Origin of the sequence: Rhodanobacter caeni (genome assembly GCF_039523575.1) — a bacterium.
Taxonomy (GTDB): domain Bacteria; phylum Pseudomonadota; class Gammaproteobacteria; order Xanthomonadales; family Rhodanobacteraceae; genus Rhodanobacter; species Rhodanobacter caeni.
Genome location: NZ_BAAAFO010000002.1, coordinates 627,409 through 682,878 on the forward strand (window position 1 = coordinate 627,409; position 55,470 = coordinate 682,878).

Sequence of the window (55,470 nt, forward strand, 5' to 3'; positions counted from 1 at the left end):
TTGAGCACTTCGCGCTTGATCATGATGCTGATGTCCACGCCCAGCGCGACCTTCATCACCAGGCCCCACACGCCGTCCCAGTACGACGAGTGCGGCGCGCCGATGATGACCAGCTTCGGCACGTTGGGCAGTTCGCCCAGCAGGCGCCAGCCGCTGAGGCGCAGGATGCGGCGCGCCAGCCAGGGCCAGAACCGGCTGTTGAGGCGCGGTGCCAGCGGCGGGGTGGGGGGCAGCATTGGTGCGTTCATTCGGGGTTCCATGCGCGCGAACGCGTCTGCTTGATCTTGCCGCGTTGCTGTTTGCCGGCCAGGCGGCGCTCCTTCGATGCGCGTGTGGGGCGCGTGGCCACGCGCTTCTTGGGCGGGCGCAACACGCTGCGGATCAATTCGGCCAGCCGCTCGCGCACGTCGTCGCGGTTGCGGCCCTGGTCGCGGAAGCGCCGTCCCTGAATCACCAGCACGCCTTCGGCGGTGAGCCGACGATCGCGTCGGGCCAGCAACCGTACGCGCACCTCGTCAGGCAGCGAGGGTGAATTGACGACGTCGAATCGAAGCTCCACCGCGCTCTCGGTGCGATTCACATGCTGCCCGCCGGGACCATCGGCACGCAGGAAACGTTCGACGAGTTCGGATTCGGGCAGCGCGAGGGTGGGGCTGATGGTCAGCATGCGACAAGTGTAGAGCGAGGAGCGAGTGCGGAGGAGTGAGGAGTGAGAGAAAGCGGGGCACCGACGCCTTTGCTCTCTCACTCCTCACTCCTCTGCACTCGCTCCTGCTCCCGGATTCCAGCCGAAGCGGCCAAGCAGATCGCCGAACGCCTCGTCCAACGGAGCCTGCAACGTCATCGCCTTGCCGCTCAGCGGATGGCAAAACGCCAGCCGCCACGCATGCAACAGCATGCGGTGACAGCCGAAATGCTGCTTGTAAAGCCGGTTGTGGTCGCTGCGGCCATGCTGGCAGTCGCCGATCACCGGGTGATGGATGTGCGCAAGGTGCTTGCGGATCTGGCGGAAGCGACCGCTTTCCGGCTCGGCCAGCAACAACGCGTAGCGTTGCTGCTGATAGCGGCCAAGGGCAATCGGCACCTCGATCGTGGCCAATCGCCGGTAGCGCGTGCGCGCCTCGCGGCGCGGGCCGGTTTCGCGCGAGCCGGGCAGCGCGTAGTCGATCACGCCCTCGGCCGGTTCCGGCCAGCCACGCACCACCACCAGATACTGCTTGCGCACCGTGCGCGCCATGAACTGCTCGCCCAGGGCGGCGGCGACGTCCTTGTTGCGCGCCACCAGCAGCACGCCACTGGTGGCGCGGTCGAGGCGGTGCGCCAGGTACACGCTGTCGCCGACCTGTTCACGCAGCTCGTCGATCAGGAAGCTGTCGGCGGGGCCGACAAACTTCGAGCGATGCACCGCCAGGTTCGCGGGTTTGTTCACCGCGATCAGCGCGTCGTCCTGGTAGAGAATTTCAAGCATGCGGATCCGCCAGAAAAGTCGGAAGCCCCTGTAGGAGCGACTTCAGTCGCGACGCTTTTTGCTCGTTTGGCAGGAAAAGCGGTCGCGACTGAAGTCGCTCCTACAGGGGCGTGGAGTGCTTAGCGGGAGCGGGGCCAGCCGATGGCGAAGGCCAGCAAGCCGGCCACGCCGGTGCCCAGTGGCGGCCAGGGCCCGTGCTGCGGGGCCAGGGTCCACAGCAGCGCCGAGCCGATCAGCAAGGCGCTACCCAGCAACCCACACGCCAGCAGCTTGTGCTGACGCCGGGCGTTGTCGCGCAGCACGGCGAGGGCCAGCGGATCGCTCACCACGCGCTGCTCGCCGCGGCCGGACTGACGCAGGGCCTCGCGCACCAGGTCGGGAAGCTCCGGCGCGTGGTGCAGCCATTCGGGCAGGCGCTTGCGCACGTCGCGCAGCGTGCGCAACGGGCTGTAGCGTTCGCGCAGGATGCGTTTGAGGACCGGATGCGCCACCGCCCAGATGTCGATCTCCGGATCGAGCATGCGGCCCACGCCCTCGATGTTGAGCAGGGTTTTCTGCAGCAGGATCAGCTGCGGCTGCAGGGTCAGCTCGAAACGACGCGCGGTCTGGAACAGCTTGACCACCAGTTCGGCCAGCGAGATCTGCGACAGCGGGCGGGTGAAGTACGGTTCGCACACGGTGCGCACGGCCGCTTCCAGTTCATCCAGCCGCACGCTGGCGGGCATCCAGCCGGCGGCCACGTGCAGCTGCGCGATGCGGGCGTAGTCGCGCTCGAACAGGGCGATGAAATTCTGCGCCAGCCAATACTGGTCGGCCTCCGGCAGCGAGCCCATGATGCCGAAATCCAGCGCGATGAAGCGCGGCTCGCCGGTGCGCGCGGTGTCCACCCAGATGTTGCCCGGGTGCGCGTCGGCGTGGAAAAAGTTGTCGCGGAACACCTGCTCGTAGAACACTCGCACGCCCTTGGCGGCGAGCGCCTTGCGGTCGATGCCGGCCGCGTCGATGGCGGCGATGTCGTCGCTGCTGACGCCGTGCACACGCTCCAGCGTCAGCACGCGGGCGGCGGTGAAATCCCAGTGCACGGCGGGCACGTACAGGTCCGCGCCGCTGGCGAAGTTGCGCTTCAGCAGGCTGGCGCTGGCGCCTTCGCGCTGCAGGTCCAGCTCGTTTTCCAGCATCTTCTCGACTTCGGCCACCACGTCCAGCGGCCGGATCTTGTCCGCGTTGGGGTGCCAGCGCTGGGCCAGCTCGCCCAGCGAGCGCAGCAGTTTCACGTCGCGGGCGATCTGCGCGTCGATGCCGGGGCGCAGTACCTTCACCACCACGGCGCGGCCATCGGTCAGTTCGGCGGCGTGCACCTGGGCGATGGAGGCGGAGGCCAGCGGCGTTTCGTCGAAATGGGCGTATAGACGGCCAATCGGTGCCTTCAGCTGGCGCTCCACGATGGCGCGCGCCTCGGCGCCGGGAAACGGCGCCACGCTGTCCTGCAGCAGCGACAGTTCGTCGGCGATGTCCTCGGGCACCAGGTCGCGGCGCGTGGACAGCACCTGGCCAGCCTTCACGAAGATCGGGCCCAGCTCGGTCAGCGCCAGCCGCAGCCGTTCGCCGCGCGACAGCTCGGCCACGTTGGCGCGCGGCCGGGCCAGCAGCGGACGCAGCAATTTCAGCGGCCGGTAGAGATGGGTGGCGTCGACCAGATCGTCGAGCCGCCAGGCCAGCAGCACGGACGCCACGCGCAGCAGCCGCGGCACCACCTTCAGCGGCGTCATGCGGCGTTGCCCTGCAGCCGCGCGATGAGCCGCTGCACGCGCGACTCCATCCGTTCGCTGCGCTCGCGCAGGTGGTCGACGCCGTCGAGGAACTCTTCCACCTCGCCCGGCGCCAGCGCCACGCGCGCTTCCTCGCGCAGCCAGTCGGCGCCGTCCTCGGTGAAGTGCGCGGCACTTTCGCGGGCGTGGCTCAGGCCGCGGCGCACGGCCCTGGCCAACGGCACGCCGAGCACATCGCCGAAGCTGCGCGCAAACGCCTCCTCGAAATCGGGCGCGAACGTGCTGGCCAGTTTTTCCAGCCGGCGCGCCAGGTCGGCGTCACCGGCGATCTCCACCTTGCCCGGCGCGATGCCGTCGTCGTCGCGGCGAAACAGCATCGCCAGCAGGCTGCCCGGCGTGGCGGCCACGCGCAGCTGGCTGTCGTCCTGCGGCGGGCCCACCACAAGCCGGCCATCGTCGACGGTGATCGCCAGCGCCAGCTCCGGCCCGCGCAGATGCAGTTGCACGCGGCGTCCGTCCAGCGCGGCCAGCTTCTGCTGCGTGTCCGGGTCCAGCGACAGCGTGTGGTTCAGCGCGGTTTGCAGCGCGCGACCAGCCAGCTTGCGCAGCGGCTGTGGCATCCAGGTGTTGGGCGGGGTGTTCATCCGGCTGATTGTAGCTGTGCACCGCCCGGGATTCGGGATTGGGGATTCGGGATTGGCAAAAGCTGGGCGCGCGGCTATGAGGTTGCGCCGGGAAAGCCCAGCTGCCGCCAGGCCTCATACACGGCCACGGCCACCGAGTTCGACAGGTTGAGGCTGCGGCTGTTCGGGCACATCGGCAGGCGCAGGCGTTGCGGGGCGGGTATCGTCTCGAACACGTCGGCGGGCAGGCCGGCGGTTTCGCAGCCGAACAGCAGGGCGTCGCCGTCGGCAAAACCCGCGTCGACGTGGGCGACCGAGCCGCGGGTGGAAAATGCGAACACGCGCGGCGTGCCGATGGCATCGAGGCAGCTGTCCAGATCGTCGTGCACGGTTACGCGGGCGTACTCGTGGTAGTCCAGCCCGGCGCGGCGCAAACGTGCGTCGTCCAAGGTGAAGCCCAGCGGGCGGATCAGATGCAGCGCCGCACCGGTATTCGCGCACAGGCGAATCACGTTGCCGGTGTTCGGCGGGATCTCGGGACGGAACAGGATGACGTGGAGCATCGGGCCATTATCGGCCTTCGCCGCGGCGGCGTCTCGGCTCGCGCCGGCGGCGGCGCTCGTTACAGCACCTGCATCGATTGCGGGCAGAGCACGCCGTCGTGCGGCAGCACGCAGCTGTCCGGTGCATCCAGCAGCATCGCCGCCATGCTGGCGCCTGCCGAAGGATGCGCCGCCGGCTGCGCGCGCAGCATGGCACCCATCACCAGCATGCACAGTGCGAAACAGGCCACGAACAGGCTGTGCAACATCAGCGTTTCGAATTTCATGATCGCGCTTCCTTTTTCGATGATTGAGAAAACCCTGCATGGTCTGGAGAGCAATGCCCGTGCCAGCGCTTGCGGGTTGTCCAAGGCGTTGATATGCGAAAGAAAACAGTCGAAAGCCGCGACATCCATCGCTGTCCGCGGACAGCCGCCGTGCGGGCGCGGACATGGCCGGACAGCGGTGTCCGCGCCCGCCGCGTCGGGTGACCCATGCCAGTTGCGTTTGCGGCAACGCGCCGCCTAGGCTGATCGAACCATTGCCAAGCCTTGAGGATTTACCGTGACCCTGAAACCGCACGCGTTGTGGCTCGCCGGCTTGCTGACCCTGGCCGTGGGCGCGCCGCCGGTGCGGGCCGAGCCGCCCGCCACCGCCAGCACCGCCAGCGCCATCCCCGTGCTTGGCTACACCCGCTTCACCTTGCCCAACGGCCTGACCGTGGTGGTGCACGAGGACCACAAGGCGCCAGTGGTGGCGGTGAGCGTGTGGTACCACGTGGGCTCCTCGTACGAGCCGAAGGGCAAGACCGGTTTCGCCCACCTGTTCGAGCACCTGATGTTCCAGGGGTCGGAGAACCACCGGGACGAGTTCTTCAAGCCGTTCGAACTGGCCGGCGCCACCGACCAGAACGGCACCACCTCGGCCGACCGCACCAATTATTTCGAAACCGTGCCCACCACCGCGCTGGACATGGCGTTGTGGATGGAATCGGATCGCATGGGCCACCTGCTGGGCGCCATTGGCCAGGCGCAGCTCGACGAGCAGCGCGGCGTGGTGCAGAACGAAAAGCGCCAGCACGAAAACCAGCCCTACGGGCGCGCCGACGCGCTGATCCAGGCCGAGGCTTTCCCCGCCAACCATCCCTACCACCACGACACCATCGGCTCGATGGCGGATTTGAACGCCGCCTCGCTGGATGACGTGAAGCAATGGTTCCGCGACTACTACGGCGCGGCCAACACGGTGGTGGTGCTGGCCGGCGACATCACGCCGGCGGTGGCGAAAGAGAAGATGCTGAAGTATTTCGGCGATATCGCCGCCGGCCCGCGCGTGCCGCGGCCGCAGCCGTGGGTGGCGCCGCGCGACAAGTCCACCCGCGGCACGATGACCGACAACGTGGCGCAGACGCGCATTTACCGCGAATGGAACGTGCCGCCGCGAGGCAGCACCGACGAGAACCTGCTGGAGCTGGCCGCGGCGGTGCTCGGCGGCGGCAAGACCTCGCGCCTGTACCAGCGCCTGGTGTACCGCGACAAGCTGGCCGACGACGTGTCGGTGGGCGTGGCGCAGCGGTCGCTGGCCAGCCTGTTCGAGTTGCAGGTCGACGTGAAGCAGGGCGTCGACCCGGCCCGCGTCGAAGCGGCCATTGCCGACGAATGGCGCAACTTCCTGGCCCACGGTCCCAGCGCCGACGAGTTGGCGCGGGTGAAGATGGAAACCCGCGCCTCGTTCGTGCGCGGCCTGGAGAAGGTCAACACGCAGGCCGCCATCCTGGCGCAGGGGCAGCTCTATCACGGCGATCCCGGCGCCTATCTGAAGCAGTTCGACGAATTCATGGCCGCCACGCCGGCCAGCGTCACCGCGGCCGCGAACCGCTGGATCGCTCGTGGCGACTACACGCTGACCGTGGTGCCGGGCAAGGTGGATGCCGCCGATGAGGCCCTGGCCGCCGGTCGCCCTGCCGCCGCGGGCAAGCCCGCGCCCGTGCTTTCGCCTGCCGGCGATTACCGCACCGTCGAATCCACCGTCGACCGCCGCAAGGGCGTGCCCCGGGTCGACAGTTTCCCCGACCTGAGTTTCCCCGCCGTGCAGCGCGGCCGTCTGGCCAACGGCATCGAGGTGATCCTGGCCGAGCGCCACACCGTGCCGGCGGTGCAGGTGCGCTTGCTGTTCGATGCCGGCTACGCGGCCGACCAGGGCCGCAAGCTGGGCACGTCCAGCTTCACCATGGCGATGCTGGACGAGGGCACGAGGGATCTGGATTCGGTGCAGATCGCCAAGCGCGAGCAGCGACTGGGCGCGCTGATCGGCACCGATTGCGGGCTGGACGCCTGCAGCGCCTCGTTGAATGCGCTGAACGATGCGCTGCAGCCGTCGCTGGCGCTGTTCGCCGATATCGTGCGCCAGCCCGCCTTCCGCCAGGCGGACATCGACCGCCTGCGTGGCCAGTGGCTGGCCGGCATCGCGCAGGAAAAGAGCCAGCCCATCGGCATCGCGCTGCGCACCTTGCCGCCGCTGCTGTACGGCCAGGGCCACGCCTATGCGATCCCGTTCACCGGCTCGGGCACGGTGGCGTCGATCACGGCGCTGGACAGCGCCGACATGCGCCGCTTCATGGCCGACTACATCCGCCCGGACAACGTGCGCATCCTGGTCGCCGGCGACACCACGATGGCAAAGATCATCCCGGCCCTGGACGCGGTCTTCGGCCAGTGGCAGGCACCGGCGGGCAAGGTGCCGGCCAAGAACATCGGCACGGTGGCGCCGCCATCGCAGGCACGCGTCTACCTGATCGACCGCCCCGGTGCGCAGCAGAGCCTGATCCTGGCCGGCAGCCTGGCGCCGTCCACCGAGGCACCGAACAACCTGCAGATCCAGACCATGAACGGCGCGTTCGGCGGCAGCTTCACCTCGCGCCTCAACATGAACCTGCGCGAGGACAAGCACTGGGCCTACGGCGCCTTCAGCGTGCTGCAGAACGCGCTGGGCCAGCGCCCGTTCTTGCTGTACGCGCCGGTGCAGACCGACAAGACCGCGCCCTCCATTGCCGAGCTGCTGAAAGAGGCCCGCGCGGTGATCGGCTCGCAGCCACTCACCGACCGGGAGATCGACAAGATCAAGGTCGGCGACGTGCGCAGCATGCCCGGCGGCTACCAGACCACCTCGGCGGTGATGGGCGCGCTGCAGGGCATCGTGCTGTACGACCGCCCGGACGACTACGTGCGCACGCTGAAGTCGCGCATCGAGGCGCAGACCGATGCCTCGGTGCAGGCCGCCGCGCGGGAGATCATCCACCCCGACCAGCTGACCTGGGTGATCGTGGGTGACCTCGAGAAGATCGAGGCGCCGATCCGGGCGCTGAAGCTGGGCCCGATCCAGGTGCTCGACACCGACGGCAAGCCGGTGACGGCGAAATAGCGCGCGCGGCGCGGCGGGTTCTGCGTGAGCGGCTCGCGTCGCGCTACGATGATGCCCTGCCGCGCCGCTACGGCGCGATTTTTCCGCACACCTCGAACACGGAGTTTTCCATGCGCAAGAACCTGCTGTTGCTCGTCCCCGTGCTGGCGCTCGGCGCGTGCACGTGGGGCATCACGATGGACGAAGCGGCCAAGAACGTGCGCACGGCCTGGAATGGCGACGTGTCGGCCTGCCACGAGCTGGGCAAGGTCACCGTCTCGGTGATGGACCACATCGGCCCGGTCAACCGCAACGGCATGACCGTGCGCGAGGAGCTGGAAGTGATGGCCCGCAACGAGGCGGCCAAGATGCACGCCGACACCATCAAGCCACTGGCGGAACCTGCCGACGGCTCGCAGGCGTGGGGCGTCTACCAGTGCGGAACGCGCACGATCAACCCGGTGCGTTCGACCACGTCGCCCGCGGCCACGCCCGCACCCGGCAGCGCGCAGACGTTTCCGGTCAAGGGCAACTGAGTTGGCGGTTCCATCACGGAAAAGGCGCCCACGGGCGCCTTTTTTCATGCGCGCGCGTACACGCGGGTTTGCGATGATGGCCGGCATGATCACGCGCATGCCCTCGAAAACCACCCTGATGAAAGCGCCCGGCCGGATCGCGCGGCGCATGCTGCCGTTCCGCCGCCGGCGCGCCGACGTGCTCGATGCGCTGCCTTTTTTCGCGGTGCCGGCCGACGCCATCGCGGTGCTGGACGATGCCGCCGCGTTCCGCCGCACGCTGTTGCAGCAGATCGCCCACGCCACGCGCCGCATCGTGCTGGTGGCGCTGTACCTGCAGGACGACGAGGGCGGCCGCGAAATTCTCGATGCATTGCATGCGGCGAAGGCGCGCCATCCGGCGCTGCAGGTTTCCGTCTTCGTCGACTGGCATCGCGCCCGCCGCGGCCTGATCGGCAAGCAGAAAAGCGAAGGCAACGCCGGCATGTATCGCGAGTATGCGCGGCGCCTGGGGCCGGGCGTGGCCATCTACGGCGTGCCGGTGCAGAACCGCGAACTGTTCGGCGTGCTGCACCTGAAGGGCTTCGTCATCGATGACGCCGTGCTGTACAGCGGCGCCAGCCTCAACGACGTCTACCTGGCCTGCCATCGGCGCTACCGGCTGGACCGCTACCACCTGTTCCGCGACGCGAAGCTGGCCGATGCGATGGCCGGCTTCGTCGACCGGCATTTTGCCGCCAGCCCGGCCGTCTGCCGCCTGGACAGCGCCGACACGCCAACCACGAAGGCGTTGCAGCCGGCCATCCGCGAACTGCGCCAATCGCTGCATCAGGCCGCCTATGCGGTGCCTGCCGGCAGCCTGCGCGATGGCGAGGTGGCGGTGACGCCGCTGGTGGGTTTCGGTCGCGTCGACAACGCGCTCAATGACGCCTTGCTGGCCGCGCTGCGCAACGCGCGCGAGCGGGTGATCGTGCTGACGCCGTACTTCAACCTGCCGCGCCCGGTGCGCTCGGTGCTGGGGCAGCTGCTGCGCCGCGGCTGCGAGATCCACCTGATGGTGGGCGACAAGACCGCCAACGATTTCTACATCCCGCCCGATCAGCCGTTCAAGACCATCGGCCTGCTGCCCTACCTGTACGAAAACAACCTGCGCCGGTATGCGCGTTCGCACCGCCGGCAGATCGACAGCGGCCAGCTCAACATCCACCTGTGGCGCCACGGCGACAACAGCTATCACCTGAAAGGGCTGTTCGTGGACGACGACGTGGCCGTGCTTACCGGCAACAACCTCAACCCGCGTGCCTGGGCGCTGGATCTGGAGAACGGCCTGCTGCTGCGCGACCCGCAACGCCTGCTGCATGCCCGGCACCAGGCCGAATGGGCGGCGCTGAAGAAACACGCCACGCGGCTGGCCGACTACCACGCCCTGGAAAGCCCGCGGCAGTATCCCGCGGTGGTGCGCAAGCTGCTGCGGCGGCTCAACCGCACGCGGCTGGACAGGCTGGTGAACAGGTTGCTTTGAGGGTTCTGGCGGGGCGCCCCCATCCGCCCTGTCGGGCAGCTTCCCCCGCAAGCGGGGGAAAGGAGCGACCGGAGCTCCTCGAAGCAGCCAGCTTCCTTCCCCGGCAAGCGGCGGAACGGGGCGCTTACCGCCCCTGGCTCAACCGCCCCAGCCGCAGATCGAGCCAGCGGTTCACATCCGACCATTCGGTGGCCAGGACGCTGTAGCAGACGGTGTCGCGCAGGCTGCCGTCGCGACGGCGCTTGTGTGCGCGCAGCACGCCTTCGCGGCGGGCGCCCAGGCGTTCGATGGCGCGCTGCGAGTCGAGGTTGCGCAGGTCGGTGTGGAACTCCACCGCCACGCAACCGCCCACCTCGAACGCGTGCTTGAGCAGCAAGCGCTTGCAGGCGGTGTTGAGGTGGCTCTTCTGCCAGCGCTTCGCGTACCAGGTGTAGCCGATGGCCAGCCGTGGCAGCTCGGGCACGATGTCGTAGTAGCGCGTGGTGCCCACGATCTCGCCACTGCCTTTCTCGCGGATGGCGAACGGCAGCATCACGCCCTCGGCCTGGCCGCGCAGGGCTTTTTCCACATAGGCCTGCGTCTCGCCGGGCGCCGGCACGCCGGTGAACCACAGGTTCCACAAGTCTCCGTCGGCGGCGGCCGCCTCCAGCGCGGGTACGTGATCCAGGCTCAGGGGCTCCAGCACGACGTGGTCGTCCTGCAGGCGGGTCGGGGCGAGTAGGCTCATCGGTGGTTTCCAGCGGGGTGTACGGCGCAGGGAACGTCGCTGCGGTCAGGCGTCCAGGTCGGGGATCAGCTTGCTCTCCAGGCGGGAGATGTGATCCTTCAGCAGCAGCTTGCGTTTCTTCAGCCGGGTCAGCTGCAGCTCGTCGCGGCCCAGGGTGGTGGCCAGCTGCTCGATCGCGGCGTCGAGATCGCGGTGCTCCATGCGCAGCTCGGCGAGCAGATGGGCGATTTCGGCGTGATCCTGAACCTGCATTGGCGGGGCCGGCGACAAAGGGGGAAGTTGGCAAGTGTACTGCCGCGGCCGCAGGTGGTCAGCCATTGACCAGCCGCGGCGGGCGAGTCACGGGACAAGTCATGGTGCAAAGCAGTAAAGTGCGCGATGGCCGGGCGCGCGCCGTCGGCGCCGCGGAGGCTTTCGGTGCCGGCCGCCAGCGTCCGCCGCGCAAGCTGCGGCGGCTGTTCGGGCCGACATTTCGCATTTCGCCAGGCCAGCCGGCACGCACCGCCGGCCGCCAGCGAGCGGATGCCGGCGCCAAACCGCGGGTTTTTCACCATTTCACCATCCACCAGAGGGCTGCTCGTGTCTTTCTTTGCATCCGTTGAAATGGCTCCAGGCGATCCGATCCTGGGCCTGACCGAGGCGTTCGTGGCCGACACGCGCCCGGGCAAGATCAATCTTGGCGTGGGCATCTACTGCGACGAGCAGGGCAAGATTCCGCTGATGAAAGCCGTGCGCGACGTCGACCAGGCGCTGGCCAGGGCGGAAAATCCCCGCGGATACCTACCCATCAACGGGTTGAAGGCCTACAACGAGCTGACCCAGCAATTGCTTTTCGGCGCCGATTCGCCGCTCTTGGCCGAGGGCCGCGTGGCCACGGCGCAGACCATCGGCGGCAGCGCCGCCCTGCGCGTGGCGGCCGACCTGCTGAAGCAGACCGCCGGCGCGGGCGCCAAGGTCGCCATCAGCAACCCGAGCTGGGGCAACCACCACGTGGTGTTCCGCACCGCCGGGTTCGAGCTGCTGGAATACCGCTATTACGACAAGGAAACCCACGGCCTGGATTTCGCCGGCATGCTGGAGGACCTGGGCAAGCTGGAGCCAGGCACCGTGGTGCTGCTGCACGCGTGCTGCCACAACCCCACCGGGGTGGACTTGGATGCCGCGCAGTGGCAGCAGGCGATCGAGCTGATGAAGGAGCGCCAGCTGCTGCCGTTCGTCGACGCCGCCTACCAGGGCTTCGACAAGGGCCTGGACGCCGACGCCACCGCGATCCGGCTGCTGGCCGCGTCGGGCATCGAGGCGTTCGTGGTGGCCAATTCGTACTCCAAGTCGTTCTCGCTGTACGGCGAGCGCGTGGGCGCGATCAGCATGGTCGGCCGCGACCGCGACGAGGCCGCGCGGGTGCTGTCGCGGATCAAGACCACCATCCGCTCGATCTACTCCAGCCCCGCCGCGCACGGCGCCTACCTGGTGGCCGGCGTGCTGGGCGATCCCGCGCTGCGTGCCTCGTGGGAAGAGGAGCTGGGCGGCATGCGCACGCGCATCCACGAGATGCGTGCCGGCTTGGTCGATGGGCTGGCGGCGGCGGGCCTGCCGCAGTTCGACTTCATCAACCGGCAGGCGGGCATGTTCTCGTACTCGGGCCTCAGCAAGGCCCAGGTCGAGCGCCTGCGCGAGGATTTCGCCATCTACGCGCTGACCAGCGGCCGCATCTGCGTGGCCGCGTTGAACCGCTCCAACCTGGATGCCGTGGTGGCAGCGATCGCCGCGGTGAGCTGAACCCCCTGTAGGAGCACACCCTGTGCGCGATCGCTCTTCGCCTTATGACGAAACGCATCGCGCACAGGGTGCGCTCCTGCATTCATATGCACGCTATCCGGACATTGAATGTTTTTCCGCAATCTCACGCTGTTCCGCTTTTCCCCCGCCGTAGCCACTGATCTGGACCGCCTCGACGACGCCCTGGCCGAGCATCGCCTGCGCCCCTGCGGCCCGCTGGAGATGTTCACCCGCGGCTTCGTGCCGCCGGTGGGCCGCGGCGAGGGCGAGCCGCTGACCCACAGCGTCAAGCAATGCACCCTGGTCACCGTGGGCGGCGAGGACAAGCTGCTGCCGGCCGCCGTCATCAACGACGAGCTGCAGCGCAAGGTGCAGAAAATCGCCGAGGAGGAAGGCCGCAAGGTCGGCGGCCGCGAGCGCAAGCGGATCAAGGAGGACCTGCTCACCGAACTGCTGCCACGCGCCTTCGTGCGCAACTCGCGCATGGCCGCCTACGTGGACAAGAAAAACGGCTGGCTGGTGCTCGACACCTCCAGCCGCAAATCCGCCGAGAACGCGCTGACCCAGATCCGCGAGGCGCTGGGCAGTTTCCCCGCCGTGCCGCTGGCGCCGGAGGAAGGCCCGCGCGTGCTGATGACCGACTGGCTCTCCACCGGCAACCTGCCGGCCGGGCTGGCGCTGGGCGACGAGTGCGAACTGCGCGACCCGGCCACCGCCACCGGCGCCATCGCCCGCTGCCGCCGGCAGGAGCTGGACGCCGAGGAAGTGAAGGAGCACCTGCGCAACGGCAAGCAGGTGTTCATGCTGGGGCTGACCTTCGACGACCGCATCAGCTTCGTGCTGGGCGAGGATCTGGTCATCCGCAAGCTGAAATTCCTGGACGTGGTGCTGGACGAGCTGGGCGACAGCCAGCAGGACGCCCACGCCGAGATGGACGCCAGTTTCGCCCTGCTGACGCTGGAGCTGGAGCGCCTGCTGGGCAAGCTGGAGGAGTGGTTCGGCCTGCCGCGCCCCGCCGACAGCTGAACCGACGTCACGCCCTGGCCAGCCGGGCGCGCGCGATGCTTGCGGCCAGCCCGCGACAAGTGGAAGCTTGGCGGACGGCCGCGCCCATCAGTCCACCACCGGCAAGGCGAGCAGGCACAACGGGCAGGTCATGGCGCAGCATCTCGAAGGCGATTGGCTGGAACTGTCGACAGCGGGCGGACGCCTCATCCGCGTGCTGAAGACCGCGCATCCGCGCGCCCGCCGGCTGCGCCTCACGGTCACCCCCAAGGGCGCCCGCGTCACCTATCCGCACGGTACCCATCCGGCCCAGGTCAGCGCCTTTTTGCGCAGCCACGCCGAGTGGCTGGAGCTGAAGCTCGATGAGCTGAACTTGATGGTCAAGCCGCTGCCGCCGCTGCGGCTGGGCTATCCGTGCACCTTCCCGCTGCGCGGCGAGCTGGTCGAGCTGGACTGGGCCGAAGGCAGCTATCCCAAGATCGAATCGCACGCCGAAGGGCTGACCCTGGTGATCCCGCGCCCGCACACCCGCGCCCTGCCGATCGCGCGCGGCCTGCTGGCCTCCTACCTGGAAGCGCAGATCCGCCGCGACGTGTCGCGCTGGATGGCCGGCTATGTGCCGCAACTGGGGCTGGCGCCCACGTCGCTGCGCATCCGCCCCATGAAAAGCCTGTGGGGCAGCCTGGACACCCGCGACCGCATCAACCTGGACCTGGCGCTGGCGCTGGCACCGCCGGCCGCGCTGCGCTACGTGCTGGCGCACGAGCTGTGCCACCTGAAGGTACGCAACCATTCGCCGCGGTTCTGGGCCCAGGTGGAAAACCTGTTCCCGGATTGGCGCGAGCAGCGCGCCTGGTTGCGGCAGCAGGGTGCGGTATTGAAGGCGGAACTGGACCGGCTGGTTGGCGACGTAGCCGATTGAGGCGCGGTGAGCGGATCCGGCGAGCCATGCACGCGCGTGGCGTGCCATCACGGTGACGATCCTGCGGACGAACAGCTGACGCCGTTCAATCTTCGCTTCAATCGCCGTAGGTGGCCAATCCATCGGCACGCGAAACCTTGCCGACATAACCCAGATCGCGGCGGGCGGCCGCATCGTTGGTCGTCATCTCCCCGCCGATCATTCGGATCATCGAACGCGTCAGCGGCGGATCGTCATCGGATCGAGCCAGGGCGGCGCCCATCTCCATGAGCCGGCCGAGGATGAACGCAAGGCGGTAAGGCATCGACCGCACCTTGTCGATCGACAAGCCCTGCCGCCGCGCCAGCATGGCGATGAAATCGCGAAAGCTGGTCGTTTCGCGGTCATTGATGAAGTAGGCGCGGCCGCCTGTTCCGTGGTCGAGCGCCAGGCGCAACGCTTCGACCACATTGTCGACATGACAGGTAGAGAAGGAATAATTGCCGCGGTCGACGAATGCGAAGCGCCCCGAACCGATAGCCTCCGGGATCTGGCGGCTGAACGGGTCGCCCGGCCCCCATATGGCCGGGGGTCGCAGCGCGATCGTGCGGAATCCTGGCTTGTCCGCGGCAAGCACCGCCGCTTCCGCTTGCGCCTTGCTGGCAAGGTAAGCGGAAAAACTGTTCGGATAGGTCGGTGCCGTTTCATCTGCGTTGCGGATAGGCGAGCCGCGATCATCCATGATGACCCCCGCGGCGCTCACGTACACGAAGGCTTTCGCCCCGGCGGCGCATGCCGCATCCAGAAGCGCTCTGGTAGCGGTCACGTTCGTGCGGAAATAGGGCTCTCGCGGGCCGGCAAACTGGAAGCGGGCGGCGGCGTGGATGACGGCATCCATTGCCGGAAGCGAAAGCCCTTCGGTTTTTTCCAGGTCGCCTCGCACGGGTAGGGCACCCAGCGCCTTCAGCTTCTGGTCGGAACGGATGGATCGCGCCAGTGCAAACACCTCGTGCCTTTCCTTGACCAGTTCCGGGATCAGGCGCGAACCAAGAAAACCGGAGCCTCCGGTCACGAAAATCCTCATGGTCTTTTCTTCCTCTGCGTGGGCGAACAGATCAGTTGCATGGCGCGATCACGCAGGCCGGCAATGATCGCGGGGGCGGGCGTCCGCATCTGCGCTGCCACCTGCATGGATGCGCTCACGTAAAGCAGGGCGGCAGCGCTCGCGGAGCCCCAGGCGAGCTGGGCTGCCGCGGCTTTCGGCAGGGCGAGCCGCCCTGCCGCCGAGATGGCATCGATCTTCTGCAGGAGCAACGCATAGCTATGCGCGGCGGCGGGAATTTTTGCGCCTTGCAGCACGCGGGCAAGCATGGCCGCGTAGAGGCGTGGGCGCTCGGCGGCGAAGCGAACGTAGTCGTCCCAGCCCTCGGCAAGCGCCGTCACCGGATCAAGCGACTGGATTGCCGCCTTCTTCGCCGTCAAGAACTGCTCGAAAGCTTCTGCAATCGCTGCGCTCAACAGGCCGTCGGCGCTACCGAAGTGATGATAAAGCGTGGGCGCCGTGACGTTCGCCAAGGCGCACACCGAACGGGTGGAAAAGGTCGTCTCGCCCTGCATTTCGAGAACCTTGAGGGCGGCCATGATCAACGTTTTACGTGTAGGCATGCCTCGAATATAGCGGTGCTATAGGTGCGAGTCTATAGCGATGCTATAGACTCGCCCACGGCACCGGGCAAGCGGCGGCCTGGCAGTGTCATCCGGCCTCAGGCGATGGAACGCAGAACGCCGCCGTCCACGCGCAAAGCCGCACCGGTCGTCGCCGATGCCTGGTCCGAGCAGGCATAGACGACCATGTTGGCGACTTCTTCCGTCGTCGCAAACCGGTTGATCAGTGTCGTCGGGCGCATCGTCTTCAGGAATTGCTGTTCGGCCTCGTCCTGCGTGATGCCTTGCTCCTGCGCCGTCGCCTTCATCCAGTTCGACAGGATCTCGGAATTGGTGGGGCCGGGAAGCACCGCATTCACGGTGACGCCTGTTCCGGCCACCAGTTCGGCCAGGCCCCTCGAAACGCCGAGCATCGCGGTCTTGGAGACGCCGTAGTCGATCATCTCCCGGGGGATGTTGAGCCCGGATTCGCTGCTGATGAACACTACACGCCCCCGGCCCCGTGCCACCATTTTCGGCACGTAGTGGCGGGCGGCGCGCACGCCGCTCATGACGTTGAGCTGGAACAGGTCGAGCCATTCGTCGTCGGTCTGGTCGAAGAAGTTGTTGAGGCGCGCCGTGCCCACGTTGTTGACCAGGATGTCGGCGTCGGGCACCTGTGCCACCAGCGCCTCGGAGCCTTCCGCTGTCGCCAGGTCGGCGGTGACGCCGATGAATGCCGCATCGGTAAATTTCGCGCGCAACTCGCGCAGCGCCGTGGCGACCCGTTCCTCAGTGCGGCCATTGATGACGACCGATGCGCCCGCAAGCGCCAGCCCTTCGGCAATGGCGCGGCCGATGCCCGCGGTGGAGCCGGTAACTATTGCCTTGCGGCCCGTGAGATCGATTTTCATGCTGTATTCCTTGGGTTTGCGTGCGCGCCGAAGTGCGACGCGACGGGGTGCAACGCCGCCCGCTCGAGCGCGTTCAATCGAACTTGACGAGGTCCTGGAAGATGAGCTGCGTCCAGCGGTTGCCGCGTGCCTGGACCAGCGCGCCGCCTTCGTCGAGTCGTCCCAGATCAACCGGCGCATAGCCCAGTTGTTCCGCCAAGGCCGCCACCGGGGCGATCGCGGCGGCGTCGTCGCTGGACAGAAAAACCACCCGCCTTCCGCCCTTGACCGAGGGGTCGGCGGCCAGCACGCCGGCCGGCAGGTGGTTGAAACCCTTGACCAGCCGCGCCCCCGCCAGGGCGCGGGCAATGACGGCGGAAGAGGGCAGGCCGTCAAGCTGTTCCAGGGGCACGCCGTACGCGTTGGTCACGTCGACCACGATCTTGCCGCTCCAGCTTCCCGCCGCTTTCGCGACATCCCGATGCGACCAGAAGGGAACCGCCAGAAAGACGATGTCGGCGTCCAGCGCGTCCTTCAGCGAACGGGGCGCGATCGTCGAGCCAATCGATTTCGCGAGTGGGGCGAGCGCTTCGGGCGGGCGCGTGCTCGCGACGGCAACGTCGATGTTCTTGCGGGCGAAAGCCCGTGCTAGGGCCTGGCCCGCGCCGATGATGGCGTAACGCATGCTCTCTCTCCGGTAATGGAAGGTGAAACGCTGTTGCTTCGGTGCGGAGAGATCGTAATTATCGCCGAAAGGAATGATAATCAGGCAATTTCCCATAAGATCAATTCCGAATTGGAATTAATTGCCTACACAGCCTGAGGCTCGCGATGGACAGGTTTCAAGAATTGAGCGCCTTTATTGCCGTGGTGGAGGCTGGCGGCTTTTCCGCCGCGGCGCGACGAACCGGCAGCTCCCAGTCCGCCATCAGCAAAGCCATTGGTGCGCTGGAGAAGCGCCTGGGGGTGGTGCTGTTCAATCGAAGTACGCGCAGCGTGACCCTGACGGATCAGGGGCAGCGTTATTTCGACCGCACCAAGCCGCTGCTCGACGAGATCGGAGCCGCCGACAACGAGCTGACCAGCAGCACCCTCGATATCTCCGGGCGCATCAGGATCGCCGCGCCCTCGACGTTCGGTCGGCTCCACGTTCTTCCGCTCATACCCGGGCTGTTGTCGCGCCATCCCGGGCTGAAGGTGGATCTGATCCTTTCGGATTTTGCGCGCGACATGGTGGAAGACCGCATTGATCTGACGATCCGGGTGGGCACCGTCAACGAGCCCGACGCCGTGGTGCGACGCATAGGCAGCACCAGCCTCGTTTGTGTCGGGTCACGCCGCTATTTCGAGCTGAAGGGCACGCCAAAGACGCCCGCCGACCTGGTCGACCACAACTGCCTTGTATACGAAGGTATGGTGGAGTCGACCCATTGGCCGTTCACTGGCCCGGAAGGACCGTACAACGTACCGGTGCGCGGGAGTTTTTCATCCAACAGCGTCGACGCGATACGCGCGGGCGTGCTGGCCGGCGTGGGTATCGGCATGTTCACGAGAGCGTCGCTTGCCGAAGAGCTGGTGCATCCCGACGTCGTCACGATACTCAATGACTTCGTGGTGGGCACCCGCGATGTCAGCGTCGTCTGGCCGCAACGCCGCTTCATATCGGCACGCGTGCACCGCGTAACCGACTACTTCGTGCAGGCGCTGTCGCCGCGGCTTTAGCGGCGATCAGCGCCGGGAGCGCGATCCCTGCCATTCATCGGTCGCACGGTCACCAGCCGGTGGCGAGCAACGCATCCAGCTGCGCGAACTGTTCGGGCAGCCCTTCCGCCGAGCCGGCGAGGGCTTCGTCGAGGGCCGCTGTCGTGGGATAGCGTTCGTGCAGGGTGACCCGCGTCTTGCCGGCATCCTCCTCGAACGTTACCGTGGTCACGGCACCCTCATCGCTTTCCTCGTTCGTCCATACGATGCGTTTTTGCGGGATCACTTCCCGGTAGGTGCCGAAGAACGCCATCGGTTGATCGGACGCCGGGTGGCTGAATACGAGGCGATACGCGCCGCCGGTGCGCACATCCATGTCGCACGAGAGCAGCGTGAGCTCCGCCGACTTCGGTATCCACCACAGCCGGAACAGTTCGGGTTTGCTCCACGCTTCAAAGACGATGCGCGCTGGCGCATCGAAGGTTCGCGTCACCTCGAGCTCGCGGTCGGATTTGCGTTTCACCACGGTGCGGATCGTGGCGGCCGAACTATTTTCCTTTGCCTTGGACATGTGCCTTCTCCTTCCGTTTCAGGTGTGCGACAACTTCGTCCAGCGCGTCGAAGCGTGCGCTCCAGAGCTGGCGGTGCTGCTCGATCCAGGCGGCCTCTTCTTCCAGCCGATGCGGCCCCAACCGGCAGGTTCGTACGCGTCCCACCTTCTCGGTGATCACCAGCCCCGCCTGCTCCAGCACGCTGACGTGCTTCTTCATGCCGGTGAGGGTCATGTGGAAACGTTCGGCAAGGTCGGTGATCGAGGCGTCCGAACCCACGAGTTGTTCCAGCACGCCGCGCCGGGTGACATCGGAGAGCGCGGCGAAGGTGGTATCGAGGCGGGTTTGATAGTGAACCATGTGGTTCACTGTATGCCGATCCCGGACGGCCTGCAAGCGGCGGATATTCCGCCGGCGGATGGTCGGGAATCACGGAATCGGCGGGCGGCCGGGGCTGTTACGGCAGTGTCCGCGTACCGTCGCGTCTCCTGCTATTTGGATGCGGGCGTCGACAGGAAATGTCCGGCATCGAGATCGCATGGCGCACGTTCAGTCCGGTGCTCGCGTCCCGCCCTTCGGCGCCATGGCGGAGGCACCGCAAAGAGAAAATCAGCCCGCCCGCGCCCGCCGCACATACCGCGTACCCAGCAGCACATCCCACAGCGGCGTGGTGACGCCGAAATTGCTGTCGGGGTGGTAGTGGTGGACGTGGTGGGCGGCGGCCCAGCGGCGGAGCAGGGGATGCTTGAAGCGCACGTGGTGGATCGTGAAATGGCTGAGGCCGTAGATCACGTAGCCGAAGGTGGCGGCGCCGGCCATCAGCAGGGCGAAGGCGGTGGGCAGGACCAGCACGAGCAGGCCGGTCAACACGGCCAGCACGGCGGCGGGCAGGAAGAACGGCAGCGAGTCGTAGCCCAGCGGGTGCTCATGGTGCAGGTTGTGGCCCTGGGCGAACAGCGGGATGCGCGTGTGGAACATCCAGCGGTGGAAGAAGTACTCCACGAAGCTGAAGGCGAACAGGCCAAGGATGATGGCCAGCGTTCCGGCCAGCACGCCGGGATGGCGGCGGGCGCCGGCGAGCATCAGGCCGGCGCCGAGCACCACGTCCAGGGCCAGTTCGCCCCAGTAGTTGCTGCGGGTGGAGGACATCCGCACGATCGCGTCCACGCCCTTGCGCATGAGGTTTCGCATCATCGGTCGCATGGTTCCCTAGATCCTGCGCAAACGCATCCGCCTCGGCTCGCCGGTCCGAAGGCCTGGGGCCCGAAGACCGGTCGGCATTCTCCCATGTTGCCTGTGGCAACGCATCACGGATGGCTTCAGTGCGACAGCGCGAAGCTGGTCAGCACCCTGGCCGTTTCCTCGGGCTTCTCCAGCATCGGCATGTGGTTGCAGCTGTTGATGACGCTGGTGCTGATGGCGCTGGCGGCGGTGAGGCCCTGGCGCAGGCTGTCCAGCGCGGAGATGTCCATGATCTTGTCATCGTGGCACCACAGGCCCAGCACGGGCATGGTCAGGCGGCCCAGGCGCGGCTGCAGGGACAGGTATTGCGAGGGCTGGCGCAGCGTGTCGAAGCGGCTTTCGATGAAGGCGCGGTCGCGCCGGTTGCGCGCCACCCGCACGTCGGCGAAGCGCTCGGCCAGTTCGGGCGGTTGCTTGAATGCCAGCGCCATGGCGCGCTGCAGCCCCGCGCGATCGTCGAACACGAACGGGTTCTTGCCGGCTTCCGCCTCGCGGGTGAACGCGTTGCCCGCGTTCTTCAGGCCAAAGCTGTCCAGCAGCGCCAGCCCGGCGACGCGGTCGGGGTGGTCGCTGGCGTAGACACCGGCGATCGCGCCGCCCGTCGCGTGGCCGACCAGGATGAAGCGGGACAGCCGCAGCGCTTGCACGAACGCGTCGAGCCGCGCCGCCTGCGCATCGATGGTGTAGCTGGCGCCGGCCACCCGCGAGGAGTCGCCCCAGCCGGGCAGGTCGGGGATGATCAGGTGGAAGTGCGGCGCGAGCTCCTTCGCCACCTTCAGCCATTCGCTCTTGTCCGCGGCAAAGCCGTGCAGCAGCACGATGGTGGGGCCTTCGCCGCCTTCGTAATACGCCCAGCGCGTATCGCCGGCCTGCACCGCATGCGTTTCCAGGTGCGCGGCCATCGCCTCGCGCTTGAGGTTGGCCTGCATCAGCCACTGCGGCGCAAACAGGTAGCTGCCGCCCAGCACGATCGCCAGCAACCCAGCCAGCCACGCCAGGAATTTCAGCCGCCGCAGCAGCATGCGTTTCCACAGTGGGGTGGTGTTTGGTGATGGCGACATGGTGATTTTCTTGGGAAAGGTCGGAGATGCCGCTCCCTCCCCTGCAAAGCAGGGGAGGGCTGGGGAGGGGTTCGCTTTTGATCCTGATTGAAGATCAAAAGCGCGACCCCCTCCCAGCCTCCCCCTGCTGCGCAGGGGGAGGGGCTTTTGCTATTTCGCCTTCTTCGCCTTGGCGAGAATCGACTCCACCGCCTGCTGCGTCAGCGGGTGGTAGCCGGCCCTGGCCTTGGCGTAGACCTGCTCGGCATAGGCCAGGCCTTCCGGGGTTTTCGCGAACGCCTTGTACAGCGGCGTGGTGAGGTAGAGCCGGCCGATGCGGATCATGTGCTCGGCGGCGGCCGGCCATACGGCCTTGTCGCCGGCGGCAATCGCGTGGCTGTACCAGCGCATGCCGATCTCGGCGTTGGGCGTGCCGGTGAGGTGCCAGGCGGCATCCAGCTGCTGCATCTTCGCCAGCGGCGGCGCGTCGGGCAGGCGGTCGAGGAAGTACATCCACTCCTGCGTGCTCCAGCCCTTGGCGTCGAGCTTGTCGGCGGCCAGCGAGCCGGCCAGGAACGCGCGGCGCTCCTTGTCGATGGCGTCGAAGCGCGGCGAATCGGGCAGCGGCGCGTCCTTCGGGATGCCGGTGCCGTAGACCCACGCCTGCACCTCGTCCCAACCCATCTTGCCGGGGTATTTGTCGATCAGGTTCGGCTTCAGGTAGTCGAGCATCGTTTCGGTGGTGATGCTCTGGAACGCGAAGTGGTCGAAATAGCCCTTGAGGTAGGCGTCGAAATCGGCGCGGCCAAAGCGCTGCTCCAGCGTGCGCAGAAACCACGAGCCCTTGTCGTAGGCCACGTCGGACAGCGAATCGTCGGCGCCCACGCCACGCGGGTCGGGCGCCAGCTTCTGCGCGTTGGCGGGCATCGCGGCGATGCCCTTCTGCAGCGCGCGGGCCGACAGCAGGGCCTCTTCATCGGCCAGCGGCTTGCCATACACCGCCTCGGTGATGCGGCCCTGGACGTAGGTGGTGAAACCCTCGTTGAGCCAGATGTCGCGCCACGACGCGGCGGTGATCAGGTTGCCCGACCACGAATGCGCCAGCTCGTGCGCCACCAGCGACACCAGGCTCTTGTCGCCCACCAGCACGGTAGGCGTGGCGAAGGTCATGTTCGGGTTTTCCATGCCGCCGTAGGGGAACGACGGCGGCAGCACCAGGATGTCGTAGCGGCCCCAGCGGTAGGGGCCGTACAACTGCTCGGTGGTGGCGATCATCTTCTCGGTGTCCTCGAACTCGTGGGCGGCCTTGGCCACCACCGATGGCTCGGCATAGACGGCCGAACGCGGGCCCGTTTCCTTCACCGCGATGTCGCCCGCGCCGATCGCCAGCAGGTAGGACGGGATCGGGTGCGGCTGCCTGAACGTGAAGTCGCCATTGAGCGGATGCTTCGCGTCGTTGATGGCGCTCATCACCACGCGGATGTCCTTCGGCGCGGTGACGTGGGCGTCGTAGGTGAAGCGGATCGCCGGCGAATCCTGCAGCGGCACCCACGAGCGCGCGTGGATGGATTCGGACTGCGAGAACATGAACGGCGCCTTCTTGTCCGCCGTCTGCGCGGGCGTCAGCCACTGCAGGCCCGAGGCGCCGGGCGAGGTGGTGTAGACGATGCGCACCTGCGAGGGATGCTTGGGCGCGGCGATGGTGAGCTTGCTGCCCAGCTCCTTGTCGCGCGGCGAAAGCGCGTATTTCAGCGGTGTGGTCCCGCCGTCGCTGCCGACCGCCTCGACCTTGGCGATCTTGAGGTCGCGCGTGTCCAGCACCAGCGACTGCGCCTGCGGGTTCTGCCAGTCCAGCTTCAGCGTGGCCTGGCCGTCCAGCTGCTTGTGCGGGAAATCGATGTCGAGGTTCAGATCCAGATGGGTCACCCGCACCTGGTCGGGCTGGGCGTAGGAGTTGGGGTCGTTGGCCAGGGCGGCCAGCGGCAGCACCAGCGTGCCGAAGGCGAGGGCGGGCAGGAATCGCATGGAAGGCTCCGGGCCGGCAAAAGGGCGAGTATGCCACCGCCCCGGGGACGCGGCCCGTGGCGAAAGTTGGGCCACACGGTCAGTAAAGATCGATCGGATCCACATCCAGCGACCAGCGCACGCGCCGCGCCGACGGCAGCGCGAACAGCGCGTGTTGCCAAGGTCGCAACATCGCGCGCAAGACGTTGCGCTGGGGGCTTTCCAGCAACAACTGGCCGCGCTGCCGACCTGCGCGCAATGGCATCGGCGCCTGCATCGGGCCGGCAATCTGCAGATCGTCCAGCACGGGCAGCAGCGAGCGCGCTTCGTGCAGGAAGGCATCGACGTGGTCGCGTTGCGGCGCGTCGGCGCGCAGCAGGACCTGGTGGCTGTAGGGTGGCAGCTGGGTGCGGCGGCGTTCCTGCAGCAGGTCGGCGGCTGCGGCCGCGTAGCCGTGGGCCAGCAGCTTGCGCAGCAGCGGGTGCTCGGGCTGATGGGTCTGCAGCAGCACGCGGCCGGGCTTGCGCGCGCGGCCGGCGCGCCCGGCGACTTGCACCACCAGTTGCGCCAGGCGCTCCTCGGCGCGGAAGTCGATGCTGTGCAGGCCCTCGTCCACGCCCACGATCGCCACCAGGGTGAGGTTGGGCAGGTCGTGGCCCTTGGCGAGCATCTGGGTGCCGACCAGGATCGCCGGCGCGTCGTCCTGCAACTGGGCCAGCAGCTGGTCGAAGGCGTCGCGGCGGCGGGTGGTTTCGCGGTCCACGCGCCACACCGGCACCTGCGGAAACAGCGACACCAGCGCCTCTTCCAGCCGCTCGGTGCCATGGCCTTGCGGCTTCAGGTCACCCACGCCGCAGACGGGGCAGACCGGCGGCACGCGCTGGCGGTGTTCGCAGTGATGGCAGACCAGCTGGCGCCGCCCGGCGTGCAGGGTCAGCGGGCGATCGCACTGCGGGCAGGCCGCATGCCAGCCGCAGCTGTGGCACAGCAGCACCGGCGCGTAGCCGCGGCGGTTGCGGAACACCAGCGCCTGCTCGCCGCGCGCCACGGTATCGGCCACGGCGGCCAGCAGCGCAGGCGACAAGCCGTGCTGCAGCCGCTGCGCGCGCATGTCCACGATCTGCACCTGCGGCGGCCGGATCGCGCCGGGGCGGGCGCGCAGGTGCAGCGTGCGGTAGCGGCCGGCCGCCGCGTTGGCCAGCGATTCCAGCGATGGGGTGCCCGAGCCCAGCAGCACCGGCACGCCCAGCGCGCGACCGCGCACCAGGGCCAGGTCGCGGGCGTGGTAGCGGAAGCCGTCCTGCTGCTTGTAGGCGCTGTCGTGCTCCTCGTCGACGATGATCAAGCCCGCTTGCGGCAGCGGCGTGAACACGGCCGAGCGCGTGCCCAGGATCACCCGTGCGCTGCCGGCGCGGGCACGCAGCCAGGCGCGTGCGCGGTCGCCCTCGGACAGGCCCGAATGCAGCACTTCCACGATCACGCCCAGCCGCTGGCGCAGTCGTCGCACGGTCTGTGGCGCCAGGCCGATTTCCGGCACCAGCAGCAGCGCCTGCCGGCCTTGGGCCAGCACCTGCTCGATCAGCGCCAGGTAGACCTCGGTCTTGCCGCTGCCGGTGACGCCATCGAGCAGGAACGGTTGGTAGTTGCCCAGCGCGGCACCCACTGCGGCCACCGCCTGTTGCTGTTCGTCGCTGAGTTGCGGCGCGGGCGAGGCGGGCCGTGCACGGTCCGCGGGCGCCCGTTCGCTGCGCTCCAGCAAGCCGGCCGCCGCCAGCCGGCGGGCCGCCTCGCGCCAGCCGGGCTGGCGTTCGCCCAGCTCCTGCGCGCTCAGCGCGCCGTCGGCCAGCACGGCCAGCAGCGCCTTGCTGCCGCCGCGACGGCTGCCCGCGTCGTGGGCGCTGCGGCCGGCAAGCGTGAGCGACCAGTATTCGTCGCCGATCGGCGGCAGCGGTTTCGCTTCGCGCAGGGCCAGCGGCAACGCGTTGGCATAGGCCTCGCCCGGCGCGCCGAGCCAGTAGTCGGCGGCCCAGGCCAGGGTCTGCATCAGTTCGGGATCGAGCAGTGCATCGTCGTCCAGCAGGCGCAGCGCCTGTTTCAGCCGGCGGCTTTCCACGGCCGCTTCGGCGTCGATCGCCACCACCACGCCGACCATCCGCTGGCGCCCGAACGGCACCAGTACCCGCGCGCCCACGCCGGCCTCGCCGGCCGCGGGCGGCAGGTAGTCGAACAGGGCGGGCAGGGGCACCGGCAGGGCGACGCGAAGGACGGCGGGCATGGTTTACCTCGTGGCCGGCCAGTGTAGCGGCGCGACCGGTCCGGCCCGTCCATCAGGTGGCCGGATCGCCTCGGCCGAGTTGCGGCAACTTGCTGCCTTTGTATCGAGAAAGCCGGGGTAAGTGATTATCCGTTGGCGGTTTTTGCGCTTATCCACAAGAGTTGTGGATAAGTCTGTGGATGCGGCGGGGAAGGGGCGGCCCGAAGCGCGCCGTGGCGCCTTTTCCGTCACCTTGAACACGTTTTGGTCAGGCAAAAAAAAGCCTTTGGTTTCAATGGAATGCAAATTCGGTTGGGGCGGGGTTCACACAATTGTCATCGCCCCCGCCGGCGCCTTGACAGGCCCGTGACGCTGTGCAAAACCCGCCATGACAGCCGTCCGAAACGGCCTTCAATGGGCCATGCCCAGGGCCGCGGCGATCGTCAGCGCGAACGTCAGCAGCCAGAAGTAGCACCAGCCGATGAACCAGAATTTCAGCACCGTCATGGCCCAGCCCTGGTGGTACACGCGCTTTTGCATGAACAGCAGGTAGGCCGGCACCCACAGCATCAGCAAGGTCTGGAGCCAGCCCAGCGGCGAGAGCGTCCAGGCCGCGTGGGGGCGCAGCCAGGTCGACAGCAGGCCGATCAGGGTGACCAGCAGCAGCACCAGGAACATGAAGGCGTGGCTGTGCAGCGCCACGATCAGGTGCTCCATGTAGAGCCGCCGGCGGAACACGTAGAACAGCTTGAGCAGGCCGGCGAACACCGGGATCAGGATGAACATGGTCATCGGCAGCGCGCCGAACAGGCCATTGATCATCCGTTGCTTGGCCGCGGCGCGGGCGTCGGGATCGCCATCCTTGAAGTCCCGCATGTTCTTGTGCAGCCGCTGGCCCAATGCGGTGAGGCGCGCGTTCACCACATCGGGCAGCCACGCCAGGTGGACAGCGTGCGATTTCTGCCGCAAGGCCTTATCCAGCGCGTCATCTCGGCGCTGGCTGCCCGCTGCCGCGGGTATCGCCGGGGCGGCCAGCGATGCGGCCGACATCGGCGCGGCGCCCAGCTCGATCAGGCGCTGGTTGGCCTTTTCGCGCATGTCCCTGGCCGACATGTCCAGCTGCTCGGACGACAGCAGGCCGTAGCTGTCGATATGCGGCAGCGTGTCCAGCTGGCGCTGCAGCAGGTGGCGAACTTCGCGCGGACTGTCGGCGTCGGCAAATTGCTTGCCGTCCACCTTCACGGTGGGATGGGTGGCGTGGGCCACGTGTTCGGCAAAGCGGTCGAACGCCAGGTGGCAGACGAAGAAGCTCAGCAGGCACAGCACGAACATCAACCGGAACGGCGCGATGTACGGCACGCGGCGGCCGGCGAAGTATTCCAGCGTGAGGAAGCCCGGTTTCAGCAGCAGCGGCGGCAGCGTCTGCACGATGCGTCCGTCGATGTGCAGCACCGTCTCCACGGTTTCCTCCACCATGTGGTGCACCGGCTTCAGCACGCTGTGGATGGACTGGCCGCATTCGTGGCAGAACTCGCCCTGCATCGCGGCGCCGCAGTTGGCGCAGTGCAGTCCCTGGTAGCTCGTCAGCTGCTTCATCGCCGTCCCCGTTCGGTGCAGGCGCAGGATTTTCGCACAGCCCGATCGTCGCTCGGGGCGTGACCCGGAGCTCGGCTAGACTATCCGGCCCCCCGAACCTGCCCTACCCATGGAATCCTCCCGTCCCGAACGTGCCCGCCTGCTGCACGAGGTGTGCGCCACGGTGCGTCTTGCGCTGCCGCTGATCGCCGCCCAGCTGGCGGCCATCGGCAGCAACGTGATCGACGCCGTGCTGGCCGGGCACGTCAGTGCGCACGTGCTGGGCGCGGTGGCGGTGGGGGCCAGCATCTGGTCGCTGGCGATCGTCAGTGGCATCGGCATGATGATGGCGGTGCCGCCGTCGGTGGCGCAGCTGGATGGCGCCGGCCGCCGCGGCGAGGTGGGTGCGGTGTTTCACCAGGCGCTGTGGCTTGCGCTGGGCATGGGGGCGCTGCTGTGGTTTGCGGTGCGTCACGCCGAGCCGCTGATCGAATTGATCGGGGTGACCGCCGGCCTGCGCCACGACGTGCAGCGCTTCCTGCTGGCGATCAGCTGGGGCGCGCCCGCGCTGACCTGCTATTTCGCGCTGCGTGGCCTTTCCGAGGGCCTGTCGCTGACGCGGCCGTCGATGTATTTCAGCCTGGGCGGGCTGGCGCTGCTGGTGCCGCTGGGCTACGTGCTGATGTTCGGCAAGCTGGGCATCCCGCCGCAGGGCGCGCACGGTTGCGGCGTGGCCACGGCCATCGTGCTGTGGCTGGAGATGCTGGCGTTCGCGGTGTACGTGCTGCGTCATCGCAACTATCGCGGGCTCGGCCTGTTCGACCGTTTCGAGCGGCCGCAGCTGCGCCGCATCGGCGCGCTGGTGCACATCGGTCTGCCGATGGCGGTGTCGCTGTTGGCCGAGGCCGGCCTGTTCGTGGCCACCGCGCTGATCATCGCCACGCTGGGCGAGGACGTCATCGCCAGCCACCAGGTGGCGCTCAACATCGCCTCGCTGTTCTTCATGATCCCGCTGGGACTGGCCATGGCGATCACCGTGCGGGTGGGCAACGCGGTGGGCCGCGGCGATGCGCGCGGCGTGCGCTACGCCGGTTTCTGCGGGATCGGGCTGACCCTGGTGACGCAGCTGTTTTCCGCCGGCTTGATGCTGAGCCTGCCGCACTACATCGCCACGCTCTACACCCGCGATCCGGCGGTGATCGCGCTGGCGGTGCAGCTGATCATGCTGGCGGGGCTGTTCCAGTTTTCCGACGGCATCCAGGTGGCGTCCAACGGCGCGTTGCGCGGGCTCAAGGACACCCGCATCCCGATGGCGATCACCCTGTTTGCGTACTGGATCATCGGCATGCCGGTGGGCTGGTGGCTGGCGTTTCATCATGGGCTGGGCGCGCGCGGCATGTGGATGGGCCTGATCGCCGGCCTGTCGGTGGCCGCGGTGATGCTGTTCACCCGTTTCTGGCGCAGCGCCTGGAAACAGCGCTGGCGCATGCATGACCACGACGGCCCGACCGGCTACGCTGCCACCCTGACCTCGCTGGAAGAACGCGCATGACACCACCGCCCCCGCTTCGCCGTCGCCGTGGCTTCGGCGCGTTCCTGGCCGCGCTGGGGCGCGGCATCAACGTGATCCGGCTGGTGATCATCAACGTGGTCTTCTTCGGCGTGCTGTTCGTGCTGCTGCTGGTGCTGACGGCCGGCATCGCCGGCAACCGCATGCAGCGTTCGGTGCAGGATCACAGCGTGCTGGTGCTGAAGCTGGACGGCCAGCTGGTCGAGCAGTTCAGCATCGACCCGATGCAGCGCACGCTGGCGCGGCTGTCCGGCGAGGACCCCAGGCAGGTGCAGCTGCGCGACCTGGTCGGCGCCATCGACGCGGCGGCGACCGATCCGCGGATCACCCGCATCCTGCTGCTGCCCGATGGCCTGCAGGGCGGCGGCTTTGCCGCGCTGCGCGAGGTGGGCGCCGCGCTGGACCGCTTCCGCGCCGCGGGCAAGCCGGTGATCGCCTGGGCGGTCAACCTCGACCAGGGCCAGTACTACCTCGCCGCGCACGCCGACCGCCTGCTGATCGATCCGCAGGGCGGCGTGCTGCTGACCGGCCTGGCCAACTACCGGCTGTTCTACAAGGACCTGCTGGACAAGCTGGGCGTGGACGTGCACCTGTTCCGCGTGGGCGAGTTCAAGAGCGCGGCCGAGCCGTTCATCCTCGACCACGCCTCGCCCGAGGCGAAGGCGGCGGACAGCTACTGGATGAACGGGCTGTGGGACCGCTACCTGGACGAGGTGGCGGCATTGCGCAAGATCGCGCCGGCGACCCTGCGTGACGACATCGACCAGCTGCCGCAGCACATCGCCAGCACCCAGGGCGATCTGGCGCAGCTGGCGCTGAACCAGCACCTGGCGGACGGCACTGCCACCCGCGCGGAACTGGTCGCGATGCTGCGCAAGCAGGGCGTGCCGGCCGACCGCAAGGGCCACGGTTTCCGCCAGGTGAGCCTGTCGCGCTACGTCGCCGCCCAGCCCGACCGCGAGGATGGCCGCACGCCCGGCGTCACCATCGTGGTGGCCGAGGGCGAGATCAGCGGCGGCAAGCAGTCGCCCGGCGCGATCGGCGGCGAATCCACCGCGGCGCTGGTCCGCGCCGCGCGCGAGGACAGCAAGACCAAGGCGCTGGTGCTGCGGGTGAACTCGCCCGGCGGCGAGGTGTATGCGGCCGAACAGATCCGCCGCGAAGTGGCGCTGACCCGCGCGGCCGGCATTCCCGTGGTGGTGTCGATGGGCGACGTGGCGGCCAGCGGCGGCTACTGGATATCGATGAACGCCAACCGCATCTTTGCCGAGCCCAACACCATCACCGGTTCGATCGGCATCTTCGGCCTGTTCTATACCGTGCCCGGCACGCTGGCCAGGCTGGGCGTGCAGAGCGACGGCGTGGCCACCGGGCCGATGGCTGGCGCGTTCGACATCACGCGTCCGCTGGACCCTAAGGTGGGCGCGGTGATCCAGGCCATCATCGACAAGGGCTACCGCGATTTCGTAGGCAAGGTGGCCAGCGCGCGCGGCCAGAGCTACGCCGCCATCGATGCGATCGCCCAGGGCCGGGTGTGGACCGGCGAGCAGGCCTTGCAGCGGGGCCTGGTCGATCAGTTGGGCGGCCTCAAGGACGCCGTCGCCGATGCCGCGGCACGCGCGAAACTGGGCAAGGGCTACGGCGTGCGCTACCAGGAGACGCCGCTGGGCGGCATCGAGCGTTTCATGCTCGGCTTCAGCCAGAACGCCGCGGTGCACCTGTTGCAAGGCTGGGGCGTGCAACTGCCGCGCTGGTTTGCCCGGGTGCCGGCGATGACCGCGCCGCTGCGCCTGCTGCGCAACGCGCAGGCGGGCAAGCCCAACGTGTACGCCGACTGTTTCTGCGCGCCCCGCTAGACGCGGTCAGGCCGGCGTGGCGGCGTAGTAGTCGCCCTGTTGCTGCACGTGCACCGGCATGCCGAACGCCTCGCTCAACGCGGGCCCGCTGAGCACGTCGGCCTTGCTGCCGTGACGCAGCACGCGGCCCTCGCGCAGCAACAGCACCTGGGCGATCTCCGGCACGATCTCCTCCACGTGATGGGTCACCAGCATCAGCGTGGTGCCGCCACACGCCAGCTGGCGCAGGTTTTCCAGGAAGTGGCGGCGGCTGGCCATGTCCAGCCCCGCGCACGGCTCGTCCAGCAGCAGCGCCCGCGGCCGGTGCACCAGTGCGCGGGCGATCAGCACGCGGCGCGCCTCGCCGGTGGACAGCGTGGCCATGGGCCGACCGATGAGGTGCGCCGCGCCGATCTGCTCGAGCGCCTGCTGTGCCTGCTCGCGCATGGTTTCGCTGACCTGATGATCCAGCCCCAGCCCGCGCGCGGAGAAAAAGCCCGACACCACCGCATCGAACACTTCCAGCGGCGCGTCGCTGGTGTAGTCGAGCTGCAGCGCGGGCGACACGATGCCCAGCAGCTGGCGCAATTCGCTGACGTTCCAGCGGTCGCGGCCGAACACGCTCACGCTGGGACCGGCGTCGTCGGTGCGTACCAGCGGGTAGAGCTGGCGCGCGATCAACTGCACCAGGGTGGACTTGCCCGACCCGTTGGCGCCCAGGATCACGGTGTGCTGCCCCGCATCCACCTGCAGGCTGAGCCGGTCCAGGATCAGTCGCGCGCCGCGCATCACGCTGGCGTTGTCGATGCGCAGTACCGGCGCATCGGCGGCGACGTCGGCGTGGGGCGGGGCGGTGATCGGGGCGAAGCTCATGCGATGGCCATGTGACAAATGGACGGCCATTATCGGCGATCGCGGCGGTCCGCCAAACTGCCGGACAAGAGCGACCCCTCCCCAGCCCTCCCCTGCAAGCAGGGGAGGGAGCACCGCTGCGGGTCCTCTCCCTCCATGTAGCGAGCGTCGCTCTGGCTCCTCCCCCTGCTCGCAGGGGGAGGCTGGGAGGGGGTTGCCCGGGCTGGCCTCGAACTATTGCGTCGCCGCGTCGATCCGTTTGCGCTGTTCCGCAGCGTGCTTGTCCACCGTCTTCTGCACGTCGCGGACGCGCTGCTCGTTGGCCTTCAAGGTATCGAACGGCGAGCTGGCCTGCGGCTGGGGCGGGTCGCCGGGCGGCGGCGCGGGCGAGCCGGAACAGCCCGCCAGGGCGGACAGGCACAGCAGGGAAAGGGCGATGGTTTTCATGCGCGTGATCCCTCGGCGGCGGCAGGCACCGAGTGTTGCGCCGGCAGCTGGCCCGCGGCAAGCCGTCGTGTAAGCTTCGGCGCATGAACAGCCGCATCGATGCCTGGCAGCTGCAAGGCCACACCGCCCTGATCACCGGTGCCAGCAAGGGCATCGGCTATGCCACCGCCCGCGAACTGGCTGGGCTGGGCGCCAACCTGCTGCTGGTGGCGCGCGACGAGGATTACCTGGAGCAGGTGCGGGTGGAACTGGCCGACGATTTCCCGGGCAGCGAGGTGCTGGCGTTCGGCGCCGACCTGGCCGAACCGGAAGACCGCCTGGCCGTGTTCGACTGGATCGCCGACCTGGGCGCGCCGCTGTCGCTGCTGGTCAACAACGCCGGCGGCAACCAGGTGCAGGCCACGCTGGATTACAGCGATGGCCAGATGCGCGCCATCTTCGAGCAGAACCTGTTTTCCGCGTTCGAGATGTGCCGGCTGGCGCATCCGCACCTGGTGCAGCACGCGCATGCGGCGATCGTGAACGTGGGCTCGGTGTCCGGCGTCACCCATGTGCGCACCGGCTCGCCGTATGGCATGAGCAAGGCCGCGCTGCACCAGCTCACCCGCAACCTGGCGGCGGAGTGGGCGGTGGACGGCATCCGCGTCAACGCGGTGGCGCCGTGGTACATCCGCACGCAACGTTCGGAGCCGGCACTGCTGGATGCGGATTATCTGGAGGAAGTGCTCGAGCGCACGCCGCTGAAGCGCATCGGCGAGCCGGAGGAAGTGGCCGCGGCTATCGCCTTCCTGTGCCTGCCCGCCGCCAGCTACGTCACCGGGCAGGTGCTGGGCGTGGATGGCGGGTTTCTCAATTACGGGTTCTGAGACGCCGACGACGGGGAATCGGGAATCGCGAATCGGATCAGAACTGCGCCTCGTGCTCCTCGGCGGCGAAGCCCAGCGTTACCGCGCCTTCGCCCACGTTGACCATGCCGGTGATGCTCATCGGCGCCTCGGTCAGTTGCACGCCGCATTCGTCACAGGCGGTGCGCAGGCCGGCGTAGCCGGGCAGCTGCGCCAGCACGGCGAGGTCGCCGCCGTAGCTTACGCACACCGCCGGTACCAGCAGGCCCGCGCGCACGCGCCGGGCCGCGTAGTCGAACAGCGCCTGCGCGCCGGGCTCGAAACCGCGCACCTTGCCCACCGGCCCGGTGTCGCCGCGGTAGCAGCGCAGGATCGGCTTGATGTCCAGCGCCGAGCCCAGCATCGCGCTGACCAGGCCCACGCTGCGGTCGTTCTTCTTCTTCGCGCGGGCGCGCAGGTAGTACAGGTCGCGCGGCAGCATGTAGCCGTAGGTGTGGTTGGCCACGTAGAGCAGGCGCTCGCGGATCGCGGCAGGCGTTTCGTCGGCGGCGATCATCCGCGCCGCCTCGATCGTGGCCGGCCCTTCGGCGGCGAACAGGTTGCGCGTGTCGATCACCCGCATCATGAACGGCCCGGGCACGCCGGCCTGCTTGCGCACCTCGCGATAGCTCTTGAGGATGGCGAAGCTGGCGCGGTTCACGTGCTCGAAAATCGGGCTGCGGGTGGCGGTGATGGTGAGGCAGAACACGCAATCGTGCTCCAGCACCAGCCGTTCCAGGAACAGGTCCTCGACCTGGCGCACCGAGCACGGCTCGGTTTGCGCCGAGTGGCTGCGGCTGCCCAGCTGGCGATCGATGAAGCGCTGGATCTCGGCCGGGTCGCGGTCGTCCAGGAACGTCTCGTTGTCCACCTTCACGACGATCGGCATCACCACGATGCCGTGCTGGCGCAGGAAAGCCTGCGGCAGATCGCAGGACGCATCGACAGCCAGACCCATGCGCATGCCGGTCCCCCAAGGGTTACGTAACGGCCTCGAACATAGCATGCGGCCCCGGACAGGAGACCACGCACGCCGCCGACACGCGCCGCCCGTTAAGCTGGCGGCCACAGCGCAAAAACGCAGGGCATGGTGGGTCGATGAAAGACAAGCAGGAGATCGTTTCCAACTGGCTGCCGCGCTACACCGGCACCGCGCTGGACTCCTTCGGCGAGCACGTGTTGCTGACCAATTTCGGCCACTACGTGGAGCTGTTCGCGCAGTGGCATGGCGTGGAGGTGCAGGGTCGCGACCGGCCGATGCCCAACGCCACCGCCGACGGCATCACCCTGATCAACTTCGGCATGGGCAGCCCCAATGCGGCCACCGTGATGGACCTGCTCAGCGCGATCTGCCCGAAGGCGGCGCTGTTCCTGGGCAAGTGCGGCGGGGTGAAGAAAAAGAACCGGCTGGGCGACCTGGTGCTGCCGATCGCGGCGATTCGCGGCGAGGGCACCAGCAACGACTACCTGCTGCCGGAAGTGCCCGCGCTGCCGGCGTTCCAGCTGCAGCGCGCCGTCTCCACCATGATCCGCGACCTCGGCCACGACTACTGGACCGGCACGGTGTACACCACCAACCGCCGCGTGTGGGAGCACGACGACGCGTTCAAGGATTACCTGCGCCGCACCCGCTGCATGGCGGTGGACATGGAGACGGCCACCATCTTCGCCGCCGGCTTCGCCAACAAGATTCCCTGCGGCGCGCTGCTGCTGGTGTCGGATCAGCCGATGATCCCCGAGGGCGTGAAGACCGAGGCCAGCGACCGCGGCGTCACCTCGCAGTTCGTGGAGGCGCACATCCGCATCGGCATCGAGGCGCTGAAGCTGGTGCGCCGCAACGGCCGCAGCGTGAAACACCTGCGCTTCGAGGAGGACGGCGACGGCGAGTGAATCGCCGTCGCCGGGTCAAATGGCGCTCAGTAGCGCGGCACGCTGGTGTCGATCTCGCGCGCCCAGGCATCCATGCCGCCTTCCACGTTGTGCACGTTGCTGAAGCCGTGCGCCGCGAAGCGTTCGGCCATGGCGCGGCTGGACATGCCGAAGTGGCAGATGAAGGCCAGCGCGGTGTCCTTGGGCAGCGCCGCCAGTTGTTCGAAGCCTTCTTCTTCCAGCACACGCGCCTGCGCCAGCGGCGCGGCCTGGGCGCGACCGGCGGCGGGGCGCACGTCGACCAGGGTGATGTCGTTGGCGGCGAGCCGGTCCTTCAGCTGCTGCACGGAAAGCGCGTGGATTTCCTGCGCGCCGGGGAATTTCAGGCTGAGGCCCTCGCCCTGCACGGTGGATACCCAGTCGATCACGATGCCGCGGGCGCGCTGCGCGCTGGCCGGGTCGAAGTGCACTTCCAGCCCGTTCGCGTGCGCCACGATGTCGTGGTCGCCGGCCGGCGCCAGCTGGAAGCCGGCGCTGTGGTCGGGGCCGATCTCCAGATGCAGCGCCACGCCCTGCGCGTTGGCCGTGCCCTGGCGGATCGCCTCGGCGGCCGCGTCGGTGATGGTGATTTCCGGTGGCGTGCGGTCGGGCGCGGCGACGCCGAACAGCGCATGCAATTCGCCGCTGCCATACATCTGGCGGATGATGTCCGCGCCGCCGACCAGTTCGCCTTCCACGTACAGCTGCGGAATCGTGGGCCACTCGCCGTAGAGCTTGATGCCCTCGCGGATTTCCGGATCTTCCAGCACGTTGACGGTGTGGTACTCGGGCAGCAACTCGTTCAGCGTGTTGCTGGCGGCGGCGGAGAAACCGCACATCGGCTGCTGGCGGTCACCCTTCATGAACAGCACCACGCGGTGGTCCTCGAGCAGGGTCTGGATACGTTCGCGGGTGGCGCTGTCGAGGGACATGGGGAGGCTCCGGAAAAGGCGTAATGATACGCCGGCTGATATGAGGGGGCCTTGTCGCCGATCAAGGCGCCGTGGTTGCGGCCGATCGCAGGGCGGCCCGCGCGGCGGGCGCGATCGCCTCGACCCACGCCGCGTATTGCGCCGCGGACGGATGCAGCCCGTCGTCGACGACCGCGTCCGCGTGCCGGCGCGAGAGCGCGGTGACATCGACCCAGCGGGCGCCGTCTTGCGCCGTCTCGGCGCGGGCAAGGGCGTTGTACGCATCCAGCTCGGCGGCGATGGTGGCGCCGTCGCGCCCCTGTTCGCGGGCGAAGCGGGTCATGCCCCAGTCCGGGATCGAGACGACCACCACCCGTGCGGGCCGGTCGCCGGCCAGTGCGATGGCCCGTCGCAACAGCTGCGCGAATTCCTCGCGATACGTTGCGGCGGCACGGCCGCGATACTGGTTGTTCACCCCGATCTGCAATGTGACCAGATCCCACGCGGGCGCGAGCGAGGCCGCCTCCATGCCGGCGGCCAGTTCGTCGGTGGTCCAGCCAGTGACGGCCACGATCCGCGGCGGCGCCATGGCGATGCCGTCGCGATGCAGTTGGCGGCGCAACTGGGCCGGCCAGCTGGCGTCGGCGGCAACGCCTTCGCCCACCGTGTAGGAATCGCCCAGGGCAAGATGGCGCAGCGGCGCGGCAGCCGGTGCGCCAGGCATCAGGCGGCGCTGGCGACTTTGCGCCGGGGCTGCTCACTGGCCATGCGTTCGAGCACGCGGTCGATGCGCACGAACACTTCCACCAGCTGCGCCGGCGGCGGCAACAGGGTGAGCCGGAAATGATGGCTGTTGGGCACGTTGAAGCTCGTGCCAGGCACCACCAGCACCGCTTCCTCTTCCAGCAGGCGCAGCGCGAACGCGTTGTCGTCGAAGTCGCCGAAGCTTTCGGCGCGCACGCGCGGGAACGCGTACAAGGCGCCGGCCGGGGCCACCAGATCCAGGTGGCGGCTGGCGGCCACGCCTTCCACCACCAGGCGGCGCGCCTCGTGCAGCCGCCCGCCGGCCGCGGTCAACGCGCCGATGGTGGGGGCGGTGTGCAGCGCGGGCGGCACCGCCCACTGCACCGCCATGTTGGCGCACAGCCGCAACGCGGCCAGCAGTTGCAGCGCATCGCGATATTCGGCGGTCAGCGCATGGCTGCCGGACAGGCTCATCCAGCCCACGCGGTAGCCGCAGGCGCGATGCACCTTGCTGAGGCCGCCGAAGCTGACGCAGGGCAGGTCGCCGGCCACTTCGGCCAGCGGCTGGAACACCGCGCCGTCGTACAGGATCTCGTCGTAGATTTCGTCGCACAGCAGCAGCAGCTTGTGCCGCGCGGCGACCGCCACCAGGCGCTCCAGCAGCTCGCGCGGGTACACCGCGCCGGTGGGGTTGTTGGGGTTGATCAGCACCAGCGCCCGCGTGCGCGACGTGACCAGCGCCTCGATCTCGTCCGGATCGGGCAGGTGGGCGTTCTCGGCCAGGCAGCGGTAATAGCGCGGCGTGCCGTCGTTGAGGATGGTGGCGGCGCTCCACAGCGGGTAGTCGGGGCTGGGCAGCAGCACCTCGTCGCCCGGCTGCAGCAGGGCGCGCAGCGACAGGTCGATCAGCTCGCTGACGCCGTTGCCCACGAAGATGTGCTCGATGTCGACACCGCGGGCGCCACGGGCGCGCTGCTGCTCGGCGATCGCCTCGCGGGCCAGCTCCAGGCCTTGCTCGTGGCCGTAGGCGTCGCTCTGGTGCAGGTGGCTGGCGATCGCCTCGCGCAGGTGCGCGGGGGCCTCGAAACCGTAGCGGCCGGGGTTGCCGATGTTCAGCTTGATGATGTCGAGGCCGCTGGCCTCCATGTCACGGGCGCGCCGGTTGAGCGCGCCGCGGATCTCGTAGCGCACTTCCGCCAGGTGCGCACTGGGTTTGATCGAAGCCACCACCGGCATCCTCATGGGTCGAACCGACGCCACCGCCGGTAACTGAATGCTACCAGCGTGATGCAGTGCAGCGCGAGTTCCCACGGGGCGCAATCAGGGGCTATCGTGCGGCAAACTCCGGGCAGCATAATCGGGCCATGTCGCCGGCACGGCGGCTTTGCCGCTTCGGACAAGTCACGCCAACCCTCCCGGCGCCGCCGGACAACGCATGCAGACTGCCGCCATGAGTGACGCCGAAACGATGGAACGCCTGCGCCGTATCGGTTGGCGCGGCGATGCCTTGCCGGGCGACGGTCGCCGCCTGGCCCGTGTTGTGGCGCAGCATCGCGCGGGCTACGAGTTGCACGATGGCGCCAGCCTGTTCGGGGCGCAGCCCGACGGCCGCTTCCTGAAACGCGGCCTCGACCCGTCCGAGCGGCCGGTGGTCGGCGATTTCGTGGAGGTGGAAAACGGCGCGCCGCCGCACATCGTGCAGGTGCGGCCGCGGCGCACCGTGCTGTCGCGGGCGGCCGCGGGCGAGCGCTACGAGCGCCAGCTGATCGCCACCAACATCGACTACGTGCTGGTGCTGACCGGCCTGGATGGCGATTTCAACCCGTCCCGGATCGAGCGCTACCTGTCGCTGATCGAGGACTCCGGCGCGCAGCCGGTGGTGCTGCTGAGCAAGCTCGACACCCGCGACGATGCCGACGAACTGATCGCCGAGCTGCGCGAACGGCTGCCCCCGGCCACGCCGATCCATCCCTTGAACGGCAAGGACCCGGCCAGCGCGACGGTGCTGGCGCCCTATCTCAAGCCGGGCGACAGCGCGGTGCTGGTGGGCTCCTCCGGCGCCGGAAAATCCACGCTCACCAACACCTTGCTGGGCACGGCGAAGATGGCCACCGCCGCCGTGCGCAGCCGCGACAGCCGCGGCCGCCACACCACCACGCACCGGGCGCTGCTGTCGCTGCCCAGCGGCGGCTGCCTGATCGACACGCCCGGCATGCGCGAGCTGAAACTCACCGGCGAGGAAAATCTGGACCTGTTCGCCGATATCGAGGCGCTGGCCGACCAGTGCCGCTTTGCCGACTGCGGCCACGGCAGCGAACCGGGCTGTGCGGTGCAGATCGCGCTGGACAATGGCGATCTCACCCCCGACCGCTGGCGCAACTACCTGAAGCTGCACGACGAGCGCGAGGAGCAGGCCGCCACGCTGGAAGCACGCCTGCGCCGCCAGCGCGGCGGTCGACCGATCGATCGTCCGCACAGCCCGCGCGGGCAGCGCGAACGCGATTAACCCGGCCATGCGAGCCTGTCGGAGTCGATCGATGCTCACCGCCCGAATCGGCGGCGCCGCCCTTGCATCGCGTCATCGGATCGGCGGGACATCGGGGTGAGTGCGCCGCCGGCCAGCGAGGCACAACTGCGGCGCTGCGCCGCGCTCGACCAGCGCCTGCTGGCCGCCGTGCGGGATATCCGCATCCTGCCCACCGTGGCGTGGCCGGCCTCGCTCGAGGCGCAGATGATCCGCGCCTACGGCAGCGGTCGCTTCACGCTGCCGCCGGTCACCTATGCGCGACCCAGGCTGGCCGCGGCACGGGCCGAGCTGGCCGCCATCGAGGCGGCGGCGGGCGGCAACGATCCGGCGGATATCGATCCGCTCGACGACTACCTGCGCCGCACCGCCGAGTCGTGGCGCATCGCCGCCGACATGCTGGAATCGGTGGGCACCGCGGCGGTCACCGCGCCGTCGATCGCGCTGTACGGCCGCCCCGACGATCCGATTCCCGGCAGCCGGCGCAGCAACCTGGACGCGGCCCGCTATTTCGTGGAGCTGGCCAACGAGCTCGGTGCGGACCTGCTCGCCGACGAAAGCGGCAGCTCGGTTCCGGCGGACGTCTTGCGCAGCGACGTGGCTGCCACCCTGGATGCGTTTTTCGGCGAGGGCGTGATCCGCGTCGAAGTGGACCCGGAACTCACCGCCAAGGCCGCCGCCGGCGCCACCCGCATCCGTCTGCGCGGTGGCACCTGCTTCAGCCAGTACGACCGCCACCAGTTGCTGGCGCACGAGGCCTTCGTGCATTCGCTGACCGCGCTGAATGGTCGCCGCCAGCCGCTGCTGGCCTCGCTGGCGCGCACCTCGCCGCGGGTGACGGCCACCCAGGAGGGGCTGGCGGTGTTCGCCGAGCTGATGTCCGGCGCCATCGACATCGCGCGCCTTAAGCGCATCAGCCTGCGCATCGTGGCCATCGACATGGCGCTCAACGGCGCCAACTTCGTCGAGGTCTACCAGTATTTCAGCGCCTGCGGCCAAAGCGTGGCCGACAGTTTCCACTCGGCCCAGCGCGTGTTCCGGGGCGTGCCGCTGGAGGGCGGCGCGGCCTTCGCCAAGGACAACGTCTACCTGTCCGGCCTGCTCACCGTGCACACGTTCTTCCGCTGGGCGCTGCGACAGCGGCGCATGGATCTGCTGCGCCACCTGTTCGCGGGCAAGCTGGCCTTGCACGACGTGATCTCGCTGCAACCCTATTTCGACTCCGGCGCCATTGCGCCCCCGCGCTGGCTGCCGCCGTGGATGCAGCACATGCACGGCTTGGCGGGCAAACTGGCGTTCTCGCTGTTCATCAACGGCATCCAGATGGAGAGCGTGCAGGCGGATGAACTGGTGATGGGCATGTAGCAACCGCCCGTTGCTTCTGGCGGGCCTCTCTGTAAGAGCGCCCCCTTTGTTCGGCGCCTTTGTTCTTGAATGGTGCTCCAGGGCAAGAGCACGAAAGCAAAAAAAGCATCGCGACTGAAGTCGCTTCTACAAGGCCATGCGAACGTTCGGGTCGAGCTGGAACGCATCCCGTACGACCCGCATCACGCCACCGAAACCCGCTCGCACGGTACTTTTGGAACGGGCCGCCGGTTTAACCCGGTGCTAACATCGGACGTAGGTTCCGCTACGCGGAATCCTCCCTTTTCCCGCCGAAAACGCACCGATGACTCTTCCCGAAGAACTGCGTCTTGCCGCCCTCGAATACCATCGCCTGCCGCGCCCCGGCAAGATCAAGGTCACGCCCACCACCTCGCTGCTGACCCAGCGTGATCTGTCGCTGGCGTATTCGCCCGGCGTGGCCGCGGCCTGCGACGCGATCGTGGAGGACCCCACCTCGGCCGCCGAATACACGGCGCGTTCCAACCTGGTGGCAGTGATCACCAACGGCACCGCGGTGCTGGGGCTGGGCAACATCGGGCCGCTGGCGGCCAAGCCGGTGATGGAAGGCAAGGGCGTGCTGTTCCAGAAGTTCGCCGGCATCGACGTGTTCGATATCGAGATCGACGAGAACGACCCGGACAAGCTGGTGGACATCATCGCCAGCCTGGAGCCCAGCTTCGGCGGCATCAACCTGGAAGACATCAAGGCGCCGGAGTGCTTCATCGTGGAGCGCAAGCTGCGCGAGCGGATGAAGATCCCGGTCTTCCACGACGACCAGCACGGCACCTCGATCATCGTGGGCGCCGCAGTGCTGAACGCGCTGGTGGTGGTGGGCAAGCGGATCGAGGACGTGCGCATCGCCACCACCGGCGTGGGCGCGGCGGGCATTTCCTGCCTGGACATGCTGGTGGCGCTGGGCGTGCGGCGCGAGAACATCCTGGCCTGCGACGTGCACGGCGTGCTGCACAGCGAACGCACCGACCTGGACCCGGACAAGCAGCGCTACGCGCGCGACACGCCGATGCGCACGCTGGAGGAGATCGTCGAGGGCGCCGACATTTTCCTGGGCCTGTCCGCTGGCGGCATCCTGAAACCGGCGATGGTCGCCACCATGGCCGAACGGCCGATCATCTTCGCGCTGGCCAACCCGAACCCGGAGATCACCCCGGAGGACGCCAAGGCGGTGCGGCCGGACTGCATCATGGCCACCGGCCGCTCGGATTACCCGAACCAGGTCAACAACGCGCTGTGCTTCCCGTACCTGTTTCGCGGCGCGCTGGACGTGGGCGCCACGGTGATCAACGAGGCGATGAAGATTGCCTGCGTCAAGGCCATCGCGGCGCTGGCGCGTCGCGAATCGTCCGACGTCAGCGCCCGCGCCTACGGCGGCAAGCCGCCCAGTTTCGGGCCGAATTACCTGATCCCGCAGCCGTTCGATCCGCGATTGCTGATCCAGTTGCCGCCGGCGGTGGCGAAGGCGGCGATGGATTCGGGCGTGGCGACGCGGCCGATGCAGGATTTCGTCGCCTACAACGACAAGCTCACCAGTTTCGTGTTCCGCACCGGCTTGTTGATGAAGCCGGTGTTCGAACGCGCCAAGGCTGCGCCGGCGCGGGTGGTGTACGCCGAGGGCGAAGAGGAAACGGTGCTGCGCGCGGTGCAGACCGTGGTGGATCAGGGGCTGGCGATGCCGATCCTGATCGGCCGCCCGGAGGTGATCGAGAAGCGCATCAAGCGCGCCGGTCTGCGCCTGAAACCGGGCGTGGACGTGGAAATCTGCAACATCAACTCCGACCCGCGCTTCGATGCCTACTGGCAGCATTACCACCAGGTGATGGAGCGCCGCGGCGTGACCCCGTCGATGGCCAAGGCGGTGGTGCGCTCGCGTCCCACCGCGATCGCCGCGCTGATGGTCGAGCGCGGCGAGGCCGATGCGCTGCTGTGCGGCCTGGTCGGCCAGTTTCCCAGCAAGCTGAAATACATCCGCGACATCATCGGCATGGACGAGGGCGTCAGCTCGGCCTCGGCGATGGCGGCGGTGGCCACCGAGAAGGGCACGTTCTTCTATCTCGACACCCACGTACTGGACGACCCCACGCCCGAGCAGATCGCCGAGGCCACGCTGCAGGCGTCGATCCGGCTGAAACTGTTCGGCATCGTGCCGAAGATCGCGCTCTTGTCCGCCGGCAACTTCGGCAGCCGCGACTGCTGCGGCGCGCACAAGATGCGCAAGGCGCTGGAGCTGATCCGCGCCAAGGCGCCGCGGCTGGAGGTGGAAGGCGAGATGCAGGCCGACACCGCGCTCACCCCGGCGCTGCGCGAGAAGCTGTTTCCGCACTCGCGGCTGGAAGGCAAGGCCAACGTGTTCGTGTTCCCCAATCTGGACGCGGCCAACATCGCCTACAACATGAGCCGCATGCTCACCGACGGCGTGGTGATCGGGCCGATCCTGATGGGCGTGGCCAAGCCGGCGCACATCCTGATGCCGCAGTCGACGGTGCGCCGGATCGTCAACATGACCGCGGTGGCCACGGTCGAGGCGCAGATCCGCATCGGTGCCAGGGTGCAAACGACGCCCTGAAGCGGGTCGCGGCCGCCTTGCCGCGATGCCGGACCGCCACCGTGCGGTGGCGCACGGGTGGGCCGACCGCTAAACTTGATGGGCTCGCTGCATCCCCGGCGGCGGGTTCCCACACCAAGTCAGGCACTGCACGGCGCCGCGGAGAATCTTCATGGATCAGCTCGACGATATCCTCAACCAGGACATCGACCCTACCGAAACCAGCGAATGGATCGATTCGCTTGATGCGGTGATCCATCACGACGGCACCGAGCGCGCGCATTTCCTGCTGGAGAAAATGGTCGATACCACCCGCCGTTCGGGTGGCTACCTGCCGTTCAACCCCACCACCGAATACGTCAACACGATTCCGCCCAGCCAGGAGGCCAAGAGCCCCGGCGACGCCGCGATGGAATGGCGCATCCGCTCGCTGATCCGCTGGAACGCGATGGCGATGGTGGTGCGGGCCAACCGCAAGCCGGGCGAACTGGGCGGCCATATCGCCAGCTTCGCCTCCAGCGCCACGCTGTACGACGTGGGCTTCAATCATTTCTGGCGCGCCCCCAGCGCGGAGCATCCGGGCGACCTGGTTTTCCACCAGGGCCACTCCAGCCCGGGCATCTACGCGCGCTCGTTCCTGGAAGGCCGTTTCGACGCCGACCAGCTCGACCTGTTCCGCTCCGACGTGATCGGCCACGGCCGCTCGCTGACCTCCTACCCGCATCCGTGGCTGATGCCCGATTACTGGCAGGTGCCCACGGTGTCGATGGGCCTGGGTCCGATCCAGGCGATCTACCAGGCGCAGTTCTTCAAGTACCTGGAAAATCGCGGCCTGGTGCCCAAGAGCGATCGCAAGATCTGGTGCTTCATGGGCGACGGCGAGTGCGACGAGCCGGAGTCCCTCGGTGCGATCTCGCTGGCCGGTCGCGAGGGCCTGGACAACCTGATCTTCGTGATCAACTGCAACCTGCAGCGGCTGGACGGCCCGGTGCGCGGCAACGGCAAGATCATACAGGAGCTGGAAGGCGTCTTCCGCGGTGCCGGCTGGAACGCCATCAAGCTGATCTGGGGCAGCTACTGGGACCCGCTCCTGGCGCGCGACAGCAAGGGCACGCTGCGCAAGCTGATGATGGAAACCGTCGACGGCGAGTACCAGGCCTGCAAGGCCTTCGGTGGTGCGTACACGCGCGAGCATTTCTTCGGCAAGTATCCGGAGACGCGCGAGATGGTCGCCAACCTCAGCGACGACGACATCTGGCGCCTCAACCGCGGCGGCCATGATCCGCACAAGGTGTACGCGGCCTATCACGCGGCGTCGGCCACCAAGGGCATGCCCACGGTGATCCTGGCCAAGACGGTCAAGGGCTACGGCATGGGCCTGGGCTCGGGCGAGGCGGAAAACCCCACCCACCAGCAGAAGAAGATGACCAGCGACGCGGTGCGCCATTTCCGCGACCGCTTCAACATCCCGGTGCCGGACGACAAGCTCGACGAGGTACCGTACTACCACCCGGGCAAGGATTCCCCGGAAGTGCAGTACATGCTCGAGCGCCGCAAGGCACTCGGCGGCGCGCTGCCGCAGCGTCGGCGCACCACCGACGTGAAGCTCAAGGCGCCGGACCTGTCCGCGTTCGAGCAGATCACCAAGGGCACCGGCGAGCGCGAGATCAGCACCACCATGGCGCTGGTGCGTGGCATGAACCTGCTGCTGCGCGACAAGGCCATCGGCCCGCGCGTGGTGCCGATCGTGGCCGACGAGGCGCGTACCTTCGGCATGGAAGGCATGTTCCGGCAGATCGGCATCTACGCGCCGTTCGGCCAGAAATACCGCCCGCAGGATTCCGACCAGCTGCTGTACTACCGCGAGGACCAGAAGGGCCAGGTGCTGCAGCAGGGCATCAGCGAGGCCGGCGGCATGGCCTCGTGGATGGCGGCGGCCACCAGCTACAGCATCAGCAACCAGCCGATGCTGCCGTTCTTCATCTACTACTCGATGTTCGGCTTCCAGCGCATCGGCGACCTGTGCTGGGCCGCGGGCGACATGCGCTCGCGCGGCTTCCTGGTCGGCGGCACTTCGGGCCGCACCACGCTGAACGGCGAAGGCCTGCAGCACGAGGATGGCCATTCGCACCTGCTGGCCGGCGCCATCCCCAACGTGAAGGCGTACGACCCCACGTTCTCGTACGAAGTGGCGGTGATCCTGCAGGACGGCGTGCGCAGCATGCTGCAGGAGCAGGAAGACCACTACTACTACATCACCGTGATGAACGAGAACTACGCCCACCCGGACATGCCCAAGGGCTGCGAGGAAGGCATCATCAAGGGGATGTACCTGCTGAAGGATGGCGGCAAGGGCAAGAAGGGCGAGTCGCGCGTGCAGCTGCTGGGCTCGGGCACGATCCTGCGCGAGGTGATCGCGGCGGCCGAGTTGCTGGAGAAGGATTTCGGGGTGAAGTCCGACATCTGGTCGTGCCCCAGCTTCGTGGAGCTGCGCCGCGACGGTTTCGATGCCGAGCGCTGGAACCGCCTGCATCCGGAAGCCGAGCAGCGCGTACCGTATGTCACCGGCCTGCTCGACGGGCGCTCCGGCCCGGCGGTCGCCGCCACCGACTACGTGCGCGAATTCGCCGATCAGATCCGCGCGTTCATGCCCGACGGCATGCACTACACCGTGCTGGGGACCGAAGGCTTCGGCCGCTCGGACACGCGCGAACACCTGCGCGATTTCTTCGAGGTCAACCGCTACTGGATTGCCCACGCGGCACTGTCGGCTTTGGCGAAGGAAGGCAAGGTCAGCGCCAAGGACGTCAGCCGCGCCATCAAGGAGTACAAGCTCGATCCGGAAAAGCCCAATCCGCTGACGGTCTGAGCGATTCCAGCGACAAAAAAAACCGCCCACTCCGGGCGGTTTTTTCTTCCGGCGGCGTCACCGCGCGGCAACGGCTCAATCGTCGTCGCTGCCGAAGGCGCGGCGCAGCAGCAGGAACGCGCCGATGGTGCCGGCCACGATCGCCACCGTGGCGACCGGGTGGCGGTTCACCTGCCGCCGCATGCGGCGGTAGTGGTAATGGGTTTCGTCGGCCAGGTCCTCCGCGGCGCGGGTGAGCTGGCGGCGATAGCGGCCGTCGCCGGCGCCGAAGCGCTCCTGGATGCGGCGGCGGCCGCGTTCGATCAGGTTTTGCGCGCTGTCTGCCGCGCCGTTCGCGGACTGGCGAACGCGCTGGCCGGCCAGCTCGCTGGCTTCGCGAATCTGGCGTTCGATATCACGTCTGTGCATGGCGTTCTCCTGGGCTTCGCTGGCGTCACAGGCTGCCAGTGCGTCCGTGAGCGACGCGTAAACCCGCGCGCGCGGCCGCGGATGCCGTTCAGCCCAGCAGGTATTCGCCGCCGCGCTGCAGGGCGCGCTGGTACGCCGGCCGCGAATGGATGCGCTGCAGAAAGGTGCGCAGCCTGGGGTAGCGATCGTCCAGCCCGCCGCGGGCGGCGAACGCCTCCAGCGGAAAGCTCAACTGGATGTCCGCCACGCTGAACGCCGCGCCGCCGAACCAGTCGCTGTTTCGCAACTGCGATTCGAGGTAATCCAGGTGCGTGGCCAGTTGCGGATCGACGAAATCGCGCTGCACCTTGCGGGCGATGCCCTTGCCGATCGGCCTGGCGAGGAACGGCATCGGCGCGTGCTCCATCCGCTGGAACACCAGCTTCAGCAGCAACGGCGGCATCGCCGAACCCTCGGCATAGTGCAGCCAGTAATTGCAGCGCAGGCGCTCGGGCGTGCCGTGCGCGGGAATCAGCATGCCGGCGCCGTAGCGGTCGGCCAGGTATTCGACGATGGCGCCCGATTCGGCCAGGGTCAGCGCACCGTCGGTGATCACCGGCGCTTTGCCCAGCGGATGCACCGCGCGCAGTTCGGGCGGCGCCTGCAGGGTTTTCGGATCGCGCTGGTAGCGCTTGATCTCGTAGGGCACGCCCAGCTCTTCCAGCAGCCACAGGATGCGCTGCGAGCGCGAGTTGTTCAGATGGTGGACGGTGATCATGGTGGGGAATCGGGTATCCATTTGGAGGGCGGACGCTGCGGCGCCGCGTCTTCACAGAGTAGCCGCTTCCGCTTGGCCGGGCATGGGCGCGGCGTGCGCCGAATGGACGTCCAGACGCCTCTGTGCGAAGTCTGGCCGCAGCAACCGGTGGACATCCCGACGGGGCTACGACTACTGTAGGACGGCTAGCAGGGGGAATGAATCGCCGGCATCCACGGCCGGAGCAGCGACGTTCCTGTTTCGGCGTCCCGGCAGCGCATCGGAGCCCGGTTCTCATGGACGGCTCAAGACTCGCTGCAGCGAAAGTCATGCTCCCTACCAAGCGCTACCCACATGCAACCCGAGGACGAAAGATGACGTTACCTAGGAAAGCGGGCCTGATCGCCGCATGCGCCATCGGTGGACTGCTGGCAGCGCCGGCCTTTGCCCAGGAGGCACCGGCGCCGACGCGACAGGAGCTTGCCGCCAAGCCCTGGATGAACACCCGCCTGAGCGCCGCCGAACGCACCCGGCTGGTCCTCAAGGAAATGAGCCAGGAGGAAAAACTGCGCCTGGTGATGGGTTATTTCGGCACCGATCTGGACGGCAAGCATTTCAAGCGGCCGAAGGAATCGCTGCACCAGTCGGCCGGTTTCGTCTACGGCGTGCCGCGCCTGGGCATTCCCAACCAGTGGCAGACCGATGCCGGCGTGGGCGTGGCGTCGCAGCGCGGCCCCAACGTGCGCGAGCGCACCTCGCTGCCCTCGGGCATGAACACCGCGGCCACCTGGAACCCCGAGGTCGGCTTTGCCGGCGGCGCGATGATCGGCGCCGAGGCGCGTTCGTCCGGCTTCAACGAGATGCTGGCCGGCGGCGTCAACCTGGTGCGCGAGCCGCGAAACGGGCGCAACTTCGAATACGGCGGCGAGGACCCGCTGCTGGCCGGCACCATGGTCGGCGCGCAAATCAGGGGCATCCAGTCGAACCACATCATTTCGACGATGAAGCACTACGCCCTGAACGACCAGGAGAACGGCCGCAACTTCCTCAACGTCGAGATCGACGACGCGGCGGCACGCATGTCCGACCTGCTGGCGTTCCAGATCGCCAACGAACAGGGCAACCCCGGTTCGGTGATGTGCTCCTACAACCGGGTCGACGGCATCTACGCCTGCGAGAACCCGTACCTGCTGAACGAGGTGCTCAAGGGCGACTGGGGCTTCAAGGGTTTCGTGATGTCCGACTGGGGCGCCACCCACAGCACGATTCCCGCCGCCAACAACGGCCTGGACCAGCAGTCCGGCGTGCCGTTCGACAAGTCGCGCTATTTCGGCGAGGCGCTGGGCGAGGCGGTGGCCAATGGCTGGGTGCCGCAGAAGCGGCTCGACGACATGGCCGGGCGCGTCCTGTACGCCATGTTCGAGCACAAGCTGATCGACGATCCGGTCACCGGCCCGAAGGACAACATCGACTTCGCCGCCCATGCCAGGGTCACGCAGCACGATGCCGAGGAAGGCATGGTGCTGCTGAAGAACGACAACGCGCTGCTGCCGATCAAGCCGGGCGTGAAGAAGATCGCCATCATCGGCTCGCATGCCGACGTGGGCGTGCTTTCCGGCGGCGGTTCGTCGCAGGTCTATCCGGTGGGTGGCATGGCGGTGAAGGGGCTGGGCCCGGATTCGTTCCCTGGCCCGATCGTGTATTTCCCCTCGTCGCCGATGAAGGCGATCCAGGCCCGCGCCGGCGGCGCCCAGGTCAGCTTCAACGACGGCACCGATCCGGCCGCCGCGGCGCAGCTGGCGGCCGGCAGCGACCTGGTCATCGTGTTCGCCCACCAATGGACGGCCGAATCGGCGGACGTGCCCAACCTGTCGCTGCCGGACAACCAGGACGCCCTGATCGCCGCGGTGGCCAAGGCCAATCCGCATACCGCCGTGGTGCTGGAAACCGGCGGCGCGGTGCTGATGCCGTGGCTGAAGGACGTCGGCGCGGTGCTGGAGGCGTGGTATCCGGGCAGCAGCGGCGGCGAAGCCATCGGCCGCGTGCTGTTCGGCGAGGTGAATCCGTCCGGCCACCTGCCGATCACCTTCCCGGCGTCGGAGCAGCAGCTGCCGCGCCCGCGGCTCGACGGTGATCCGAAGCAGCCGCAGCTGCGTTTCGACGTCAACTACAGCGAAGGCGCGGCCGTCGGCTACAAGTGGTTCGACCTGAAGGGCCTCAAGCCGCTGTTCCCGTTCGGCTACGGCTTGTCGTACACCGATTTCAGCTACGACGGGCTCGGCGCCCAGTGGGCCAATGGCCAGCTGACGGTGAGCTTTACCGTCAGGAACACCGGCGCCGTGGCCGGCAAGGACGTGGCGCAGGTCTACGTGGCGTCGCCGAAAGGCCTGTGGGAGGCGCCCAAGCGCCTCGGTGCGTTCCAGAAGGTGGACCTGAAACCGGGCGAAAGCCGCAAGGTCAGCGTCAAGGTCGACCCGCGCCTGCTGGCGATGTACCGCAGCAAGGACAAGACCTGGAACATCGCCGCCGGCGACTACCAGGTGACCGTGGCCAAATCCGCGCTCGAGCCGCAAGCCAGCGTGGCGGTGAAGCTGCCGGCGACGACGCTGGACGTCAACGGCAAATAGACCCGCTTCTTTGCGGTGCATTCGAAAGCCCTTCCGGCCATGCCGGAGGGGTTTTTCGTTTTCCGGGGGGCATGGCGCCGTTGACACGGCGTTGCCGCAGCGGCAACTAGCGTGGTGCATCGCCATTCAACGGGTGCATCCATGAGCAGGCAAGCCGCGCACGTCTATACCGATCCGCAGGATATCCAGCGCTTCGATGCGCTGGTCGAGGCCTTGCCCAATGGCGCGCGCGTGCGCCTGCACCTGGTCGATGGCCAGCCCTGCGAGGGCGTGGTATGCGCCCGCCCCACGGTGCAGATGTTCTACGACGGTACCGGCAAGGAAGGCGTCAACGGCGTGGTGGAACTGGAACACCTCAATCTTTCGGACTGGCGCCGGCGCGTGTGGTTCGACCAGATCGCCAGCGTGGAGCCGCTCGATACGGATGCGCCGTTGCGGGCGTGATGCGCGGCCGCCCGCGGTTGCGCCACGGCGGGGGACGATCCAAGCTAAGGGCCTTGTCCCCGTGAAGCCTTGCCGATGATCCGATCTGCCGTTTTCCGCCTGGCCCTGGCCACCTTGCCCGCGGGCATGCTCGTGCTTGCCGGCTGTTCCGGCGGTGGCGCCGCACCCGACGCGGCGCAGCAGCAGGCCGCCGCCAAGGCGCAGGCCGCCTCGGCCAACCTGGACACGTATCGCCAGCTGCTGCGCATCGGCAATGACGAGATGGCCGTGTCGATGGGCAAGGACATCGTGCGCCGTTTCCCGCAGAGCGCCGCCGCCGCCGAAGTGCAGAAGACCCTGCCGGAGATCGAGAAGCGCTACCGCGAGACCAGCGAGAAGAACCGGCTGGCGCGGTTGTGGCTGTACCAGGTGGCGCCGATGCAGGGCGGCATCCAGTCGACCGCCACCATCCAGAGCAGCAAGCCCGGCGGCAACGACAGCGTGCGCCTGATCCTGCGCCGGCATACCGACTGGGGCCAGAGCGTGTTCCTGTTCGGCGCGGGCGCCGGCTTCGTCTGTCGCGGCAACTGCACCATCAACGCAACGTTCGACGGCAAGCCGGCACGGATCAAGGCCTTTGCGCCGCCCAGCGGCGAACCGGCGCTGATGATTCGCGACGACAAGCATTTCCTGAGCCTGCTGGAGGGCGCCAGCAAGGTCACCATGGACGTGACCCTGGTCGATGGCGAAAAGAAGGAAACGCTGCTGTACGAGGTGGGCGGCTTCGACCCGGCGAAGTGGCAGAAGCTGGACACGTCCAAGAAGAAGTAGCGCGTGCGCGCGGCCGATACCCCGCGCTCAATGCAGGAACAGTTTCTCGGTGACGCGCGCCAGCGGACGGGCCATGGCTTTTTGCATCCGCGCGGGCAGATCCAGCGGCTTGAGCAGCATCTTCACCGTCATGTCCGCCGGGATGTGCCGCCGCAACAGCCCTTGCGCCCGGTCGCTGATGCGGCGGAATTCGGCCTCGTTGTCGCGCTGGTGCGGATAGCACTGGTTGAACACGTGGCGCAGGGCGATGTCGCTGTCCTCGCTCTTGATCTCGCGCACCCGTCGCAGGATCGCCCGCAATACCTTGTAGCGGCCGAAGTCCTCGCGCTCGCGGTACAGCAGGTAGTGGCGGTAGAAGTGCTTGTAATGGCGCACCTCGTCGCTCTTGATGTAGCCGGTGAGTTCCTTCAGCACCGGTTCGTCGGTGATGTCGTGCAGCGCGCGGTAGAGGCTGGCGGTGCCGGTTTCCACCACGCAGCGTGCGGCCAGTTCCAGGCCGCGGCACGGTTCGAGCTGTTCGGCGGTGCACACCGCGCCGTAGTCGTGCCAGAACGTGGCGAACGCCGCCTCCCAGTCGAACTCGGGCCAGACGGCACGCACGTACGCGGTCAGCGCGCGGCCGTGCTGCAGCTCCTCGTGTTTCCAGTGCTCGCCGAGCCAGGCCTGCAGCTCGGCGTCGCCGGCGAAGTGGTCGACGAGATTCTGCGTGTACAGCTCCGAGCCGCTTTCGACGAAGGACGAGCTGCACAGCAGGAAAAAGAGCTCTTCGTTGTGCCGGATGCGCGCAACGTCGATGCGCCCGAGGTCCAGGCTTGCAAGAGTCCAGGGCAGGGCGGTGGGATAGGTCAACGCGATTCCTGTGGTCAACGGATGTGGCGGCATCTTGCGCGCGGCCACATGACGAGGGGATGAGACAGGATAGGCCGTGCCGCTGCCGGCGGATTAACGCCACCCGACTTGCCGGGCGCGCCGGAGCGTTTCAGCGCACCACGGTGACCGGCACGTGGGCCTTGGCCAGCACGTTGCTGGAGACCGAGCCCAGCAGCCACCGCGCCAGCGCGCCGCGCTCGGTGTGGCCGATCACCAGGTGGTCCACGCCGTGTTGCTCGATCTGGCCCAGCAGCACGTCGCCGGGGCTGCCGTAGGTCAGCTCCAGGTCGACCAGCTCGCTGGCATCGGGCACGATGGCGGTCAGTTCGTCCAGCAACTCGCGCGCGCGTTGCGTGCCGGAATCGGCCATCAGCAGGGCCGACACGTCGGCGCCGCCCTCGGTGACCTGCAGCACCGATACCACGCGCACGCGGCCATGGCTGCAACGCGCCAGGTCGATGGCGAACTGGAAAGCACGGCGCGAGGCATCGGAGCCGTCGTAACCCACCAGCGAATACTTGACCATGGTTGCTCCTCGACGCCGTGCGAAATCGGATGCCACGAGTTTAGGGCACGCGCACGGCACCCGCCGAACGCCGCGTCTGCCGGCCGCGGACGGCCCGCCGGCCTGCACATCCGCATCACGCGGCGCTGTACACGCTTCGTCTCCCACCCCTTCAAGGAGATGATCATGATCAAGCGTACGTTGGGAATGGCGGCACTCGTGTTGGCCTGTGCGGGTGCGGCGACGATGGTGCCGGTTGGCCAGGCACATGCGGACGATGCCAAGGTGGATTGCCACCTGGTCTACAACCTGTCCGGCTGGTCGCTGATCTACAAGCACGCCGAAGGCACCGGCACGGTCACCTGCGACAACGGCCAGACCGCCGCGGTGAAGATTGAAGTGGTCGGTGGCGGCCTCACCGCCGGCAAGTACCGCATCAACAACGGCAAGGGCGAGATCAGCGACGTGCACAGCATCGCCGATGTGTTTGGCGATTACGCGCAGGCCGGCGCCGAGGCGGGCGTGGTGAAAAGCTCGGGCGCGCAGGTGCTGACCAAGGGCACCACCTCGCTGGCGCTGGCCGGCACGGGCGAGGGCGTGAACCTGGGCGTCTCGGTGGGCAAGTTCACCATCGCCCGGCGCTGAGCGCGGCGGCCGCGAACACGGATGTGCAACGAGGAAGGGCGCCACTGGCGCCCTTCCTCGTTTCTGCGCGTACACTGCGGACTGCCGTTTTTTTCCGTCCTCCCATGGAGAGTCCGCCCATGCGTCGCATTGCCTGTTGGCTTGTCGTGGCCCTGTTGTCTGGTCTGGTTGCCCCGGCGTGGGCAGCGGCGCCGCAGGTGGGGCAGGCCGCGCCGGCCTTCCGTCTGCAGGACCAGAACGGCCACTGGCTGCAGCCGTCCGATTTCCATGGCCAGTGGCTGGTGCTGTATTTCTACCCGAAGGATTTCACCCCCGGCTGCACCACCGAGGTGTGCACCTTCCGCGATGACATCGCCAAGCTGCGAAAGGCGGGCGCCAGCGTGGTGGGCGTCAGCCTCGACGACGTGAAATCGCATGCGGAGTTTGCCCGCAAATACCACGTGCCGTTCCCGCTGCTGTCCGACGCGGACACCACCGTTGCCGCGGCGTATGGCGTGCTGGCTTCCCGTGGCGACGCGCATTATGCGCGGCGCACCACTTTCCTGATTGACCCGCAGGGCAAGGTGGCCAAGGTCTACGAAGACGTCGACCCGGAGAAGAATTCCGCCCAGGTGCTGGCTGACCTCGCCGCGCTGAAGGCGGCCGGCTGATGCCGCTGCTGGTGCGCGCCGAAGACCGGGTGGCGCCCGGACGCGGATTGGCGGCATGGCGTGTGGTGACCTGGCTGTTGTTGCTGTTCGCCGCGATCGGCGGCGTGCAGTACATCCACCACGGCAACGCCGTCTGGCAGGAGTTGCAACGCTGGCCCGCGGACGACAGCAGCGGCCACGTCGCCGCGCTGCATCGCATGCTGGCATGGGATGCGGCCTACCTGGCCGCGGCGTTTGTCATCATCGTGGCGTGCGCGGGCGTGATCCTGCGCCAGGGGTGGTCGCGCTCCGTCCTGCGCGTGGTGTCCGTGCTGCTGGCGCTGTGGGCGCTGGTCAGCGGGCTGTGGCTGGCTTCGGCGATGCGGGCGCTGTTGCCGCCGGACGCCACATCGCTGTCGCAGATGGCGGCGCTGCTCCCGCACAGCTACCTGCTGGCGCTGGCGATGAAGGCCGTCGCCGCGGTGCTCCTGCTGTGGCTGGCGTGGCGGCTGGGGCGGGCGGATGTGCGCGCCCGGTTCATCCGCCGGCGCTGACGGCGCTTCCCGCCGCGTTCAGCCGCTGTTGGCGCGCCTGACACTATGGGTGACGGAGTTTTTCCACGAGGAAACCCGCCGATGCGCCTTCGCCTGCTTGTCCTGCCGTGCGCCCTGTTGGCCGCCACCTCGCTGTCGGCGCAGGAATGGGCGGCCACCTGCCACGCCAGCAGCAGTTACGACGTGACCCTGAAACCCGCCAGCATCCTGTTCGACCGGCCCTCGCCGGCCCCGTTCCATGTCGAGATGCAGCAGGGTGCCCTGCGCACCGACGGCAACGCCGTGCACCTGAACGCGGAGCAGCAGGATCGCCTGACCGTGTTCGAGCGCGAGCTGCGCGCGCTGGCGCCGCGCGTGCGCACGGTGGCGCAGCACGGGCTGGATCTGGCCGTGCAGGCGCTGCAGGACGAAACCCGCACGATGAGCCTGGGCGCCGACACCCGCGCCGAACTCGATCGCCGGCTGGCTGCCCACGCCGCCACGTTCCGCCAACGCATCGCCGCCAGCAACAGCACGCACGACTGGCAGGCCGACGTCGTCGACCAGTACGCCAACCAGATCGCGGCCGATGTGCTGCCGCTGCTGGCCAACGACCTGGGCCAGCAGGCGCTCGACGCGGCGATGCGCGGCGACCTGCAAACCGCCAGCCGGCTGCGCGACCAGGCCACCGGCCTGGCCAGCGGCCTGCGGCCACGGCTGGAGCAGCGGATGCAGGCACTGCAGCCGCAGATCGCCGCGCTCTGTCCCGCGATCACGCGCCTGGCCGATCTGCAGCAAGGCCTGCACGGCAGCAAAGGCCACCCGCTGAACCTGCTGTACGTCGGGCAATGACCGTGGCACCGCCGTTCAGGGCTCCCTAAGCGGTGGGCGACGAGGATGACGCGTCATCCTCGCTTCACCGTCCGCTGGAGGCGATTGTGGCGTTGTTCGCTCCCCGTTCGATCTATGAGCCCCTGATCCGGCACAGCATCGACCTGTGCCGGCTGTATCGCCGTGCCGCCACGGCCGCGCGCGAGCCGGGGCTGCGCATCGTGCTGAACGAGAATGCCCAGACCCTGATGCAGGTGGTGTCCGACCTGCAGGCGCAGCAGCGACGCACGGGCGAGCCGGTCAGCCAGCGCGGCACCTGGCGCGGCACGGTGCGGGCGCGCTGGGCAGCGGGCCTGCCGCACAGCGCCTCGCGCACCGACAGCGACTGGATTCGCGACCTGGGCCGGCACGAAAGGCGCCTGCTGCACCTGTTCGAACGCGCCACCATCGCCACCGCACCGGCCGACGTGGCGCTGGTACTGCGCCGGCAACTGCCGCGCCTGCATGGTATCCACCTGGACATGCACGGCCTGGGCGGCGCCGCGCGCTACTGAGGGACGAGCTTATGTCGCCGACCGCCGAAGCCGTGCTTGCCTTCTGGTTCGCCGAGGAGAGCGCCGCGCACTGGTTTGCCGCCGATGCCGCTTTCGACGCGCAGATTCGCACCCGTTTCGGCGACGTCGCCGCGGCCGCGGCCGACGGCAAGCTCGATGGCTGGACGCGCACGCCGCTGGGCTGGCTGGCCTTGCTGATCCTGCTCGATCAGTTCAGCCGCAACCTGTACCGCC

At 68.1% G+C, this 55,470-nt stretch carries 54 protein-coding genes (2 of these 54 cut by a window edge); 24 read left to right on the plus strand and 30 right to left on the minus strand.

Translation table 11 applies throughout. From position 1 onward, the window contains the following. From ABD017_RS07240 to ABD017_RS07270, 7 genes are all read right to left on the minus strand, one after another. Positions 1-248: the 5' portion of a 1-acyl-sn-glycerol-3-phosphate acyltransferase gene (locus ABD017_RS07240; protein ID WP_343881630.1), read on the minus strand. 346 nt of this gene lie to the left of the window's left edge; the window shows 248 of its 594 coding nt (coding positions 1-248); its start codon is at positions 246-248; its stop codon lies off the left edge, out of view. Beyond that, the gene (gene arfB, locus ABD017_RS07245) at positions 245-667 is read right to left on the minus strand and encodes an alternative ribosome rescue aminoacyl-tRNA hydrolase ArfB (protein WP_343881632.1); all 423 of its coding nucleotides are present in this window, start codon (positions 665-667) and stop codon (positions 245-247) included. The genes ABD017_RS07240 and arfB overlap by 4 nt, the downstream gene beginning before the upstream one ends. 84 nt (positions 668-751) lie before the next feature. Continuing rightward, positions 752-1,468: a pseudouridine synthase gene (locus tag ABD017_RS07250; protein WP_343881634.1), complete on the minus strand. Its 717-nt coding sequence runs from the start codon at positions 1,466-1,468 to the stop codon at positions 752-754. A 119-nt stretch (positions 1,469-1,587) separates the two neighbouring features. Continuing rightward, positions 1,588-3,237 (minus strand): ubiquinone biosynthesis regulatory protein kinase UbiB, encoded by a 1,650-nt coding sequence (ubiB, locus tag ABD017_RS07255; RefSeq protein ID WP_343881636.1) that lies wholly within the window; start codon positions 3,235-3,237, stop codon positions 1,588-1,590. Next, positions 3,234-3,881 (minus strand): ubiquinone biosynthesis accessory factor UbiJ, encoded by a 648-nt coding sequence (locus tag ABD017_RS07260; RefSeq protein ID WP_343881638.1) that lies wholly within the window; start codon positions 3,879-3,881, stop codon positions 3,234-3,236. Before ABD017_RS07260 ends, ubiB begins: the two co-directional genes overlap by 4 nt. A 74-nt stretch (positions 3,882-3,955) precedes the next feature. Further along, positions 3,956-4,423 (minus strand): tRNA (uridine(34)/cytosine(34)/5-carboxymethylaminomethyluridine(34)-2'-O)-methyltransferase TrmL, encoded by a 468-nt coding sequence (trmL, locus tag ABD017_RS07265; RefSeq protein ID WP_343881640.1) that lies wholly within the window; start codon positions 4,421-4,423, stop codon positions 3,956-3,958. A 59-nt stretch (positions 4,424-4,482) separates the two neighbouring features. Next, entirely contained in the window at positions 4,483-4,689 is a 207-nt protein-coding gene (locus tag ABD017_RS07270) for a hypothetical protein (protein WP_343881642.1), read from the minus strand. Positions 4,690-4,966: 277 nt separating this feature from the next. Here ABD017_RS07270 and ABD017_RS07275 point away from each other — a divergent pair, with 277 nt between their 5' ends. From ABD017_RS07275 to pssA, 3 genes are all read left to right on the plus strand, one after another. Beyond that, positions 4,967-7,822, plus strand: coding sequence for a M16 family metallopeptidase (locus tag ABD017_RS07275; protein WP_343881644.1), 2,856 nt, complete (start codon positions 4,967-4,969; stop codon positions 7,820-7,822). Positions 7,823-7,932: 110 nt separating this feature from the next. Continuing rightward, positions 7,933-8,337, plus strand: a complete 405-nt coding sequence (locus ABD017_RS07280; protein ID WP_343881646.1) for a DUF4156 domain-containing protein — start codon at positions 7,933-7,935, stop codon at positions 8,335-8,337. Between the two features lie 76 nt (positions 8,338-8,413). Beyond that, a complete protein-coding gene (gene pssA / locus ABD017_RS07285) occupies positions 8,414-9,838 on the plus strand; it encodes a CDP-diacylglycerol--serine O-phosphatidyltransferase (RefSeq protein WP_343882211.1) in 1,425 nt (474 codons plus the stop codon). A gap of 124 nt (positions 9,839-9,962) precedes the next feature. Here pssA and ABD017_RS07290 read toward each other — a convergent pair whose 3' ends face one another. Further along, the gene (locus ABD017_RS07290) at positions 9,963-10,565 is read right to left on the minus strand and encodes a GNAT family N-acetyltransferase (RefSeq protein WP_343881648.1); all 603 of its coding nucleotides are present in this window, start codon (positions 10,563-10,565) and stop codon (positions 9,963-9,965) included. Positions 10,566-10,610: 45 nt separating this feature from the next. Next, complete coding sequence (locus ABD017_RS07295) at positions 10,611-10,817, minus strand: YdcH family protein (RefSeq protein ID WP_040670585.1); 207 nt, start codon at positions 10,815-10,817, stop codon at positions 10,611-10,613. Positions 10,818-11,144: 327 nt separating this feature from the next. On the opposite strand from ABD017_RS07295, the gene ABD017_RS07300 reads away from it, so the two are divergent. The 3 genes from ABD017_RS07300 to ABD017_RS07310 all read left to right on the plus strand — a co-directional run bounded on the left by ABD017_RS07300 (position 11,145) and on the right by ABD017_RS07310 (position 14,271). Next, positions 11,145-12,344: an amino acid aminotransferase gene (locus ABD017_RS07300; protein WP_343881649.1), complete on the plus strand. Its 1,200-nt coding sequence runs from the start codon at positions 11,145-11,147 to the stop codon at positions 12,342-12,344. A 108-nt stretch (positions 12,345-12,452) separates the two neighbouring features. Continuing rightward, positions 12,453-13,370, plus strand: coding sequence for a recombination-associated protein RdgC (locus tag ABD017_RS07305; RefSeq protein WP_343881651.1), 918 nt, complete (start codon positions 12,453-12,455; stop codon positions 13,368-13,370). Positions 13,371-13,500: 130 nt separating this feature from the next. After that, on the plus strand, positions 13,501-14,271 hold the full coding sequence (locus tag ABD017_RS07310) for a M48 family metallopeptidase (protein WP_343882213.1): 771 nt from the start codon (positions 13,501-13,503) through the stop codon (positions 14,269-14,271). A gap of 97 nt (positions 14,272-14,368) precedes the next feature. Here the strand turns inward: ABD017_RS07310 and ABD017_RS07315 are convergent, their stop codons facing one another. From ABD017_RS07315 to ABD017_RS07330, 4 genes are all read right to left on the minus strand, one after another. Further along, positions 14,369-15,334, minus strand: coding sequence for an NAD-dependent epimerase/dehydratase family protein (locus ABD017_RS07315; protein ID WP_343881653.1), 966 nt, complete (start codon positions 15,332-15,334; stop codon positions 14,369-14,371). Next, positions 15,331-15,891, minus strand: a complete 561-nt coding sequence (locus tag ABD017_RS07320; protein ID WP_343881655.1) for a TetR/AcrR family transcriptional regulator — start codon at positions 15,889-15,891, stop codon at positions 15,331-15,333. The genes ABD017_RS07315 and ABD017_RS07320 overlap by 4 nt, the downstream gene beginning before the upstream one ends. A 122-nt stretch (positions 15,892-16,013) precedes the next feature. Next, positions 16,014-16,808: an SDR family NAD(P)-dependent oxidoreductase gene (locus tag ABD017_RS07325; RefSeq protein WP_343881657.1), complete on the minus strand. Its 795-nt coding sequence runs from the start codon at positions 16,806-16,808 to the stop codon at positions 16,014-16,016. A 73-nt stretch (positions 16,809-16,881) separates the two neighbouring features. Then, entirely contained in the window at positions 16,882-17,472 is a 591-nt protein-coding gene (locus tag ABD017_RS07330; protein WP_343881659.1) for an NADPH-dependent F420 reductase, read from the minus strand. A 164-nt stretch (positions 17,473-17,636) separates the two neighbouring features. Here ABD017_RS07330 and ABD017_RS07335 point away from each other — a divergent pair, with 164 nt between their 5' ends. Next, positions 17,637-18,509 (plus strand): LysR family transcriptional regulator, encoded by an 873-nt coding sequence (locus tag ABD017_RS07335; RefSeq protein WP_343881661.1) that lies wholly within the window; start codon positions 17,637-17,639, stop codon positions 18,507-18,509. A gap of 49 nt (positions 18,510-18,558) precedes the next feature. Here the strand turns inward: ABD017_RS07335 and ABD017_RS07340 are convergent, their stop codons facing one another. The 7 genes from ABD017_RS07340 to ABD017_RS07370 all read right to left on the minus strand — a co-directional run bounded on the left by ABD017_RS07340 (position 18,559) and on the right by ABD017_RS07370 (position 27,175). Further along, positions 18,559-19,059 carry an SRPBCC family protein gene (locus ABD017_RS07340; protein ID WP_343881663.1) on the minus strand — a complete coding sequence of 167 codons (501 nt, stop codon included), beginning with the start codon at positions 19,057-19,059 and terminating at the stop codon, positions 18,559-18,561. Next, positions 19,037-19,399: an ArsR/SmtB family transcription factor gene (locus tag ABD017_RS07345; RefSeq protein WP_343881665.1), complete on the minus strand. Its 363-nt coding sequence runs from the start codon at positions 19,397-19,399 to the stop codon at positions 19,037-19,039. Before ABD017_RS07345 ends, ABD017_RS07340 begins: the two co-directional genes overlap by 23 nt. Before the next feature lie 249 nt (positions 19,400-19,648). Then, positions 19,649-20,233 carry a sterol desaturase family protein gene (locus ABD017_RS07350; protein ID WP_343881667.1) on the minus strand — a complete coding sequence of 195 codons (585 nt, stop codon included), beginning with the start codon at positions 20,231-20,233 and terminating at the stop codon, positions 19,649-19,651. Positions 20,234-20,358: 125 nt separating this feature from the next. Then, positions 20,359-21,303, minus strand: a complete 945-nt coding sequence (locus ABD017_RS07355; RefSeq protein WP_343882215.1) for an alpha/beta fold hydrolase — start codon at positions 21,301-21,303, stop codon at positions 20,359-20,361. Positions 21,304-21,492: 189 nt separating this feature from the next. After that, positions 21,493-23,346 carry a M1 family metallopeptidase gene (locus ABD017_RS07360; protein WP_343881669.1) on the minus strand — a complete coding sequence of 618 codons (1,854 nt, stop codon included), beginning with the start codon at positions 23,344-23,346 and terminating at the stop codon, positions 21,493-21,495. A gap of 79 nt (positions 23,347-23,425) precedes the next feature. Next, positions 23,426-25,600, minus strand: coding sequence for a primosomal protein N' (locus ABD017_RS07365; protein ID WP_343881671.1), 2,175 nt, complete (start codon positions 25,598-25,600; stop codon positions 23,426-23,428). 390 nt (positions 25,601-25,990) lie between these two features. Continuing rightward, positions 25,991-27,175, minus strand: a complete 1,185-nt coding sequence (locus ABD017_RS07370; protein ID WP_343881673.1) for a DUF3667 domain-containing protein — start codon at positions 27,173-27,175, stop codon at positions 25,991-25,993. A gap of 109 nt (positions 27,176-27,284) precedes the next feature. On the opposite strand from ABD017_RS07370, the gene ABD017_RS07375 reads away from it, so the two are divergent. Both ABD017_RS07375 and sppA read left to right on the plus strand, forming a co-directional pair. After that, a complete protein-coding gene (locus tag ABD017_RS07375; RefSeq protein WP_343881675.1) occupies positions 27,285-28,706 on the plus strand; it encodes an MATE family efflux transporter in 1,422 nt (473 codons plus the stop codon). Beyond that, positions 28,703-30,580, plus strand: a complete 1,878-nt coding sequence (gene sppA / locus ABD017_RS07380; RefSeq protein WP_343881677.1) for a signal peptide peptidase SppA — start codon at positions 28,703-28,705, stop codon at positions 30,578-30,580. The genes ABD017_RS07375 and sppA overlap by 4 nt, the downstream gene beginning before the upstream one ends. A gap of 6 nt (positions 30,581-30,586) precedes the next feature. Here the strand turns inward: sppA and ABD017_RS07385 are convergent, their stop codons facing one another. Beyond that, positions 30,587-31,432: an ABC transporter ATP-binding protein gene (locus ABD017_RS07385; RefSeq protein WP_343881679.1), complete on the minus strand. Its 846-nt coding sequence runs from the start codon at positions 31,430-31,432 to the stop codon at positions 30,587-30,589. Between the two features lie 213 nt (positions 31,433-31,645). Further along, entirely contained in the window at positions 31,646-31,858 is a 213-nt protein-coding gene (locus ABD017_RS07390) for a hypothetical protein (protein ID WP_343881681.1), read from the minus strand. Between the two features lie 83 nt (positions 31,859-31,941). Between ABD017_RS07390 and ABD017_RS07395 the strand changes: the two genes are divergently transcribed. Further along, positions 31,942-32,724, plus strand: a complete 783-nt coding sequence (locus ABD017_RS07395) for an SDR family oxidoreductase (RefSeq protein ID WP_343881683.1) — start codon at positions 31,942-31,944, stop codon at positions 32,722-32,724. Positions 32,725-32,761: 37 nt separating this feature from the next. Here the strand turns inward: ABD017_RS07395 and ABD017_RS07400 are convergent, their stop codons facing one another. Then, the gene (locus ABD017_RS07400) at positions 32,762-33,706 is read right to left on the minus strand and encodes a DegV family protein (protein WP_343881685.1); all 945 of its coding nucleotides are present in this window, start codon (positions 33,704-33,706) and stop codon (positions 32,762-32,764) included. Between the two features lie 134 nt (positions 33,707-33,840). On the opposite strand from ABD017_RS07400, the gene ABD017_RS07405 reads away from it, so the two are divergent. Further along, positions 33,841-34,632, plus strand: a complete 792-nt coding sequence (locus ABD017_RS07405) for an AMP nucleosidase (RefSeq protein WP_343881687.1) — start codon at positions 33,841-33,843, stop codon at positions 34,630-34,632. Between the two features lie 26 nt (positions 34,633-34,658). Here the strand turns inward: ABD017_RS07405 and grxD are convergent, their stop codons facing one another. The 3 genes from grxD to ABD017_RS07420 form a co-directional block, all read right to left on the minus strand. Further along, complete coding sequence (grxD, locus tag ABD017_RS07410; protein WP_343881689.1) at positions 34,659-35,582, minus strand: Grx4 family monothiol glutaredoxin; 924 nt, start codon at positions 35,580-35,582, stop codon at positions 34,659-34,661. Positions 35,583-35,643: 61 nt separating this feature from the next. Further along, positions 35,644-36,285 carry an SGNH/GDSL hydrolase family protein gene (locus ABD017_RS07415; RefSeq protein ID WP_343881691.1) on the minus strand — a complete coding sequence of 214 codons (642 nt, stop codon included), beginning with the start codon at positions 36,283-36,285 and terminating at the stop codon, positions 35,644-35,646. Continuing rightward, positions 36,285-37,541 carry an aminotransferase class I/II-fold pyridoxal phosphate-dependent enzyme gene (locus tag ABD017_RS07420; RefSeq protein WP_343882217.1) on the minus strand — a complete coding sequence of 419 codons (1,257 nt, stop codon included), beginning with the start codon at positions 37,539-37,541 and terminating at the stop codon, positions 36,285-36,287. The genes ABD017_RS07415 and ABD017_RS07420 overlap by 1 nt, the downstream gene beginning before the upstream one ends. 214 nt (positions 37,542-37,755) lie before the next feature. On the opposite strand from ABD017_RS07420, the gene rsgA reads away from it, so the two are divergent. The 4 genes from rsgA to aceE all read left to right on the plus strand — a co-directional run bounded on the left by rsgA (position 37,756) and on the right by aceE (position 45,644). After that, positions 37,756-38,811, plus strand: a complete 1,056-nt coding sequence (rsgA, locus tag ABD017_RS07425; RefSeq protein WP_343881693.1) for a ribosome small subunit-dependent GTPase A — start codon at positions 37,756-37,758, stop codon at positions 38,809-38,811. Positions 38,812-38,907: 96 nt separating this feature from the next. Continuing rightward, positions 38,908-40,194, plus strand: a complete 1,287-nt coding sequence (locus ABD017_RS07430) for a peptidase MATCAP family protein (protein WP_343881695.1) — start codon at positions 38,908-38,910, stop codon at positions 40,192-40,194. Positions 40,195-40,498: 304 nt separating this feature from the next. Next, on the plus strand, positions 40,499-42,796 hold the full coding sequence (locus tag ABD017_RS07435) for an NADP-dependent malic enzyme (protein ID WP_343881697.1): 2,298 nt from the start codon (positions 40,499-40,501) through the stop codon (positions 42,794-42,796). Positions 42,797-42,947: 151 nt separating this feature from the next. Continuing rightward, the gene (gene aceE / locus ABD017_RS07440) at positions 42,948-45,644 is read left to right on the plus strand and encodes a pyruvate dehydrogenase (acetyl-transferring), homodimeric type (RefSeq protein ID WP_343881699.1); all 2,697 of its coding nucleotides are present in this window, start codon (positions 42,948-42,950) and stop codon (positions 45,642-45,644) included. Positions 45,645-45,719: 75 nt separating this feature from the next. On the opposite strand, the gene ABD017_RS07445 is transcribed toward aceE, so the two are convergent. Continuing rightward, a complete protein-coding gene (locus ABD017_RS07445) occupies positions 45,720-46,052 on the minus strand; it encodes a hypothetical protein (protein WP_343881701.1) in 333 nt (110 codons plus the stop codon). Positions 46,053-46,140: 88 nt separating this feature from the next. Then, a complete protein-coding gene (locus ABD017_RS07450) occupies positions 46,141-46,809 on the minus strand; it encodes a glutathione S-transferase family protein (RefSeq protein WP_343881703.1) in 669 nt (222 codons plus the stop codon). A gap of 353 nt (positions 46,810-47,162) precedes the next feature. Here ABD017_RS07450 and ABD017_RS07455 point away from each other — a divergent pair, with 353 nt between their 5' ends. The 3 genes from ABD017_RS07455 to ABD017_RS07465 all read left to right on the plus strand — a co-directional run bounded on the left by ABD017_RS07455 (position 47,163) and on the right by ABD017_RS07465 (position 50,669). Beyond that, complete coding sequence (locus ABD017_RS07455; protein ID WP_343881705.1) at positions 47,163-49,415, plus strand: glycoside hydrolase family 3 C-terminal domain-containing protein; 2,253 nt, start codon at positions 47,163-47,165, stop codon at positions 49,413-49,415. Between the two features lie 141 nt (positions 49,416-49,556). Continuing rightward, a complete protein-coding gene (locus tag ABD017_RS07460) occupies positions 49,557-49,859 on the plus strand; it encodes a DUF3247 family protein (RefSeq protein ID WP_343881707.1) in 303 nt (100 codons plus the stop codon). Between the two features lie 75 nt (positions 49,860-49,934). Then, positions 49,935-50,669 carry a hypothetical protein gene (locus tag ABD017_RS07465; RefSeq protein WP_343881709.1) on the plus strand — a complete coding sequence of 245 codons (735 nt, stop codon included), beginning with the start codon at positions 49,935-49,937 and terminating at the stop codon, positions 50,667-50,669. Between the two features lie 27 nt (positions 50,670-50,696). On the opposite strand, the gene ABD017_RS07470 is transcribed toward ABD017_RS07465, so the two are convergent. Together ABD017_RS07470 and ABD017_RS07475 are read right to left on the minus strand one after the other, a co-directional pair. Then, the gene (locus ABD017_RS07470; protein ID WP_343881711.1) at positions 50,697-51,518 is read right to left on the minus strand and encodes a ferritin-like domain-containing protein; all 822 of its coding nucleotides are present in this window, start codon (positions 51,516-51,518) and stop codon (positions 50,697-50,699) included. 130 nt (positions 51,519-51,648) lie between these two features. Then, positions 51,649-52,065, minus strand: a complete 417-nt coding sequence (locus ABD017_RS07475) for a universal stress protein (RefSeq protein ID WP_343881713.1) — start codon at positions 52,063-52,065, stop codon at positions 51,649-51,651. A gap of 165 nt (positions 52,066-52,230) precedes the next feature. Between ABD017_RS07475 and ABD017_RS07480 the strand changes: the two genes are divergently transcribed. From ABD017_RS07480 to ABD017_RS07505, 6 genes are all read left to right on the plus strand, one after another. Then, positions 52,231-52,689 carry a hypothetical protein gene (locus tag ABD017_RS07480; RefSeq protein ID WP_343881715.1) on the plus strand — a complete coding sequence of 153 codons (459 nt, stop codon included), beginning with the start codon at positions 52,231-52,233 and terminating at the stop codon, positions 52,687-52,689. 119 nt (positions 52,690-52,808) lie between these two features. Continuing rightward, entirely contained in the window at positions 52,809-53,339 is a 531-nt protein-coding gene (locus tag ABD017_RS07485; protein ID WP_343881717.1) for a peroxiredoxin, read from the plus strand. Further along, positions 53,339-53,872 carry an LTA synthase family protein gene (locus tag ABD017_RS07490; RefSeq protein WP_343881719.1) on the plus strand — a complete coding sequence of 178 codons (534 nt, stop codon included), beginning with the start codon at positions 53,339-53,341 and terminating at the stop codon, positions 53,870-53,872. Before ABD017_RS07485 ends, ABD017_RS07490 begins: the two co-directional genes overlap by 1 nt. An 81-nt stretch (positions 53,873-53,953) precedes the next feature. Then, complete coding sequence (locus tag ABD017_RS07495) at positions 53,954-54,703, plus strand: DUF2884 family protein (RefSeq protein WP_343881721.1); 750 nt, start codon at positions 53,954-53,956, stop codon at positions 54,701-54,703. Between the two features lie 86 nt (positions 54,704-54,789). Then, complete coding sequence (locus ABD017_RS07500; protein WP_343881723.1) at positions 54,790-55,236, plus strand: DUF2383 domain-containing protein; 447 nt, start codon at positions 54,790-54,792, stop codon at positions 55,234-55,236. An 11-nt stretch (positions 55,237-55,247) separates the two neighbouring features. Further along, positions 55,248-55,470 carry the 5' portion of a DUF924 family protein gene (locus ABD017_RS07505; protein WP_343881725.1) on the plus strand. The gene runs 353 nt beyond the window's last position, so the window shows 223 of its 576 coding nt (coding positions 1-223); the start codon lies at positions 55,248-55,250; its stop codon lies off the right edge, out of view.

Bases quoted from the DNA above. Each gene is read 5' to 3' on its own strand.
- ABD017_RS07460 (WP_343881707.1), top strand. From the start codon at position 49,557: ATGAGCAGGCAAGCCGCGCACGTCTATACCGATCCGCAGGATATCCAG.
- ABD017_RS07420 (WP_343882217.1), bottom strand. From the start codon at position 37,541: ATGCCGGTGGTGGCTTCGATCAAACCCAGTGCGCACCTGGCGGAAGTG.
- ABD017_RS07400 (WP_343881685.1), bottom strand. From the start codon at position 33,706: ATGCGCATGGGTCTGGCTGTCGATGCGTCCTGCGATCTGCCGCAGGCT.
- ABD017_RS07330 (WP_343881659.1), bottom strand. From the start codon at position 17,472: ATGCGTTACGCCATCATCGGCGCGGGCCAGGCCCTAGCACGGGCTTTC.
- ABD017_RS07395 (WP_343881683.1), top strand. From the start codon at position 31,942: ATGAACAGCCGCATCGATGCCTGGCAGCTGCAAGGCCACACCGCCCTG.
- sppA (WP_343881677.1), top strand. From the start codon at position 28,703: ATGACACCACCGCCCCCGCTTCGCCGTCGCCGTGGCTTCGGCGCGTTC.
- ABD017_RS07415 (WP_343881691.1), bottom strand. From the start codon at position 36,285: ATGCCTGGCGCACCGGCTGCCGCGCCGCTGCGCCATCTTGCCCTGGGC.
- ABD017_RS07475 (WP_343881713.1), bottom strand. From the start codon at position 52,065: ATGGTCAAGTATTCGCTGGTGGGTTACGACGGCTCCGATGCCTCGCGC.
- ABD017_RS07345 (WP_343881665.1), bottom strand. From the start codon at position 19,399: ATGGTTCACTATCAAACCCGCCTCGATACCACCTTCGCCGCGCTCTCC.
- ABD017_RS07315 (WP_343881653.1), bottom strand. From the start codon at position 15,334: ATGAGGATTTTCGTGACCGGAGGCTCCGGTTTTCTTGGTTCGCGCCTG.
- ABD017_RS07405 (WP_343881687.1), top strand. From the start codon at position 33,841: ATGAAAGACAAGCAGGAGATCGTTTCCAACTGGCTGCCGCGCTACACC.
- ABD017_RS07310 (WP_343882213.1), top strand. From the start codon at position 13,501: ATGGCGCAGCATCTCGAAGGCGATTGGCTGGAACTGTCGACAGCGGGC.
- ABD017_RS07295 (WP_040670585.1), bottom strand. From the start codon at position 10,817: ATGCAGGTTCAGGATCACGCCGAAATCGCCCATCTGCTCGCCGAGCTG.
- pssA (WP_343882211.1), top strand. From the start codon at position 8,414: ATGGCCGGCATGATCACGCGCATGCCCTCGAAAACCACCCTGATGAAA.
- ABD017_RS07480 (WP_343881715.1), top strand. From the start codon at position 52,231: ATGATCAAGCGTACGTTGGGAATGGCGGCACTCGTGTTGGCCTGTGCG.
- ABD017_RS07370 (WP_343881673.1), bottom strand. From the start codon at position 27,175: ATGAAGCAGCTGACGAGCTACCAGGGACTGCACTGCGCCAACTGCGGC.
- ABD017_RS07290 (WP_343881648.1), bottom strand. From the start codon at position 10,565: ATGAGCCTACTCGCCCCGACCCGCCTGCAGGACGACCACGTCGTGCTG.
- trmL (WP_343881640.1), bottom strand. From the start codon at position 4,423: ATGCTCCACGTCATCCTGTTCCGTCCCGAGATCCCGCCGAACACCGGC.
- ABD017_RS07390 (WP_343881681.1), bottom strand. From the start codon at position 31,858: ATGAAAACCATCGCCCTTTCCCTGCTGTGCCTGTCCGCCCTGGCGGGC.
- ABD017_RS07250 (WP_343881634.1), bottom strand. From the start codon at position 1,468: ATGCTTGAAATTCTCTACCAGGACGACGCGCTGATCGCGGTGAACAAA.
- ABD017_RS07445 (WP_343881701.1), bottom strand. From the start codon at position 46,052: ATGCACAGACGTGATATCGAACGCCAGATTCGCGAAGCCAGCGAGCTG.
- ABD017_RS07365 (WP_343881671.1), bottom strand. From the start codon at position 25,600: ATGCCCGCCGTCCTTCGCGTCGCCCTGCCGGTGCCCCTGCCCGCCCTG.
- ABD017_RS07450 (WP_343881703.1), bottom strand. From the start codon at position 46,809: ATGATCACCGTCCACCATCTGAACAACTCGCGCTCGCAGCGCATCCTG.
- ABD017_RS07465 (WP_343881709.1), top strand. From the start codon at position 49,935: ATGATCCGATCTGCCGTTTTCCGCCTGGCCCTGGCCACCTTGCCCGCG.
- grxD (WP_343881689.1), bottom strand. From the start codon at position 35,582: ATGTCCCTCGACAGCGCCACCCGCGAACGTATCCAGACCCTGCTCGAG.
- ABD017_RS07455 (WP_343881705.1), top strand. From the start codon at position 47,163: ATGACGTTACCTAGGAAAGCGGGCCTGATCGCCGCATGCGCCATCGGT.
- ABD017_RS07280 (WP_343881646.1), top strand. From the start codon at position 7,933: ATGCGCAAGAACCTGCTGTTGCTCGTCCCCGTGCTGGCGCTCGGCGCG.
- ABD017_RS07355 (WP_343882215.1), bottom strand. From the start codon at position 21,303: ATGCTGCTGCGGCGGCTGAAATTCCTGGCGTGGCTGGCTGGGTTGCTG.
- ABD017_RS07360 (WP_343881669.1), bottom strand. From the start codon at position 23,346: ATGCGATTCCTGCCCGCCCTCGCCTTCGGCACGCTGGTGCTGCCGCTG.
- ABD017_RS07495 (WP_343881721.1), top strand. From the start codon at position 53,954: ATGCGCCTTCGCCTGCTTGTCCTGCCGTGCGCCCTGTTGGCCGCCACC.
- aceE (WP_343881699.1), top strand. From the start codon at position 42,948: ATGGATCAGCTCGACGATATCCTCAACCAGGACATCGACCCTACCGAA.
- ABD017_RS07490 (WP_343881719.1), top strand. From the start codon at position 53,339: ATGCCGCTGCTGGTGCGCGCCGAAGACCGGGTGGCGCCCGGACGCGGA.
- ABD017_RS07305 (WP_343881651.1), top strand. From the start codon at position 12,453: ATGTTTTTCCGCAATCTCACGCTGTTCCGCTTTTCCCCCGCCGTAGCC.
- ABD017_RS07385 (WP_343881679.1), bottom strand. From the start codon at position 31,432: ATGAGCTTCGCCCCGATCACCGCCCCGCCCCACGCCGACGTCGCCGCC.
- ABD017_RS07350 (WP_343881667.1), bottom strand. From the start codon at position 20,233: ATGATGCGAAACCTCATGCGCAAGGGCGTGGACGCGATCGTGCGGATG.
- ABD017_RS07375 (WP_343881675.1), top strand. From the start codon at position 27,285: ATGGAATCCTCCCGTCCCGAACGTGCCCGCCTGCTGCACGAGGTGTGC.
- rsgA (WP_343881693.1), top strand. From the start codon at position 37,756: ATGAGTGACGCCGAAACGATGGAACGCCTGCGCCGTATCGGTTGGCGC.
- ABD017_RS07325 (WP_343881657.1), bottom strand. From the start codon at position 16,808: ATGAAAATCGATCTCACGGGCCGCAAGGCAATAGTTACCGGCTCCACC.
- ABD017_RS07260 (WP_343881638.1), bottom strand. From the start codon at position 3,881: ATGAACACCCCGCCCAACACCTGGATGCCACAGCCGCTGCGCAAGCTG.
- ABD017_RS07320 (WP_343881655.1), bottom strand. From the start codon at position 15,891: ATGGCCGCCCTCAAGGTTCTCGAAATGCAGGGCGAGACGACCTTTTCC.
- ABD017_RS07485 (WP_343881717.1), top strand. From the start codon at position 52,809: ATGCGTCGCATTGCCTGTTGGCTTGTCGTGGCCCTGTTGTCTGGTCTG.
- arfB (WP_343881632.1), bottom strand. From the start codon at position 667: ATGCTGACCATCAGCCCCACCCTCGCGCTGCCCGAATCCGAACTCGTC.
- ABD017_RS07270 (WP_343881642.1), bottom strand. From the start codon at position 4,689: ATGAAATTCGAAACGCTGATGTTGCACAGCCTGTTCGTGGCCTGTTTC.
- ABD017_RS07340 (WP_343881663.1), bottom strand. From the start codon at position 19,059: ATGTCCAAGGCAAAGGAAAATAGTTCGGCCGCCACGATCCGCACCGTG.
- ABD017_RS07435 (WP_343881697.1), top strand. From the start codon at position 40,499: ATGACTCTTCCCGAAGAACTGCGTCTTGCCGCCCTCGAATACCATCGC.
- ubiB (WP_343881636.1), bottom strand. From the start codon at position 3,237: ATGACGCCGCTGAAGGTGGTGCCGCGGCTGCTGCGCGTGGCGTCCGTG.